Origin of the sequence: Billgrantia tianxiuensis (assembly GCF_009834345.1) — a bacterium.
GTDB classification, from domain to species: domain Bacteria; phylum Pseudomonadota; class Gammaproteobacteria; order Pseudomonadales; family Halomonadaceae; genus Halomonas; species Halomonas tianxiuensis.
This window is the reverse complement of record NZ_CP035042.1, coordinates 4782408-4838228: the sequence shown is the minus strand read 5'-3', so window position 1 is coordinate 4838228 and position 55821 is coordinate 4782408. Positions and strand designations below refer to the sequence as shown.

Sequence of the window (55821 nt, the reverse complement as noted above, 5' to 3'; positions counted from 1 at the left end):
GATCCAGGCGGAGAGTCCCTTCATGTCCGTTCGACCCAAGGCCCATTCGCTGGGCCCAAAACCGCCGTTCTGGCGTGATCGCGCCAAACGTGCGCTGATTTTCCAGGCCCTGCTGATTGCCGCGGTGGTGGTCTTTCTGCTCTACATCATCGGCAATACCCAGGACAACCTGGCGGCGCGCGGCATTACTACCGGCTTCGGCTTCCTGACCAACACCGCCGGCTTCGGCATCGTTCAGAGCCTGATCGACTATTCGTCCCAGAGTACCTACGGTCGTACCTTCGTGGTGGGCCTGCTCAACACGCTGCTGGTTTCTGCGCTGGGCATCATCGCGGCCACCATCATCGGCTTTACCGTCGGGATCGCCCGGTTGTCGCCCAACTGGCTGATCGCCAGGCTGGCCAGCGGTTATATCGAGATATTCCGCAACATTCCCCTGCTGCTGCAGATCTTCTTCTGGTACTTCGCCGTGCTACGCGCCATGCCGTCGGCGCGGGACAGCTATTCGCTGGGTGAGGTGATCTTTCTCAACGTGCGCGGCCTCTACGTGCCGGAGCCGCTGTTCGAGTCGGGGTTCGGCCTGATTCCGCTGGCCTTCGGCGTGGCCATCGTGGCCAGTATCGCCTTGACGATCTGGAACAAGCGGCGCCATGAAGCCACCGGCCAGCGCCTGCCTGCCGGCTGGATCTCCCTGGGGCTGATCGTCGGCTTGCCGTTGCTGGTGCTGTTTGTCACCGGTGTGCCGGTCACCTGGGACGTACCGGAGCTGCGCGGCTTCAACTTCCGTGGTGGCATCACCATCATCCCTGAATTCCTGGCCCTGTGGTTGGCGCTGTCGATCTATACGGCCTCGTTCATCGCTGAGATCGTACGCTCCGGCATCCAGGCGATACCCCACGGCCAGACCGAGGCGGCCCAGGCATTGAGCCTGCCGCAGAACCTGGTGCTGCGCCTGGTGGTGGTGCCTCAGGCCCTGCGCGTGATCATTCCGCCACTGACCAGCCAGTACCTCAACCTGATCAAGAACTCCTCGCTGGCAACGGCCATCGGCTATCCGGATCTGGTCTCGGTGTTTGCCGGTACCACGCTCAACCAGACCGGGCAGGCGATCGAGGTCATCGCCATGACCATGGCGGTCTACCTCACCATCAGCCTGCTGGTGTCGATGTTCATGAACTGGTTCAACGCCCGCGTGGCGCTGGTGGAACGCTAGGAGAGGCGCCATGACGATACAACACAAGATGATAGAGGCGCGTCCGGCACCCAGGAGCACCGTGGGGCCGATAGCCTGGCTGCGTGCCAACCTGTTCAGCGGGCCGGTGAATACCGTATTCACCCTGATCGGGATCTACCTGCTCTACCTGTTGTTGACGCCTACCATCCAGTGGGCCTTCATCAACGCCGACTGGATCGGCACCAGCCGTGACGACTGTTCCCGTGAGGGGGCCTGCTGGGTGTTCGTCAGTGCCCGCTTCACCCAGTTCATCTATGGGCTCTATCCGCGTAGTGAACTCTGGCGGGTCGATGTGACCTTCATCACCTTCGCCGCTCTGATCGCCTGGCTGGCGATTCCGCGGCTGCCGTTCAAGCGCTGGGTGGCACTGGCGACCCTGGTGGCCTTTCCGATATTCGCCTATTTCATGCTCTATGGCGGTCACTTCGGCCTGCCGCAGGTGCCGACCCATCGTTGGGGCGGCCTGATGCTGACCCTGGTGCTGGCCGTGGTGGGCATGGTCGGGGCACTGCCGATCGGTATCCTGCTGGCGCTCGGGCGCCGTTCGCAGATGCCCATCGTCAAGAGCTTCTGCGTGGTGTTCATCGAGTTCTGGCGCGGCGTGCCGTTGATTACGGTGCTGTTCATGGCGTCGGTGATGCTGCCGCTGTTCATGCCAACCGGGGTCAGCGTCGACCGCCTGATCCGGGCCTTTATCGGTATCACGCTATTCCAGAGCGCCTACATGGCCGAGGTCATCCGCGGTGGGTTGCAGGCGATCCCTCGTGGCCAGGAGGAAGCCGCGGCGGCGCTGGGCATGAGCTACTGGATGCGCATGGGCCTGATCGTGCTGCCCCAGGCGCTGAAGATGATGATCCCCGGCATCGTCAACACCTTCATCTCGCTGTTCAAGGACACCACCCTGGTCATGATCATCGGGCTGTTCGACCTGCTGGGCATCGTCCAGGCGGCGCTGTCGGATTCTCGCTGGCTGGGCTTCTCGCTGGAGGGCTACGTGTTCGCCGCGTTCATGTTCTGGGTCTTCTGCTTCAGCATGTCGCGCTACAGCCAGTACCTGGAGCGGAAACTCCACACCGGCCATAAGAGATAGGAATGAGAACAATGACTGAACAGGCAACCCAGGCCGGCACCGAGACCCTCATGGTCGAGATGCGCGGCGTCAACAAGTGGTACGGCGACTTCCATGTGCTGCGCGACATCGATCTGGAGGTCAAGCGCGGCGAGCGGATCGTCATCTGTGGCCCCTCGGGCTCGGGGAAATCGACGCTGATCCGCTGCATCAACCACCTGGAGGAGCACCAGGCCGGCGAGATCGTGGTCGGTGGCGTGCCGCTGACCCAAGACGTCAAGCGCATCGAGCAGATTCGCCGCAGCGTGGGCATGGTGTTCCAGCACTTCAACCTCTTCCCGCACCTGACGGTACTGGAGAACTGTTGCCTCTCGCCGATGTGGGTGCAGAAGAAGCCGCGCCGCGAGGCCGAGGAGCAGGCCATGCGCTATCTCGAGCGGGTGCGTATCGCCGAACAGGCGCGCAAGTACCCGGGACAGCTCTCGGGGGGCAGCAGCAGCGCGTGGCGATCGCCCGTTCGCTGTGCATGCATCCCGACGTGATGCTGTTCGACGAACCGACCTCGGCGCTCGATCCGGAGATGATCAAGGAAGTGCTCGACGTCATGGTGGAGCTGGCGGAGGAGGGCATGACCATGCTCTGCGTGACCCATGAGATGGGCTTTGCCAAGACGGTCGCCGACCGGGTGATCTTCATGGACCAGGGCCAGATCATCGAGGAGAACGCGCCTGAGCCCTTCTTCAACAATCCGCAGTCCGAGCGTACCCAGCTCTTCCTCAGCCAGATCCTGGGCCACTAAAGTGCAGGCTTGCCGGATCCGTAGCTTCTTGCGGATCCGGCACATTCGCATGCTGCCCATACAGCAGCACGCGATTGCGTCCGGCATGCTTGGCGGCATACAGCGCCTGGTCAGCCTGGGCCGTAGCCAGTGCCTGGGCATGACTGGGCTCTTGGTCCGGACACAAGGCGGCGATTCCGATGCTCACGGTGATGTCGATGTGGCGGATTTTCACATCGCAGGCAAGCCGTTGCAGGGGAAAGGGCGTATCGGCAACGCTGGCTCTCAGCCGCTCTCCGAGCTGTAGCGCTTGAGCGTCGTCGAGGCCGCTGACCAGTATGGCGAACTCCTCTCCGCCCACCCGGGCCAGTGCATCCTGCCCACGCAGTTCATTGCTTAGTTGGGTGGCCAGCTGTCTCAGCAGCGCGTCGCCCGCGGGATGACCGTAGCCATCGTTGATTTGCTTGAAGTGGTCGATATCGAGCAGCAACAGGTGGCAAGCGGCGGGCTGCGGTTCGTCCAGCGCCGCGTGCAGTCGTCGCGTCAGCCCCCGGCGGTTCATCACCCCGGTGAGTTCGTCGTACTCGGCGGCGATCCTGGCGCGCTCTTCGCCTTGTTTGCGCCGGGTGATGTCGATGACCAAGCCCGAAATGCCGCTGGGCCGGCCATTTTCGTCTAGGGTCAGTTCAGCGACGAGCTCGTGCCAGCGTGGAAGGACTCCATTGCTGTGCAAGCGGACGTCGAGGCGGCAGCTTTGGCGTGAGCGCGCGAGGCATTCACGTAGCTGGAGCCACAACCGCTGCCGGTCTGTCGGCATGATGTGTGCCAGCAGGCGGCGTAGCGGCAGGCGGGCGTAGCCATCGGGATAGCCCAGCATGAGTAGCAAGGCACGCGAGCACCAAGTCGAGCCGCTGGCCAGGTCGATCTCCCAGATGCCACAGTCGGTCACTTGCTGGAACAGCTCGAGCTGGCGTCGCCGGCTCGAGAGCTGATGGCGATAGATGGCCGAGGCGATCAACTCGGCGGCCACTACCAGCGCCTCGAGTTCGCCTCCCTCCCATTCGAGTTCGCGCTCGCAGTCGTCGATGCCCAGCGTGCCCCACCAGCCGTCATCGATCATGATCGGCACTGTGACCATCGAGCGAATGTGCTGGCTTTCGAGATTTTCGCGTAGCGGACCGTGAGCCATCCTCGCGGTAATGAAATGCTGTGACATGCCGCGCTGGCGCTCTTCGACCATGCGTCGATAAAGGGGGTCGTGAAAGGCAGTGGAAAAAAAGCGGAAGTGCTTGTGGGTGAGCTGGCGGTAGTGTGGTGCGGCTGCCCATTCGAAGACATAGTCCTGAATGACGGCGTGCTCCTGCAGCTCGAGCAACTGAAATATCCATACGCGGCTGGCGCCGGTTGCCAGGCCGATCTCGCGCAGTAGGGTATCGACGCCATCGCCCCAGAAGCGCCCTTTCGTCAACGCCTGGCTGCCCATGGCAAGAGCAGTGAGGAGGCGTGTGGCGACGGGGTGGATCGGTGCCGGCATGGGAAAGCTCATCCATCGGGCGGTGGGCCGATCATAACAGAACTTTACATGAGCTTTACATAAGGAAATGCGGCGAAAGGTTGCCAGGCCTTCAGGAGCGCACCATCAGATGCCCCCTTGTGGTCTCAAGGGGTCGGCGGGACGCGTTACCCGTGCGCTGCCGAGAACGCTGGGCTCGATTTCGATCGAACGTGCCTCGCTGGTCCAGGCCGCCTGGGCATCGTGCACGGCTGGTCGACGCTCGAAGGAGCGGGTCACCATGTCGCCGGGGGCAAAGCCCTCCCGGGGGCCCAAGTGGTACGGCAACAAGCAAAGTTCGACGAGCAGACGCAAGGTGAGTGCCGCGGCCATCCAGAGCCCGGCCCCCACTGCAAGGCTCGGCCAGACTTGGTTCCACTCAACGGCGGTGAGCCAAGGCGAGCGCGGCAGCAGCCACAGCGCGGCGGCAGCCAGCAGGCCGAGTTGGAGCAGAGCGTGAATGAAGAGCAGGACGCCGCGGGACATGGGGCGGCGGGGAAAGAGAAACTGTCGCATCGGGGTCCTCCCGTTGAAGCATCGCAGTACGATGAAGTGACCGACCTCCCTGCCGGTGTCTCGATGCTACCTCAGTTGGAGGACGAGCGTCAGCCGTTACATCGGGAAACCGAGCGTCTGCGCTCAGTCGAGCATAGTGATGCTGGCGGGCAGCAGCGGCTCGCGGGCGCGGTGTTCGCTCAGCAGGCGTCCCTCGAGAGCGGTCAGCATGATCTGCAGCGGGTCGCCATGACTCACCAGCAGGATGGTTTCGTCACGCAGCGTCTGCTCCAGTGAGGCGATGACGCCCTGCATACGGGCTGCCACGCTGGCCACGCTCTCGACACCGTATTCGCAGTGCTCGGGGCTGCGCGCGTCATGGGCCCAAACCTCTGGATAGCGGCTGTCCGGGAGCCCCTCGAAGCTGCCGAAATCGCGCTCGCGCAGGCGTGGCTCGGGTTGCAATCCAAGGCCGAAGTGATCGGCCACTCGCCTGGCGGTCTCGGTGGTGCGCAGAAAGTCGGAATGCAGGATACGGGTCGGGAACGGCCAGCGCCAGTTGGCGAGCAGTTCGTCCAACTGCACCTGGCCTGCTGCCGAGAGTCCATATCCCGCAAGCCCACGGGCCGGAGTGCTGATGATGAGGTGCTCGGCATTGGCCTGGCTATGGCCGTGGCGCATCAGGAGATAGCGGTTGTTGCGTTGGCCCGAAGCGGAATGAAATCGAATTGACATCGTATTGTCATACTACCTAGATTGTTGGTTAGTTTCGTTTGCGATCATTTGGAACCTCCCGTGTTCGCTTTCGAGCAGATGAGCGGCTTCTCCGGGCATCCTCGCTCCCGCCATCGCTGAAAACAACATAATGACAGTGATACAGAGAGACACGCCAATGACAATAGCCAAGCCTTTCTTACCGTCCCCCTGGCCACCCTGGCCTTCTCCTCGCTGCTGCCGCTGGCCCTGCTGCTATCGGCTCAGGCCCAGGCTCAAACCGATTGCCCGCGCGGTGACCTGGATGCCCTCTACTGCGACGAGGATGGTGACATGGTCGCCGACCGCCCCGCCGACGAATCCGAGTGGGCCGATCCCGATACGCTGATCTTCGCCTACACCCCGGTAGAGGATCCGGCGATCTACTCCGACATCTGGCAGCCTTTCATCGATCACTTGCAGGAGGTTACCGGACGCAACGTGCGCTTCTTCGCCGTGCAGTCCAACTCGGCGCAAGTCGAGGCCATGCGCAGCGGCCGGCTGCATATCGCCGGCTTTTCCACCGGCCCGACGCCATTCGCCGTGAACCTCGCCGGCGCCGTGCCGTTCGCCCTGATGGGCTCCGACGATGGCCAGTTCGGCTACACCCTGCAGGTCTACACCCATGTCGACTCCGACATCGAGGAGATGGAGGACCTCAAGGGCAAGCGGGTCGCGCACACCTCTCCCACCTCCAACTCCGGCAACCAGGCGCCGCGCGCCCTGTTCCCGGAGCTCGGCATCGTGCCCGACGAAGACTACGAGGTGGTCTACTCGGGCAGCCACGATCAATCGATGCTGGGCGTGGTCGCCCGCGACTACGATGCCGCGCCGGTGGCTTCCGAGGTGGTCGAGCGCATGGCCGCGCGCGGCCTGTACGACGAGGACGAGGTGCGCCTGATCTACGAATCCGATCGCTTCCCCACCACCTCCTACAACTATGCGCATAACCTGCATCCCGACCTGGTCGAGAAGATCGAGGAGGCCTTCTTCTCCTTCGACTTCGCGGGCACTGCGCTGGGCGACGAGTTCGAGGGCGTGGAGAAGTTCATTCCCATCAACTACCAGGAGCACTGGGAAGTGATCCGCACCATCCAGTCCGCCAACGGCGTGCGCTACACCCGCGAGGATCTGGAACAGGAGTGAGCCTGGCGCGTGGCGCCGGCGCCCCCGGCATGGCCGGGGGCGCACCTGTCCCTTGTACGTGAGGTGGATGAATGCTGGAAATTTCGAAACTGGTCAAGCGCTACGGCCGTGACGAGCCGGTGCTCAAGGAGCTGGATCTGACGGTGGAGGGCAGCAGCGTGGTATCCATCGTCGGTGCCTCCGGGGCCGGCAAGAGCACCATGCTGCGCTGTATCAATCGCCTGGTGGAGCCGACTTCCGGTTCGATCAGGCTCAACGGCACCGAGCTGGTGACGCTCAAGGGGCGCGAACTGCGTCGGGCCCGGCGCAAGATCGGCATGGTCTTCCAGGGCTTCAACCTGATCGATCGGCTGACGGTGATGGAGAACGTGCTGGCCGGTCGGCTCGGCTACGTCAACCTGTTTCAGGCGATCACCCGGCGCTACCCACAGAGCGACATCGAGCGCGCCTTCCAGTTGATGGAGCGGGTGGGTATCGCCCACTACGCCAACAAGCGGGCCGACGAGCTTTCGGGCGGCGAGCGGCAGAGGGTCGGCGTGGTGCGGGCGCTGATGCAGGAGCCCGAGATCCTGCTCGCCGACGAACCCACTGCCTCGCTTGACCCGCGAACCTCCGAGCAGATCATGAAGCTGCTGCAGAGCCTGGCTCACGAACTCTCGCTGCCGGTATTGATCAACATCCACAACGTGGCCCAGGCCAAGGCCTACACCGAGCGCATCGTCGGCCTGCGTCACGGGCGGATGATCTTCGACGGTGCGCCGGCTGATTTCGGCAAGGAGGCGCTCGACGCCATCTATGGTGGTATCGAGACGGCCGAGGAGGAGATCACCGCGGAGCCCGGCCGTTCGACACAAGGGGTGGCCCATGACTCCACCTGACCACGCCGGCGTGCCGCGCACCTGGCGCAAGCCGCCCTTCATTTCCAATCCAGTGCTGCGCTATGGGCTGTGGCTGGCGGTGATCGTCTACCTGGTATGGGCCTTGGGCTCGCTGCCGTTCAACTGGGCGCGCATCAGCGAGGGCCTGCCGCGGGCGGCACGTATCTTCGGCGGCGGCTTTCCGCCCAGCTTCGAGCGCAGCGGCTTGCTGATCAGCGGCTTCAAGGAGAGTTTCCAGATCGCCATCCTGGCCACCCTGCTTGGTGTGGCACTGTCGATTCCGTTTGCGGTGATGGCGGCCAAGAACGTGGCTCCCAAGCCGATCTATCTGCTCGGGCGCGCAGTGATCATCGTCTCGCGCAGCTTTCATCCGGTGATCGTGGCCATCCTCTTCGTCGCGGCGGTAGGCTTCGGGCCGCTGGCCGGTATCCTTACCCTAACGGTCTACTCGATAGGCTTCGTCGGCAAGCTGCTGGCCGAAGAGATTGAGGAGATCGACTGGGGCCAGGTCGAGGCGATGAAGGCAGCCGGGGCGGGTTACTTCGCGACCTTGGTCTATGCCGTGTTCCCGCAAATCCTGCCGCGCCAGGTAGGGCTCTCCATGTATCAGCTCGACAGCAACCTGCGCGCCTCGGCGGTGGTCGGCATCGTCGGCGCCGGGGGATCGGCGGCACCCTGATGAATGCCTTCGGTCGCTACGACTACGATTTCGCTTTCGCCATCCTGCTCACGATCATCGCCGTGATCCTGGTCAGCGAAGGCATCAGCGGCTGGGTGAGGAAGAAGATATGGTAGATCACGCCGGTGCCATGGCCGACCGCGTGTGGCGGCGCTACGATCGCAAGCAGCGCCTGATTCGCTACGCCGTGCTGCTCGTCACCGTGATGGTGGTCTACTGGGCGGTGCGCGACATCGACATCTTCTGGCCCTGGGTATGGGATGCTCCCAACCAGATCTCGAACTTGGGCGCGCGCATGTGGCCGCCCGATCCCTCGCGCTTGGCGGCCATCACCAATGCGCTGCTGGAGACGGTGCACATCGCCACGCTGGCCACTGCGCTGACGATTTTCATCGCGCTGCCGGTCTCCTATATCGCCGCCCAGAACACCACGCCCAATCGTGCCTGTCTGTGGCTGGGACGCTTCATCCTGGTCTCCAGTCGTTCGGTGAACACCATCATCTGGGCGCTTCTGTTCGTGGCCATCTTCGGCCCGGGTGTGTTGGCGGGGATTCTGGCCATCATGTTTCGCTCGGTGGGCTTCATCGGCAAGCTGATGGGCGAGGCGATCGAGGAGATCGACCGTCGGCCGGTGGAGGCCATGGAAGCCACCGGCGCTTCCAAGGCCAAGGTGATCGCCTATGCCATCGTGCCGCAGGTGATGCCGGCCTTCTTCGCCATCGTCATCCTGCGCTGGGATATCAACATCCGCGAGTCGACGGTACTTGGGTTGGTCGGTGCCGGTGGTATCGGAGTGATCCTGCAAGGGGCCATCGACACCTTCGCCTGGCCCACGGTGGCCACCATCCTGATCGCCATCATCGTGCTGGTACTGATCGGCGAAGCGGTGACGGGACTGCTGCGGCGCAAGGTGCTCTAGACAAGAGCTCTAGACAAGGGGCTTGAGGGACAGCCGGTTGACCTTCCTGGCGGCCCTTGCCATGTTGAAGTCGAGAGCCCGCCGCGGGCGTTCCCATATACTGCATCAAGGAGAGGCTATGACAACGTATATCGTGGTCGCCGATGCCGCTCGGGCGCGCGTGTTCACTCGCGATGCGCTCAAGCTCGAGGAAAAGGAAAGTCTGGTGCACGCCGAAGGGCGCCTGCACGAGGGCGATCTGGTCACCGGTACCACGGGAAGCGTCGACGAGTCGACATCCCATACGCGACGTGCCAGCCGCGGCGACAGCGTCGCCCTGGATCATGAGGCGGAGATCTTCGCCAAGCAGATTGCCGAGCGCATCTACAAGGCGCGGGTCGACAACAGCATGGACAAACTGATCCTGGTGGCCCCGCCGCGTTTTCTGGGCGTGCTACGCGACAAGCTCGATGGACCCACCACCAAGCTGATCATCCACACCCTGGACAAGGATCTGTCCAAGGCGCCGCTGAACGATATCCAGGAAGCCGTCAGCGATATGCGCTGAGCGAGCCACGACTTCCGCTCAAGGCGTGGGCGTTCTTGCCGATAAGGTAGGCATGGCTGTGAAGTTTACTTCGCTGCAACATGCTTCCCCTTTCAGCGAGAGCGCCCAATGCATCTCAAATCGATCCGTCAATTCGTGGTCCTGCTGGCCGGACCCTGCCTGTTGGCCGTGGTCGTGGCCCTGGTCGTCTATGGTCTGTTCTCCTCGGCACGTACCCAGCAGACCGTCGAAACCCATACCCGGGAACTGCTCGAGGGAGCGATCGACGAACGCCTGGCGGTGCTGGCCGATGCCGAGGCTGGCCGTATCCAGCGTGAACTCGAACACGCGCTGACCCTGGCCACCCAACTGGCCGACACCAATGCGCTGATGGGCCAGCAGGACGCCAGCGGACGTCGCGCCCTGTCCTTGAGCCGCCGCGAGCTCTCCAACCTGGTGCGTCAGAGCGTGGTCGAAAATCCCTCGTTGCTAGACGCCTTCATCGGCTGGGAGCCCGATGCCTTCGGCCGCGATGCGCTGTATGCCGACCTCGGCGAAGCCGACGGCTACGACGGCAGCGGTCGCTTCATGCCCTGGTGGTATCGCACTGGAGAGGGCCGCGTCGAGGTGCTGCCACTAGGCGAGACCATGGAGAGCACGACCGTGCTCGCCAGCGGTGTGCGCGAAGGCGAGTATTACCTCTGCCCACGCGAGACGCTCGCACCTTGCATCATCGACCCGGCACCCTACGACTATGGCGGTGAGACGCTGCTGGTTACCTCGTTCAACGTGCCGATCGTCGTCGATGGCGCGTTTCGTGGTGTCGCCGGGGTCGACCTGGCACTCGACTTCATCCAGGCACTGCTGCTCGAGGCCAACCAGTCGCTCTACGGCGGGGCGGGCGAAATGGCGCTGGTGGCGGGGCGCGGTGGCCTGGTGGCCCATACCGGCGATGCCGACCGGCTCGGTGCGGCAGCCAGCGAGACTTTCGACGCCGAGGTGCTCGGTGCCATCGAACAAGCCCGCGAACGGGGCGAGAGTGTCAGTCTGGCGCGGGCCGGCATGCTGGAGCGTTATCAGCCGTTCACCATTGGGGCTAGCGAGATGCCCTGGACGCTGCTGATCCGCCTGCCCGAGACGGCCGTGATGGGTGAGCTGACAACGCTACAGGAGGTGCTGGGCGAGCAGCGGCGCGCCGATACCCTGGGCATGGCGCTGGTCGGCCTGCTGCTGGCGGCACTGGGGCTCGCCGCCCTGTGGTGGGTGGGCACGCGCGTATCCCGGCCGCTGCGCCTGCTGGCCGAGCGCATGCGCGAGATCGCCAGTGGCAATGGCGACCTGACCCAGCGACTGCCGGTGCGCGGGCGTGACGAGAGTGCCGAGCTGGCCACCCAGTTCAATGCCTTCGTCGACAAGATTCACGACGTGCTGATCGACGTGCGCGACAGCAGCGAATCGGTACGCGTGGCGGCCAGCGAGATCGCCAGCGGCGGTGAGGACCTGTCGCGGCGCACCGAGCAGGCCGCTGCCAGCCTGCAACAGACCTCCGCCTCGATGGAGCAGATCTCGGCCACCGTCGAGCACACCTCGGCCTCGTCGCGGGAGGCCAACGGCCTGTCGAAGTCAGCCGCCGAGGTCGCCCAGCGCTCTGGCGACACGGTCGGCCAGGTGGTGGATACCATGCAGGAGATCAGTCGCTCCTCGGAGCAGATCGGCGAGATCGTCAAGGTCATCGACGGCATCGCCTTCCAGACCAATCTGTTGGCGCTCAACGCCTCGGTCGAAGCCGCCCGGGCCGGTGAGCACGGCCGCGGCTTCGCCGTGGTAGCGGGCGAAGTGCGCCAGCTCGCCACACGCAGCGCCGAGGCCTCGCGCGACATTCGCGCGCTGATCGAGGCATCCAGCCAGCGTGTCGTCAACGGCACCGAGCTGGTGAGCCGTGCCGGCGAGAGCATGGGCGAGCTGATGGCCAGCGTGAACCGGGTGGCCAACATGCTCGGCGAGATCAGCATGGCAGCTGGCGAACAGAGCGATGGCATCGGCCAGGTCAGCGTGGCGGTGGCCGACCTCGACCGCACGATCCAGCAGAACGCCGCGCTGGTGGAGGAGTCGACCACCGCCGCCGAGAGGCTCAGCGAGCAGGCTGACCGCCTGGCTCGGGTGGTGGGCGGCTTCCGCCTGCGCGATCGCTGACGGACAGAGGGTAGGAAACTAGAGGGTCAGGACACCGGCGGTAGATCGATCTCGTCGCTGCGCCTGACCCCCTCGGTCATCTGCCGGCACAGGCGCAGGAACTCGCGCATGCCGGTGGCCAGGTACTTGTGACGGTGCCAGATGAAGGCGAACTGGCGGCTCAGGTCGAGTTCCGGCGTGGGAATCGGCACCAGGCTGCCACGCCGGAAGGCATCGCGCAGCGCCAGTTTGGATACGCAGCCAATGCCGAGGCCCGATTCCACCGCTCGCTTGATCCCTTCGGTATGCTCGAGCTCCAGTAGCGTGTTGAAGCGTCCGCGCCGGTGCCGTGCGGCCTGCTCCAGGGTCATGCGGGTGCCCGAGCCCTGCTCGCGCATGATCCAGGCCTCACGCAGCAGTCGGTCGAGTTCCACCGGCCCCTGCCCGGCCAGTGGATGGCGGGGGGAGCAGAACACTGATAGTTCGTCCTCCACCCAGGGCTGGGTGATCACGTCCTCTTCCTCGCAGTGCCCTTCGATGAGCCCCAGGTCGAGCTCGTGCTGACGCACGCGGTCGATGATCTCGCGCGTGTTGCGTACCGCCAAGCGTACCCGGCTCCCCGGGTGGCGCTGCATGAAGTCACTGATCAACAGCGTTGCCAAGTAGTTGCCGATGGTCAGGGTGGCGCCCACGTCGAGCGAGCCGATGCCTTGCTGGCCATGCAGGATCTCCTCGATCTCCTCGGCACGGTCGAGCAGCGCCACTGCCTTGGGCAGCAGCTGGAAGCCCAGCGCATTGAGCCGCAGCCGCTTGCCGACACGGTCGAGCAGCTGGCAGTCGAACTGGCGCTCGAGCTCGGCCAGGGCGGTGCTGGTGGCGGACTGTGACAGGGAGAGTGCCCGTGCGGCACGGGAAACGCTCTCGTGCTGGGCGACGGCGACGAATACCTCGAGCTGGCGCAGGGTGAAGTGCATGAAATGGCTCAAATTTGATCTATATCAGGAGTATAGATAAACGATATCCATACAATCCAATTAACAGATATACCTTGCGCTCTTATAATGCAAGCAAATCGTATTGCCCTGTTCATTATTCGATTAAGGAATATTCAGGAGTCGGCATGAGCAAGTTTGCATTGGAAGACGTTCTCAGCGTCCATCACTGGAACGATACCCTGTTCAGCTTCCGCACCACCCGTGAGCGTAGCCTGCGCTTCAAGAACGGTCAGTTCGTCATGATCGGCCTGGAAGTGGACGGCAAGCCGCTGATGCGTGCTTACTCCATCGCCAGCCCCAACTACGAGGACCACCTCGAGTTCTTCAGCATCAAGGTTCCCGACGGCCCGCTGACCTCGCGCCTGCAGCACCTCAAGGTGGGCGACCAGATCATGGTCAGCCGCAAGCCCACCGGCACCCTGGTCACCGATGACCTGCTGCCGGGACGCAACCTCTATTTCCTCTCTACCGGTACCGGGCTGGCGCCGTTCATGAGCCTGATCCAGGATCCGGAAGTGTACGAGCGCTTCGAGAAGGTGATTCTCGTCCACGGGGTGCGCAGCGTCAGCGAGCTGGCCTATGCCGACTTCATTCAGAAGGAACTGCCGGCCCACGAATACCTGGGTGACGAGATCAAGGAGAAGCTGGTCTATTATCCCACCGTGACTCGCGAAGAGTTCCACACCATGGGCCGCCTCACCGACCACATCCGCAGCGGCAAGCTGTTTGAGGACACCGGTATTGCGCCGATGGACCCCAAGCAGGACCGAGCCATGATCTGCGGCAGCCCGGCGATGCTCGACGAGACCAGCGCGCTGCTCGACGACCTCGGCTTCAACATCTCGCCGCGCATGGGCGAGCCGGGGGACTACGTGATCGAGCGCGCCTTCGTCGAGAAGTGAATCTCAAGCGGTAAGCTTGGAGTAGGAAGAGAAACCCCTGGAGGCCTGGCCTCCGGGTTTTTTGCATGTCCTAAGCTGTCTGGCTTCGAGCTTCTGGCTTATACCGCATCCTTGCCGGTTTCGCCGGTGCGGATGCGAATGACCTGCTCCAGCGGGGTGATGAAGATCTTGCCGTCGCCGATCTTACCGGTATTGGCCACCTGGGTGATGGCGTCGATCACCTGCTCGACGAGGTCGTCGTCGATGGCGATTTCCACCTTCACCTTGGGCAGGAAGTCGACCACGTACTCGGCGCCCCGATACAGCTCGGTGTGACCTTTCTGGCGGCCGAAGCCCTTCACCTCGGTGACGGTGATGCCCTGAACCCCGATCTCCGAGAGCGACTCGCGTACGTCGTCGAGCTTGAACGGCTTGATGATGGCGGTCACCAGTTTCATGGTCTGTTTCCTCATGGTCGGGCAGGGTCCGCAGGTCGGACCCGGATGATACGGGAGCGGTTGGCCTCAAGCATACACCGCCCTTGGCAGGAAGAAAAAAGGCTCCCCGCAGGGAGCCTTTTGACAAGTGGGCCGAGGATCACTCCGCCTGCGGCCGGCCGATCGGGGAACCGGCAGCGTAACCGCCTGACTGCGGGCGCCCACTGCCGCCATAGACCCGGGCGACGCTGAACTCGGGATAGGCCTCCATGCCGCATTCGGCCAGGTCGACCCCTTCGTACTCCTCCTCCTCGCTGACGCGGACGCCCATGATCGCCTTGAGGATCAGCCACACCGCCAGGCTGGCAACGAAGACCCAAGCGAAGATGGCCAGTGCGCCGATGATCTGGACGCCGAAGCCGGTATCGGTCGACAGCGGTACCGCCAGCAGGCCCCAGATACCGACCACGCCGTGCACCGAGATGGCACCGACCGGATCGTCGATCTTCAGCTTGTCGAGGGTGACGATGGAGGCCACCACGATGATGCCGCCGACGGCGCCGATCAGCGTGGCACCCAGAGCGGAGGGCGCCAGCGGCTCGGCGGTGATCGCCACCAGGCCGGCCAGGGCACCGTTCAGCGCCATGGTCAGGTCGGCCTTGCGGAACCACAGCTTGGCCAGAATCAGCGCGGCGATGACGCCACCGGCAGCAGCAGCGTTGGTGTTGACCAGCACCTGGGCCACGTTGTTGGCCGAGGCCACGTCGGAGAGCTTGAGCTCGGAACCGCCGTTGAAACCGAACCAGCCCATCCACAGGATGAAGGTTCCCACGGTGGCCAGCGGCAGGTTGGCGCCGGGGATGGCGTGGATACTGCCATCCTTGCCGTACTTGCCCTTGCGCGGTCCGAGGACCAGCACGCCGGCCAGGGCCGCGGCTGCACCGGCGAGGTGCACGATGCCGGAACCGGCGAAGTCGGAGAAGCCCAGCTCGTCGAGCCAGCCCTCGCCCCAGGTCCAGTAGCCGGATACCGGATAGATGAAACCGGTCATGACCACGGCGAAGGCGAGGAAGGCCCACAGCTTCATGCGCTCGGCCACGGCACCCGAGACGATAGACATGGCGGTGGCGACGAACACCACCTGGAAGAAGAAGTCGGCGCGCATGGAGTAGTAGGGAGCATCGTCGCCGCCGGCGGTGACCGCGTCCACGCTGTTCTCGGCGCCGATGAGCACGCCCAGGTTGGGCAGAATGCCGCCAGCGTCGCTCGAATACATGATGGCGTAGCCCACCAGCAGGTACATGGTGCAGGCGATGGCGAACAGGGCGATGTTCTTGGTCAGGATCTCGGCGGTGTTCTTGGCGCGAACCAGGCCGGCCTCGAGCATCGAGAAGCCGGCGGCCATCCACATCACCAATACGCCGCATATCAGGAAATAGAAGGTGTCGAGCGCGTAGCTCAACTCTGCAAGGTCACTCATGGGAGTTCTCCATCGCTCTTGTTGCTGCTCTTGTCTTGAGGGGAGCCGTTACACGGCCTCGGCGCCGCGTTCGCCGGTACGGATACGAATCACGTCCTCCAGCGGGGTCACGAAGACCTTGCCATCGCCGATCTTGCCGCTGTTGGCGGCGCTGCAGATGGCGTCGAGCACGCTCTCGACGCGGGAGTCGTCCACGGCAACCTCGACCTTCACCTTGGGCAGGAAATCGACCACGTATTCGGCGCCGCGGTAGAGTTCGGTATGGCCCTTCTGGCGGCCGAAACCCTTCACTTCGGTCACGGTGATACCCTGAACGCCGTTGTCGGCCAGCGCCTCGCGAACGTCGTCGAGCTTGAATGGCTTGATGATGGCGGTGATGAGCTTCATCGCGTCTCTCCCTGCTGGAAATAGGGCGGCGGGGGTCGCCAGCCGGCTGTATGCCACCTTATGCGCGGATCGTGCCAATCCTTTTTAACTTTCGCGGAAACATAATGTTGCAGAGCCCTCGCGGCATGTCTTGCGCCGCAATGGCGCAGCCGGCGCTGCCGTTGTGCACCAGCGTGGTGCTGGATCGTGGTGCGGCTGCGCCATGAGGGGGCGAGAGAAGGGAATGCGCCATGGCGGGGCCTTGCGTATGCTGTAGAGCAACATGAGCAGGCCAACAGGAGAAGCGCACCATGGCGAATCAGGACCCCATCAGCCGACTGGCGCAACAGCTGGGCGAACGCCTGCAGGGAGCGGCCCAGGCACCGGAGGAATTCCAGAAGGGCGTGCAGCAGATCGTGCGCGGCGCCTTCGACCGCCTGGAGCTGGTGTCGCGGGAGGACTTCGACATTCTGATGGACGTGCTGCAGCGCACGCGGATTCGTGTCGAGGCGCTGGAGCAGCAGGTAGCGGCGCTGGAGCAGGCGCTGGCGGCTCGCGAGACGCCCGTGACCCAGGCCACCCTTACGCCGCCCGAAAGCAACGGCACGGACGAAACCAGGGCCGACGAAGCCGAGCGCTGAGCCAGCGTGGAGAGCCCGTTGCGGCATAGTGCTAGTATCTAGCCCTTACGCTAATGAACTGCGAGGGACCGCAAGATGCTGGCGATCGTTGCCACGCGGGCCGGCCTGGGGCTGGAAGCGCCCGAGGTACAGGTCGAGGTACATCTGGCCAACGGCCTGCCGGGAATGACCCTGGTGGGCCTGCCCGAGGCCGCCGTCAAGGAGAGCCGCGAGCGGGTGCGCAGCGCCCTGGTCAATGCGGGCTTCGATTTCCCCAACACGCGCAGAATCGTGCTCAACCTGGCGCCCGCCGACCTGCCCAAGGTCGGCGGGCGCTTCGATCTGCCCATCGCGCTGGGTATTCTTATCGCCTCCGGCCAAGTGCCCGGCGAAGCGGTCGAGGGTATCGAAAGCGTGGGCGAGCTGGCGCTGGACGGCCGCCTGCGACCCATCAATGGGGTGCTGCCCCTGGCGCTCGCCGCACGCAAGGCCGGGCGCAAGCTGATCGTGCCCAGGGAGAACGCCGACGAGGCGGCCCTGGCCGGCGACCTGCAGGTCCTGCCGGCCGAGCACCTGCTCGACGTGATGGCGCACCTGCTGGGGCAGAAGCCCATTGCCGCGCACCGCCTCGAGGCTCCTCCCGTTGCCGATAGCCGTGAAGGCGACCTGGCCGAGGTGCGCGGCCAGCACCAGGCCCGGCGCGCGCTGGAGATCGCTGCGGCCGGTTCGCACAACCTGCTCTTTGCGGGGCCCCCGGGAACCGGCAAGACCATGCTGGCGAGCCGCCTGCCCGGCATCCTGCCCGAACTCACCGAGGACGAGGCGCTTGAGGTGGCCGCCATTCGCTCGGTGTGCGGTCTGCCGCTGGCCGAGCAATGGGGGCGCCGGCCCTTTCGCGCCCCGCACCACACCGCCAGCGCCGTGGCCCTGGTCGGCGGTGGCTCCTGGCCGCGACCCGGCGAGATCTCGCTGGCCCACCATGGCGTGCTGTTCCTCGACGAGCTGCCCGAGTTCAGTCGTCACGTACTCGAGGTGATGCGTGAGCCGATGGAGTCGGGCCGCATCCATATCGCTCGCGCCAACCACGAGCGCCGCTTTCCTGCCCGTTTCCAACTGGTGGCAGCGATGAACCCGTGCCCCTGCGGTCACCTCGGCGATCCGCGCCAGGCCTGCCAGTGCACCGCGGCGCAGATCCAGCGCTATCAGTCGCGTCTCTCCGGGCCGCTGCTCGACCGCATCGACCTGCAGATCGAAGTGCCGGCGCTGCCGCCGGAGCAGCTCACCTCACGCGAAGTGGGCGAGAGTTCGGCTGAGGTGCGCGCCCGGGTCATGGCCGCCCGCGAGCGGCAGTACGCCCGCGGTGCGCTCAACGCCCACCTCGGCGGGCGCGAGCTGGAAGCCGCCTGCGCGCTCTCCACGGCGGATCGTGCCTGGCTGGCCGGCGTGCTCGAACGCCTGCGGCTCTCGGCGCGCGCCTACCACCGGGTGCTGCGCGTGGCGCTGACGCTGGCCGATCTTGCCGCCAAGCCGCATCCGGAGCGCGGCGAGCTGATGGAGGCGATCGGGTATCGTCAACTGGATCGGCAATTGAGGCAGAGTTAGTAAGGCTGCGGTCTGGGGGCTACAGCGCGGTGGCGTCGAAGGCGCCCTCGATCTCGGTCTGCCACAGTGCACGCTCGGCGTCGGGACGATAGAGCGACAGGATGAGGCGGTAGGGCAGCAGGTCGCGGTCGGAGAGGGTCAGACGGGGGGCAGTGGCTTCCAGGCGGCTCTCCATGCGCCACTGGTGATCGCCGCCTTCGCCGCTCATGGCGGGGCGCCAGTCGAGCACCTGGGGGCCGTCGCTTGCGCCCAGCAGGGCGCGGGTGAGGCTTTCCAGGAAGCGGTCGCTGTCGATCTCGAGGCTATTGTCCACGTCCGGGGACACCAGCAGCAGTACCTGATCCGCGGGTGGCTGCAGGGCCTCGACCTGCATGACCCGGGCGACGGCACGGTCGCTCAGGTTTTGCAGGGCACGGCGAATGGGGTCGGGTTCGGGGGGCTGGGCGGCACATCCGGCGAGAAACGCCAACAGGGCGAGCAGGGCGAGATGTCTCAGCATCGGGAGAGAGGCTCCTGGGCGATGGTCGAGAGGCCTGGTTCCAACTCGGCCAGAAACTCGTCGAGGGCGGCGAACAGCGTGGTACGAATGGGCTCGGCCTCGTTGACGAGATGATGGCGTGCGTCCGGATGGCGATGAATGCGGGCATTGGGGAATTTGCGCTCGAGCACCGTCAGGTTCCACTCCCAGTCGACGGTGAGGTCCTGCTCCCCCTGCAGGATCAGGGTCGGCAGGTCGCTCGACGGCAGGGCCAGCAGCTGAGGCATCCAACGGCGCATGGCGCTGACCCAGTTGAGCGACAGATGGCCCGGTTGTAGCGGGTCGTGCTCACGCAGGAAGGTGGCAAATTCGGCATCGGTGGAGTTCGCGCCGAAGCGTCGCGGCAGTGTCTCGACGAAGGGGCCCACCAGGGTGTGCAGCCAACCCGCCTGGGGCCAGCCGCACGGGCGCACTAGCGGCGCAAGCAGAGCCAGGCCCGACCAGCGCTCCTCGTCCGGCCGGCTCAGGGCGTCGGTGGCGAGAATGGCGGCGCCGGTGCTCTGGCCGATGCCCAGCCACGGGCGAGGGGCCAGGCCCCGGGCGTTCAACTGTTCCTGTAGCGCGTGCAGACATTCGCCGTAGTGAGCGAAGTCGTCGATGCAGGCGCGCTTGCCGCTGGACAATCCATGACCGGGCAGATCCCACAACACCACCCGCCAGCGGCGCTCCAGCAGCCGTTCCAGGAGATGGCGGTACAGGCCGAGATGATCGAAATACCCGTGTACCACGAAGGCCGTGCCGATCGGTTCCGCCGGGCTCCATACCTGGCTCCAGAGCTGGTAGCGCTGGGCATCCACGTAGCCCACGTAGAGCCCGACCTGCTCGGTGAGCAGCGGAGCCAGGCCATAGTGGGCGAGGTAGTCGGCCAGCGATGGCTCGCCCTCGGCGCGAAAGGGCGCGATCGGCCCCAGCGCCTGTAGGGGAGTGAAGTCGGTCATGGCGTTCTCCAACGGATCAAGACAGGCATTTCCCCTCGAGTCCTTTCGTCATTGGCGGCACTGGAGCGTGCAGCAAGTTTACCTACCGACCATGCTGTTGGGTGAGCGATCGCTGCGATAGCTCGTATTTTTTCTGACCAATCGGTCAGAATATCGGATCTTAACCCTATGTCTAGTAGGGTAGACCCTCCTTCGGGTTTACATATGGAAGAGTTTTCCACAAAATTGGCGCCTTCGCAGTGGTATCACCCCCACGAATTGCGGCTGGCCGAGCGTATATCATCGGCCGCCACGCAGGAGGAGACTTCCCATGTCCGAACGTGTCACTCGCCATCGTCTCCAGGTGGCCGCTGAACTGGACCGCTTCATCAACGACCAGGCCCTTCCCGGTACCGGCCTGGATGCCGAAAACTTCTGGGCCGGGGTCGATGCCATCTTTCATGATCTGACACCGAAAAACCGGGAATTGCTCGCTGAGCGTGAGCGCCTGCAGGAGCAACTGGATACCTGGCACCGCGAGAACCCCGGTCCGGTGCGCGACATGAGCGTTTATCGCGCCTTTCTCGAGGAGATCGGCTACCTGGTGGAGGCTCCCTCCCAGGTTACCGTAAGCACCGCCAACGTGGATCGCGAGATCGCCGTTCAGGCCGGCCCGCAGCTGGTGGTGCCGGTGAGCAACGCCCGCTATGCGCTCAACGCTGCCAACGCCCGCTGGGGCAGCCTCTACGATGCGCTCTACGGCACCGATGCCATCTCCGAAGAAGGTGGCGCCGAAAAGGGCGCGAGCTACAACCCCAAGCGTGGCGAGAAGGTCATCGCCTACGCCCGCGGCGTGCTCGACCTGGCCGCCCCGCTGGCCACTGGCAGCCATCGTGACGTGGTCAAGTATGCGCTGCGCGACGGCCATCTGGTGGCGACCCTCGAGGGCAGTCGCGAGACCGGCCTCAAGGAGCCGGGCAAGCTGATCGGCTATCAGGGCGATGCCGCCAGCCCCGAGGCGATCCTGCTGGTCAACCACGGCCTGCACCTGGAGATCCAAATCGATCCCAGCCACCCCATCGGCAAGACCGACCCGGCCGGCGTCAAGGACCTGCTGGTCGAGGCCGCGCTGACCGCGATCATGGATTGCGAGGACTCCGTGGCTGCCGTCGACGCCGAGGACAAGGTCGGGGTCTACGCCAACTGGCTGGGCCTGATGAAGGGCGACCTGGAAGAAGCGATCGAGAAGGGTGGCAAGACCTTCACCCGTCGCCTGCACGCCGATCGCACTTACACCACCCCGGATGGCGGCAGCCTGACGCTGCCCGGCCGCTCGCTGATGTTCGTGCGCAACGTCGGCCACCTGATGACCACGCCGGCGATACTCGACGCCGATGGCAACGAGCTGCCCGAAGGCATCCTCGACGGCATCGTCACCAGCCTGCTGGCCATGCACGACCTCAAGAAGGGCGAAGGCGAGGCGCGTAACTCGCGCCAGGGCTCGGTCTACATCGTCAAGCCGAAGATGCACGGTCCCAAGGAGGTCGCCTTCTCCAACGCGCTGTTCGGCCGTATCGAGGATCTGCTGGGCCTGGCCCGTGACACCCTCAAGATGGGCATCATGGACGAGGAGCGTCGCACCTCGGTCAACCTCAAGGCGTGTATCGCCGAGGCCAGCTCCCGCGTGGTGTTCATCAACACCGGCTTCCTCGACCGCACCGGCGACGAGATGCACACCGCCATGGAGGCGGGCCCGATGATCCGCAAGGGCGACATGAAGAATGCCGCCTGGATCGGCGCCTACGAGCGCAACAACGTGCTGGTCGGCCTGGCCTGCGGCCTGCGTGGTCGCGCCCAGATCGGCAAGGGCATGTGGGCCATGCCGGACCTGATGGCCGCCATGTTGGAGCAGAAGATCGGCCATCCCAAGGCCGGTGCCAACACCGCCTGGGTACCGTCGCCCACGGCTGCCGCGCTGCATGCGCTGCACTACCATCAGGTCGACGTCACCGAGATTCAGCGTGAGCTTGAGACCCAGAGCGAGCCCGCCCTTCTGGAAGAGCTGCTCGACGACTTGCTCACCGTGCCGGTGGCCGAGAAGGCCGGCTGGTCCGACGAGGAGATCCAGCAGGAGCTCGATAACAACTGCCAGGGCATCCTCGGCTACGTGGTGCGCTGGGTCGAGCACGGCGTGGGCTGCTCCAAGGTGCCCGACATTCACGACGTGGGCCTGATGGAGGATCGTGCCACGCTGCGTATCTCCAGCCAGCACATCGCCAACTGGCTGCACCACGGCGTGGTCGATGCCGAACGCGTGCAGAAGACCCTGGAGCGCATGGCCAAGGTGGTTGACGGGCAGAACGCCGGCGACCCGGCCTATACCGCCATGAGCGCCGACTTCGAGGCCTCGACAGCGTTCAAGGCGGCCAGCGACCTGATCTTCAAGGGGCGCGTGCAGCCCTCCGGCTATACCGAGCCGCTGCTGCACCACTGGCGTGCCGTGCACAAGGCCAAGTAAGCTCGGCTACGGGCTACGGGCTACGGGCTACGGGCTACGGGCTACGGGCTACGGGCTACGGGCCGCGAGAAAAGCGCCCCTGTCGGGAGACCGACAGGGGCGTTCTGCTTCGCAGCGACTCAGCATAGCGTCACTCCGACGTAGAGCCATTACTCCAGTGATCGAAATGCTCGGCGTTTTCCCGTGTGATCAACTGCGTGGCGAGCCGAATCGCCTGGCTTTCCTGTCGTCCTCCCGCGGCCAGGTGTCCCAGGCTTTCGCGAATGGCCGTTGCGGCCATCTGGCGTGGGGATTGCGCGGCGGTGGCGACCAGCAGCGCAGGAGACTCCTGTAGCGCTGCGATGCCTTCGGGTGAGCCATCCACCGCCACGATGAACAGGTGCGACTGCCCGGCCAGACGAGCGGCGTTGGCCGCTCCGATGGCCGACGGGTCGTTGATGGCGAACACCGCATCCAGATCAGAGTAGGCGCTGATCAGATAGGTCATGGCCTCGAGGCCGCCGCTGTAGGTGCCACCGCCGTTGTGGTCATCGCTGAGCAGTTCGATCTCGGGGTGCCGGTTCAGCGCCGTGCGACAACCGTTCACGCGATCCGTCACCGACGAGACCGGCGCACCGTTGATGATCGCCACTCGCCCCGTGTGCCCCAATCGCTCGGCCATGTAATCGCAGGTCATTTCCCCCGCCTGAACGTTATCGGTGGTGACCGTGACGTCCGCCCCCTGGGCGTCGATGTCGACCGCCGCCACCACGATGCCAGCCTGCTGGGCTCGCCGAACGGCCGGCCCGATGGCCTCGCTGTTGGCGGCGGCCAGCACGATGATATCCATGCCCGCTTGCGTGAAGGCGTCGAGCTGGTGGACCTGGCGCTCGAGGTCGTAGGCGCTCGACCTGACCTCCAGCGCCACTTCGCCGGGGTGCAGCGCCCGCGCCGAGTCGCCGATGGCCTCTGCCAGGGTGGCGAAGAAGGGATTGCCCAGATCTGCCACGCTGACCCCGATCCTGAGTGGCTCGGCGTGCAGATGGGCGGCATGCAGCGCCACCAGGAGGATAAACAGCTTGCGCACACAGGCTCCCTGATCGGATTGGGTGAAGCGGTAGTGGATCACGCTCGGGTCATGCGACGCCTAGCTCGGTGGCACCGGTCATGATGGCGACCGCATCGGACATGCTGTGCGTATCCGGATGGATCACGGCAGCCCGGCGGCCCAGGCGATGGACGTGAATCCGGTCGGCGACCTCGAACACATGGGGCATATTATGACTGATCAGCACGATCGGCAGCCCCTTGTCGCGCAGTTGTCGGATCAGGTTCAGCACCCGCCGCGACTCCTTGACGCCCAGGGCCGCCGTCGGCTCGTCCAGAATCACCACCTGGCTGCCGAAGGCTGCCGAGCGGGCGACGGCCACCCCCTGACGCTGGCCGCCGGAGAGCGTTTCCACAGCCTGGTTGATGTTCTGGATGGTCAGCAGCCCCAGCTCGGACAGCTCCTTGCGCGCCTGACGCTGCATCTCCGCCTTGTCCAGCATGCGGAACACGGAGCCCAGGATGCCGGGCTTGCGGATCTCGCGGCCCAGGAACAGATTGTCGGCGATCCCCAGCGCCGGTGACACGGCCAGCGTCTGATAGACCGTCTCGATGCCGGCGGCGCGGGCCTCCATCGGGTTGCCGAAGCGCACTGGCTTGCCATGCAGGCGAATTTCACCCTGGTCGGGTATCACGGCGCCGGACAGCGCCTTGATCAGCGTCGACTTGCCCGCGCCGTTGTCGCCGATCACGGCCAGCACTTCGCCGGGGTAGAGGTCGAAATCCGCCCGGTCCAGCGCGGTGACCCGCCCATAGCGTTTGACCAGGCCGGTCGCTTCCAGTATCGGAGTAACGCCAGTCATGCCGAGACCCTCCTGATCCACTGGTCGGTGGTCACGGCGACGATGATCAGCATGCCGACGGTGAACTCCTGCCACAGCACATCGACGCCGGCCAGGGCCAACCCGTTGCGAAACACCCCGACGATCAGGGCGCCAATCAGGGTGCCGAAGATGGAACCTCGCCCGCCGAACAAGGACGTGCCCCCGATCACCACGGCGGTGATGCTGTCCAGGTTGGCGGTGAAACCGGCCTGGGGGCTGACCGAGCCGGTGCGCCCGATCAGCAGCCAGGCGGCGATGGCGCAGATGAGGCCGGCGACGATATAGACCGACAGCAAGACCCGGCGGGTGCGGATCCCGGCCAGTTCGGCGGCATCCTTGTCGTCGCCGGTGGCGTAGACATGGCGGCCCCAGGCGGTCCAGTTCAGGGCGTACCAGACGCCGCAGAACAGCGCCAGCATCAGAATCGAGCCGTAGGTGAAGCGTGCTCCGAACAGCTCGAAGGCGGTGCCGCCCCACTGCAGCAGCGGTGCCGTGGCCGTGATCTCCTGGGAGCGGATGGCTTCGCTCTTCGAGTACCACAGGTTCAGCGCGAAGAAGACGTTCCAGGTGCCCAGGGTGGCGATGAACGGCGGCAGTTTCAGCCGTGTCACCAAGGTGCCGTTGAGTAGCCCGCAAATGGCGCCGGTCAGCAGGCCGACGGCCAGTGCCAGCGACGGCGGCAGGCCGTAATCGACGGCCATCCTCCCCATCACCACCGACGAGAGCACCATGATGGCGCCCACGGAAAGGTCGATGCCCATGGTCAGGATGATCAGTGTCTGGGCGATGCCCAGCGTGCCGATGATGGTCACCTGCTGCAGGACCAGCGACAGGTTGAACGGCGCCAGGAAGCGCTCCCCCACCAGCACGACGAAGGCCAGCACCGAGACGACCAGGACCAGGGCCGGCGCTGCCGTCGGGTTGGCATGGAAAAAGCGATGGATCCGCCGGCCCAGCGAGAGTGCCTCTTCCTCGAATCGAGCCACCTGTCCGACCGAGGTTTCCGCCACATGCTCATGGGCCGTCAGGTCGTGAGGGCCTGATGGCTTGGGTTGTGTCATAACTCACCTGTGGGTAGGTCGGCGCCGGGGGGGGCGCCGACGGACTACGACTGCTTCAGCCCCAGCACGTTTCCAGGCCATCGGCGGAGGAAACCGAAGGTATTCCGGCTACCGGGGCGTCGGTGATCAACTCGACGCCGGTATCGACGAAATCGAGCCCGTTCGATGCCTCGGGTCTCTCCCCGTTCCTGGCGTACTCGACGATCGACTCGACCCCCATGGACGCCATGCGCAAGGGGAACTGCATCGAGGTGGCACCGATGACGCCATCGGCGACATTGCGCACGCCTGGGCAGCCGCCATCGACCGAGACGATGATCACCGAATCCTCCCGACCGGCGGCCTTCAGCGCTTCATAGGCGCCGGCCGCGGCTGGTTCGTTGATGGTGTAGACGAGATTGATGCTGGGATCCTTTTGCAGCAGGTTCTCCATGGCTCGCCGGCCGCCCTCCTCGGAACCTTGGGTCACGTCGTTGCCGACGATGCGCGGGTCGTCTTCATCGCCGATGTCGTTGGGGTCGTTGAGGTCGATACCGAAACCCTGCAGGAAGCCCTGGTTGCGCGCGACGTCGACAGTGATCTCGCTGGTGCTCAGGTCCAGCAACGCGATTCTGGCATTGTCGGCTTCGTCGCCCATCTTGCTTCGCGCCCATTGGCCGATCAGTTCACCGGCCTTGAAGTTGTCGGTCGCCAAGGTGGCATCGGCGGCATCGGCGGGATTCAAGGGGGTATCCAGCGCGATCACCAGGACGCCGGCTTCGCGGCGCGCTCGATGGTGGGCACGATTGCCACCGGGTCGTTGGGGGTAATCAGGATGCCTTGGGCCCCGGAAGACACCAGGTTTTCGATGGCCTGCACCTGGGAGTCGTTGTCGCCATCGAAGCGGCCGGCAAAGGTGCGCAACTCGACACCCAGCGCATCGGTCTGAGCCTGGGCGCCTTCACGCATCTTGACGAAGAAGGGGTTGGTGTTGGTCTTGGTGATGAGGCCCACCAGCACCTCGTCGGCCAGCAGGGTCGGCGTGACGAGGGTTGCCGCCAGACCCAAGGTCAGCGCGGAGAGAGTCTTCTTCATGGTGTACTCCTGAGCGTTGTTGTTGTGGCAGTGGCTCGGGACACCATGGCGGCAGGATACTAACCAACGATTTCACCGCCGCAAGGCGAACTGAAATATTTGAAACATATGTCGCCCGGCTTCAGCGACCAGGCGAAGGAGCGTCAAAAAAGGCTTGCCATTGCTCGGGACGAATCGGTTTCTGCAGGAACGCATCGCCCATGGAGAGCCCATACTCGCGCTCCAGCGCTTCGCGGGGCATGCCCGACGCCAGCACCACCGGAATCATGGGCCACAGGCGGCGCACCTGCTCGCGCAGGTCGACCCCGCTAAGCGCACCGTCCAGGTTGACGTCGGTGAGCACCAGGCCCGTCGACGCGGCATTGTCCCGCAGCCAGTCGAGCGCCTGTTCGGCGTGACGGAACGACGCGACGGAACGGTGGGCGGCGATGAGTTCCGCCGTGACCCGCCTGACCTCGGCGTCGTCTTCGACCACGACCACGCACGTGTCGACAGGTACCGCCACGGCGAGGACGGTCGAGGCCGCTGGCAGGGAGGGGGCCGTGACGCTCTGTACCGGCCAGCTCAAGCGCACCGCCGTGCCCCGGCCCGGTTCGGATTCCATGCTGAACTCGCCGCCGCTCTGGGTGACGAAGCCATAGACGCTGCTCAACCCCAGGCCACTACCCTGGCCCATGGGTTTGGTGGTGAAGAAAGGTTCCAGCACCCGCGCCTGCAGCTCGGCCGGTATGCCCTGGCCAGTATCGCGGACGGTGATCGTCACCGCCGGCTTCTCGCCCGGTGTGAATTCGGTGGCGATGACGAGTTGGCCGCCTCGCGGCATTGCCGCACTGCTGTTCAATGCCAGATTGAGAATCGCATTCTCCAACTGCGAAGGGTCGATATACAGCCGCGTATCCGGCGCCTGCAGCCGAATCAGCAGCTGGGTATGTGCCGAGACGCTATATTCGAGCAACTCCTCGAGCCCGTCGATCAGGGCATCGATATAGACCCACTCCGGCTGCAGGTGCTGCTTGCGACTGAAGGCCAGCAGGCGCTGGACCAGTTGGGTGCCCCGTTCACCGACATCCAGGGCGCGCTCGGTGTAGCGTCGCGCCCTCTCGGGCAGGCCGGCCTGCTGCTCGAGCAGTTGCAGGTTGCCGAGAAGTGCCGCCAGCAGGTTGTTGAAGTCGTGGGCCACGCCGCCGGTCAGCTGGCCTAGCACCTCCATCTTCTGGGCTTGCTGCAGCTGCTGCTCGATCGTGCGTCGGTCACTGAGATCGCTGTAGAGCGTCACGAAACCACCGCCGGGCATGGGCTGGCTGCGAAACTCGATGACCCGGCCATCGTCGTAGTGACGCTCGAAGCTCTGGTAGACCTGATGACGACGGAGGTTGATCGTGCTCATGTCGACCGAGCGGTTGGCCAGCGTCACGTTGCGATGGGGGTGGCGCGCCATCTGGCGCTGCACCTCGGCCAAGGGCATGCCGGTGCCGATCGCGCCGGGCGTCAGACCGAACATGTCCAGGTAGCGACGGTTCCAGGCAATCAAGCGATCGTCGGCGGAAAACACGCTGAGCCCGTCCTGGATCTCGTTGAACACCGTCTCCAGCAGGTGCTTTTGAGCGCGCAGGTCGTGCCCCGCCTGTTCGATGCGCCCGGCGTGGTCGCGAAAGACTTCATAGGCCCTGGCCAGCGTCCCGATTTCGTCATGGCGTGTGATGGCGATATGCTTGGGGGCTTCACCGCCCTGCGCCAGTTGCACCATGTCCTGCGTGACGACCCCCAGGTCGCGTATGGTCTTCAGGTTGCCCATGTAATGCAAAATCACGCCCAGGATCAGCAGCCCGGTCATCAGCATCATCCCGAGCAGCACCCGGTTGACCTGGGCATGCACGGTTTGCTGCTGGATCACGACCTCACGCTGCAGGGCGCCGGCGAAGCCGTTGACCTCGCCGGTCAGGCGCTCGGACCGGGCGCGCAGGCTGGCCAGCAGGAACGCCTTCTGCTGGTTGATCTGCGCCATTCTCGCGGCGCTGTCTTCCGCCAGTTCCAGGAGCCGCCGGTAGGCTTCGGCATGGGGCATGTCGGGGTCGGGTGGCTCCGCCAGGATAGCCCACTGCCCGATCCACTGGTCAGGGTTGCTGAGGCCTTGATACAGCGCCTCCAGGATCTGCCAGCGGGTCAAGGAGGGTGCCCCGCCGAACTCGGCGCCCTGGACGACGATCTGGGTGACCTCGAACTGGGCCGTCAGTAGATCCTCGCGCAGGAAGAGCTCGCTCTCCATCAGGTCGGTCAGGCGATCGATGTCGGCTTGCAGCGCGTTCAACTGGGCCTCCAGCATCTCTCGGAAGGGCCGGTCGCGGATCGAGGCGGCCACGGCTACCAGCGACTGGAAGCGCCGGGTCAGGCGGTCGCGCTCGATCTGCAGCAGGAAGGGTTTGGCGGCCGAGGCTACGTAGGGGGCCAGGGCAGCCAATTGCGCCACTTCCTCGGAGAGCGTCAGTGCGGTGCGAATCTCCGGCAGCGTTCGGGCCTCGAACTCGCTGACGGCATTGCGGGTCTGGGTCAGGCCGAACCAGGCGACCAGCACCAGACCGAGTGCCAACAGCGTGGCCACGACCAGTGCCGCCAGGGCACGGCGCTGCAGGGTCCAGCGCCCCATCAGCGCTTGCGAACCTGGGCCTGGAAGACGTAGCCCAGGCCCCGTTCGGTCAGGATGTAGCGGGGATGCTTCGGGTTGGCTTCGATCTTGCGACGCAGGCGCAGGATCAGCACGTCGATGCTGCGGTCGAACGAGTCGCTGTCGGTGCCGCGGGTGCGCTCGAGCAGGCTATCGCGGCTCAGCACATGATTGGCCGAGGTGACCAGGCTCTCCAGCAGGTTGTACTCGCCGAAGGTGAGGTTGACCGGATGATTGCGGGGGTCGTAGAGCACGCGTCGGGTGAGGTCGAGCCGCCAGTCGTCGAACCACAGGCATTCATGGTCCTGGTCGACGTCCTGCAGCGTCACGCTGAGCTGCTTGGCGCGGCGCAGCAGGGCGTGCACCCGCGCCATCAGTTCGCGCAGGTTGAAAGGCTTCATCAGGAAGTCGTCGGCCGCGACCTCCAGGCCCAGGATGCGATCGGTTTCATCCCCCTTGCCGGTCAGCATCATGATCGGCACCGGGTTGGTCGCGCGGACCTCGCGAGCCACCTGCAGGCCATTCTCGCCGGCCAGCTTCAGGTCGAGCACGACCAGGTCCGCCGGGTCGCGGGCGAGCAGTTCATGCAGGGCCTGGCCGCTGCGCAGAGCGCTGACCCGGTAGCCCTCCTCCTGAAGGACATCCTGCAGCACGTCCAGCATGTCGACTTCGTCGTCCACCACGGCAATGTGATACCGGGCCTGGCTCGTCACGGGGCTGGGTGTTGTCATTGTCTCTCCCGCCAGGGCGCACGCGCCCCATCCTGTCGAAGGAATCCTTGCACCGGCATGTTAATGGAAGATTTCACCGTTGCCGGCATGCTCGACCATTGAACGATTCGGCTGAGGATGTCGTCGAGCAGAGTATGTACGGTTCTTGTGGAGGACGACTGTGCGGAAGGGTTGGCTTGCGTTATCTTGAGCCTCATTTCCACCGTTTCATACTGTCAGGAGAGCCTCATGACCGTGATGACCGCCGCCGCCATCGAGGACTTTCTCGACGAGGTGTTTCCCCAGCGCGCCGGTACCATTGAGGCGGTCGATCACATGCGGGCGACCATGAGTCTGGCCATCGAGGACGAGCACCTGCGTCCCGGCTCCTGCGTTTCCGGACCGACCATGATGGGGCTCGCCGACGTGTGCCTCTACGTGGCGATCCTGGCTCAGATCGGCCCCGAGCCGATGGCCGTGACCACCGATCTCAACTGCCATTTCCTGCGCCGCGCCCGCGGCGACCGCGACCTGATCGCCAACGCCCGCATCCTCAAGCTGGGCCGTCGCCTGGCGGTGGGCGAGGTGCAGCTTTTTTCCGCCGGTGACGAGCGTCCCGTGGCCCACGTCACCGCGACCTACGCCATCCCCGATTCGGACTGACCGTCGGGCCGGCCGCGCAGCACACAGACGGCCAGCGCCAGCCAGCCGGCGATCATCAGCACGCCGCCGAACGGCGTCACCATGCCCAGGGCACCCAGGCCGCTGAGCGCCAGCAGGTAGAGGGAGCCGGAGAACAGTCCCATTCCTGCTGTCCAAAGGCCGAGCACGAGAAGCTGACCGCGTAGCGGCCGGGATGCGCGCCAGGCCAATACGCCGAGCATCGCCAAGGTGTGCCACGCCTGGTAGCGCACGCCGGTTTCGAAGGCGCCAAGCAGGCGCTCGGGCAATTGCCCCTGCAGGGCATGGGCGGCGAAGGCGCCGGCCATGACCGTTACGGCACCCGAGAGCGCCGCCAGGCACCACCAGCCGCGGTCGTGCATCGTGTACTCTCCTGCGGATAGGTTTTGCGCCTACCGTACCGTGGGGGGCGCGAAAGGGCTACAATATCGGCCCGCGACACTCGTCAACGTGGAGAGGACGCCATGCAGATCCAGCTCAACGGTGAGGCCCGAGACCTTGCCCCCGGCCTCACGGTGGCGCAGTTGGTCGATAGCCTTGGCCTGAGCGGGCGGCGTATCGCCGTCGAGCGTAACGAAGAGATCGTGCCCAAGAGCGCGCACGATACCACTCCCCTGGCCGACGGCGACCGCATCGAGATCGTTCACGCCATCGGCGGTGGCTGATGGCTACCTCGTCCGACCGCTTCCCGATCCAGACTCCGCTACAGACACAGGCTCAAACGATGACAGACTTCTTCCAGGATCAGCCGCTGCGGATTGCCGGCCACGCCTTCACCTCACGCCTGCTGGTCGGCACCGGCAAGTACAAGGACTTCGACGAGACAGCCGAGGCCATCGCTGCCTCCGGCGCCGAGGTCGTCACCTTCGCCGTGCGCCGCACCAATCTCGGCCAGGAAGCCGGCCCCAACCTGCTCGACGTGGTGCCGCCGGAGCGCTTCACTCTGCTGCCCAACACCGCCGGCTGCTATACCGCCAAGGACGCCGTGCGTACCTGCAAGCTGGCGCGAGAGCTGCTCGATGGCCACAAGCTGGTCAAGCTCGAGGTACTGGGCGACGACTCGACCCTCTATCCCAACGTGGTCGAGACCCTCAAGGCGGCGGAGGAGCTGATCAATGACGACTTCGACGTGATGGTCTACACCAGCGACGATCCTATCGTGGCCAAGGAACTCGAGCGCCTGGGCTGCTGCGCGATCATGCCGCTGGGCTCGCTGATCGGCTCCGGTCACGGCATCCAGAACCCGCACAACATCCGCCTGATCATCGAGCAGGCGGGCGTGCCTGTGCTGGTCGACGCCGGGATCGGCACCGCTTCCGACGCCGCCATGGCCATGGAGCTGGGCTGCGACGGCGTGCTGATGAACTCGGCCATCGCCCACGCGCGCCAGCCGGTGCTGATGGCCAGCGCCATGAAGAAGGCCGTCGAGGCCGGGCGCGAGGCCTTCCTCGCCGGGCGCATGCCGCGCCGCCAGAGCGCCGAGCCTTCCTCGCCCTTTGCCGGCCGCATCAACGGCTGAATCCACCGGAGCCGCAACGAATCCATGAGTGACCCGCAACGCGATATCGCCACCACCGGCCCGGAAGGGCCGGACGCCCCGCTGCATCGTCGCGGCATCAAGAGCTACGTGCTGCGCGCCGGGCGCATGACCCAGGCCCAGACCCGCGGCCTGGAAGAGGTCTGGCCGCGGCTGGGCCTGACCCTGGCCGACGGGCGGCAGGACCTCGACGCCCTGTTCGGGCGCCGGGCACCGCGGGTGGTGGAGGTCGGCTTCGGCATGGGCGCCTCGCTGGTCGAACAGGCCGAGACTCACCCCGATACCGACTTCATCGGCATCGAGGTGCACGCCCCGGGGGTGGGCAAGCTGCTCGACGAGGCCGACAAGCGCGGCCTGACCAACCTTCGCGTCTATCGCGAGGACGCCCTGGCCGTGCTCGAACAGTGCCTGCCGGAAGCCAGCCTCGATACCCTGCAGCTGTTCTTCCCCGACCCCTGGCCGAAGAAGAAGCACCACAAGCGGCGCATCGTGCAGCCCGCTTTCGTCGAGCTGATCCGTACCCGCTTGAAGCTGGGTGGCAAGCTGCACATGGCCACCGACTGGCAGGCCTACGCCGAGTGGATGGCCGAGGTGATGGCGGCCGCGCCGGGCTACGTCAACTCTGCGACGCCCGAGACGGCACCCTATGTGCCGCGTCCGGCGTTTCGCCCGCTGACCAAGTTCGAGGCACGCGGCGAGCGTCTCGGTCACGGGGTGTGGGACCTGATCTTCGAACGTAGCGAATAGCCAGGCCGGCGCCGACGCCGGCCAGCACCATGCCGACGAGCCCGGTCGGGCCAAGGCGCTCGCCGAACATCGCCGCGGCCCACAGCAGCGTCACTCCCGGCGTCAGGTGCACCAGCGCCGAGGTCAGCGTGACGCCTAGCCGACGCAGGCTGGCGATGAAGAAGCCGTAGCCGCCCAAGCTCGACAGCACCACCAGCCAGCCGATGGCGGCGAGGAAAGAGGGTTCCAGCGTTGGCGGTGACAGCTTCCCTCCCTCCACCACCAGCGCGGCCAGCAGGAAGATTCCCGCGGCTGCGAGCAACTGGGCCAGCAGCGCCGCCGATAGCGGCATGGCGGTCGCCTGACGCACCGCCAGTACGCTGCCGAGCGTGACCGAGATCACCGACAGCAGCGGCAACAGGTAGGCCCACCACGGGGCGGCCAGCGGCTGTTGCATGTCGTCGGCCACGCACAGCGCCACGCCCAGAGTGGCGATGACCATTCCCAGCCAGCCACGCGGCCGCAGGCGCTCTCCCAGCAGAGGGCCTGCCAGCGCCGCTGCCAGCAGCGGCTGCAGGGCGGTGACGAGCGCCGTGACGCTGGTGCTGACGCCCAGGTCGATGGCCACGATCACGCCCAGCAGGTAGCCGCCCATGGTCAGGCTGCCGACCGCCATCTCCCGCCGCATATCGCTCGCCCTCGGCGCCTCGCCGAGCCGCCACCGGCACCATAGCGCCACCAGCAGGGCGGCGAGCAGAAAGCGCCAGGCGAACAGACTGAGCACTGGCGTATCCAGTGCGCTGGCAAGTCGGCCACCGACGAAGCCGGAGCTCCAGCACACCACGAAGCCGGCGGCGATCAGTAGCGACAGGATCTGCTGAGGCATCGTTGTGCTCCTCGGTTACGGGAGCTTGAGCTTGACGGCTATCGAGGCTTCAATGAAGCGATATTGTTTGCAGGCAGGATACAATATGGTTGAAGTCTCGACGGCGACTCTGGATCTCGAACTGCTGCGCAGCTTCCAGGCAGCGGCCCGGCTTGGCTCGCTGGCGGCGGCGGCCGAACAGCGGCACCGCACCGTGAGCGCCATCAGCATGCAGATCAAGCGCCTCGAGTCGCTGCTCGATGCCCGCCTGCTGGAGCGCGGCCCGCGCGGTGTCGTGCCGACCGCCACCGGCGAGGCGCTGCTGCAGGAGGTACGCGAACTGCTGCGTATGCACGACGGCATCGTCGCTCGCTACGCCGGGCGTGGCCTGCGGGGCAAGGTGCGCTTCGGCCTGCCCGAGGATTACGCCCGCGAGCTGCTCGGCGACGTATTGCCTGAGTTCACCGCGCGCCACCCCGAGGTGCTGCTGCAGGCGGTAACGGCCACCAGCGGCGAGCTGGCACGCCAGCTGGAGCGCGCGCGGCTGGACCTGGCGGTGGTGCTGGACCGCCCCATCGCGTTGCCCGGGGGCGAGCCGCTGTGGCGCACCCGGCCGGTATGGGCCGCTCCACGCATCGCCAACCTGACCGAGCGGGACAGCCTGCCGCTGGCCCTGCACGAGGTCGATTGTCCCTACCGGGCGCTGGCCACCGAAGCCCTGGAAAGGCTCGGCAGGCCCTGGCACGCGGTGTTCACCAGCACCAGCATCCACGCCATCGAACGCGCGGTGGAGACGGGATTGGCGATCAGTGTGCTCGACCGCGAGCGTCTGACCCCCGCCATGCGCGAGCTGGGCGAGGCCGAAGGGTTGCCCGTGCTCGGCCGCTGCGAGGCGCAATTGCACTTCGCCCGTACCATCGAACCTGCCTCTCGGCCCGCCGCCCAGGCACTAGCCGAGCTGCTGCGCGAGCGCCTGCGTGGGCGTGGGCCCTGGCGCGGCGCAGGAGCCGGGTGAGGGTGGGTGAGGCGCAGGCAAGGCCCTGACCTTGTAAAAAGCAGCAATGAGGGGCCTTCCAAGCAAAAAAGCGCCTCCAGAGGAGGCGCAGGCAAGACCCTGACCTTGTAAAAAGCAGCAATGAGGGGGCCTTCCAAGCAAAAAAGCGCCTCCAGAGGAGGTGCAGGCAAGACCCTGACCTTGTAAAAAGCAGCAATGAGGGACCTTCCAAGCAAAAAAAAGCGCCTCCAGAGGAGGTGCAGGCAAGACCCTGACCTTGTAAAAAGCAGCAATGAGGGGACCTTCCAAGCAAAAAAAAGCGCCTCCAGGGGAGGCGCAGGCAAGACCGTGACTAGCAATGAGGGGGAGAAACCATAGCGGGAAACTGGCGGTTCCCCTAATGGCCGTGGTGCCTCATCAACACCACGCCCTCAATGTAATCCATTCTCATTATCGCCGTCAACACGAATGCGAATGTTTTTTATTTCAGCTTCCGGCGAGATGCAGCCACAGGGGCAGCGTCGCCATGGCAAGCAGCGTCTGGCCGGTGATCAGGGCAGCCATCAGCTCGGCATCGCCACCTAGTTGACGCGCCAGGATGTAGGCCGAGGTAGCCGTGGGCAGGGCGGCAAACAGCAGGGCCACATCGCGACTCACGGCGTCCAGCCCCAGCATCAGCGCCACGGCGAACACCAGGGCGGGCATCAATACCAGCTTGACCAGATTGGAAGTCCACACGCCGCGATCCACCCGCAGTAGCGCTTGGGGGCGCAGGGCAACGCCCACCGCCACCAGCCCGAGCGGCAGGGCGGCGCGGCCCAGCAACTCCACGGCGGAGCCGCTCCAGCCGGGCAGGCCGATGCCGGAGAGGTTGAGGCCGATGCCGGCCAGGCAGGCGAGAATCAGCGGGTTGCGCACCAGTGCCGCCAGGCTCTTGCCCAGGCTCGAGGGGCCGAGTGTGCCGGCGGCGATGAAGCTGGCGACGCACAGTACGTTGACCATCGGCACCATCAGCGCCACGGCGACCGCCGCCACCGTGGCGCCGGCGGTACCATGCAGGGCGGCCGCGCCAGCCACTCCGACATAGGTGTTGAAGCGCAGTGCGCCCTGAAATACCGAAGTGAAGGCGGCCGGCTCGAGGCCCAGCCTGCGCTGTATGGCCCACAGCAGCCCGGCAAATGCCAGCATGCCGCCGAGCAGGGCGAGCGCCAGACGCACCACTGGCACCTCACCGACGTTGGCGGTGGCCAGGGTAGCGACCAGCATGGCGGGGAAGAGCAGAAAGTAGATGACTTTCTCGAGCTGTATCCAGAAGTTACCGTCCGGCTGGCGCAATCGTCCCAGGACGGCGCCGAACAGTATCAGCAGGAACAGGGGCCCCAGGGCATCGGCGACGCCTTCCATCTCGCTATCCTTATGGCTTAGACCAGGCCGCTGCGACCGTTTAACCCTGCGACAACGGTACACGCCAGGCCGGTAGGAAAATGCTGTTAAGCTTACCCTTTATCGCTGTCCAGTGAAGTGCTGCGTTCGCCACATGCCCTCGCCCTCCCTGCCCGAAGCCAGCGAATCCCGCTTTCCGGGGCTTCGCCTGATGATGCTCGCCACGCTGCTGACGCTCAGCGTGGCATTGTGGTATCTGCTGTCGCATCTGGTGCGCGGCGACAGCGATGTCGACTGGTATCTCGCCGCGCTGCCCTGCGATCTGCACCAGGCCGGTTGCCGCGCCAGCCTAGGCGAGGGGCGCGCGCTGACCTTGAGCGTCGCCGCCTCCGACGGTATCCATGCTCTGGAGCTGCTGCCGCTGACGGTCCGGGTGGAGGGCGTGGAGGCGCGGGCGGTCAGCGTCGACTTCGTCGGCCGCGACATGGACATGGGCTTGCATCGCTTCCCCTTGAGCAAGCAGGATAATGGTCGTTTCGAGGGGATTGGCCAAGTGCCGATCTGCACCGAGTCGGTCATGCCCTGGCAGGCCCAGGTCGTGGTGGAGACTGCGGAGGGCCGGTTGGGCAGCCGATTCGATTTCACGGTGGAGCGGAGTTCGCCATGAAGCGGCAACGTATCTGGGTGGTATTGGGCGCGCTGGTCGTCGTGGTGGCTCTCGGCGGGCTGGTCGGTTTCCAGCAGTTCCAGCAGGCCGACGACGGCAGCCCGAAGGGCGGCCCGGTGGAGCTACCCTCGACCCAGGGCGATTTTTCACTGACCCAGCTCGAGGACGACCAGCTGGCGGTACTGTTCTTCGGTTATACCTACTGCCCGGACGTTTGCCCGATGAGCATGGCCGTGATGCGTCAGGTCATGCAGGGGCTGGAGGAGGATCAGCGGCGGCGGGTGGTCCCGGTGCTGATCTCCGTGGATCCGGAGCGCGACACCATCGAACGCCTCACCGAGTATGTCGGATATTTCGGCGATGACTTCATCGGTGCCACCGGCAGCCAGGCACAGCTCGAGGAGCTGGCCGCCCGGTACGGGGTCATCTGGCGCCGGGTGGAAACGCCCGACTCGGCGATGGAGTACACCATCGACCACAGCTCATCGATCTATCTGGTCGACCGCCACGGTACGATCCTGCAGCGGGTGCTCTACTCGCCGACGCCGCATCCGCTACGTTCGGCGCTTGAGCACGAACTCGGCGGATAGCGGCGCCTACTCACTCCTCGGGGCTTACTCCTCAGGGGCTTCCTCGAGTCGTTCGATCATGGCCATCAGCGCTTGGACTTGGACGCCTTCCCGGGTGTCGTGCAACGGGTCGAGCTGCCAGGTGCTCTCGGCAAAGCCCCACCAGTCCCAGCAACCCTGGGGATTGGCCAGGCTACTGGTGGCCTGGGGATAGAGCACGACACGGCGGTTGGCCGCGGCCCATTCGTTGAGGCCGCTGTAGCGTACGAAGGCTTCGTCGATCTGCTCCTCGGTCATGCTGCAGCCGTGCAGTGCCACGGTCAGGCCGCAGCCTCCCGCCTCGCAGCCCTCCGGAACCAGCACGTAGCCGGCATCGCCCAAGCCGCGGGCGTCGAACGGGGCCTGGTCGAAGCGCAGCAACTGGGTCGACGACATGGCTTGCGCGGGCTCCTGCGGCCCATGCAGCCAGTCCAGCGCTTCGCCCGCGATATCCAGGCCGCAGGCCAGCATATGGGTGCCGCCGCCGATTCGGCATTGGGCCAGCTGGCTTGGCGGAATCCGCTCGTCGGCCTCGATGGGCCAGCCGTGGCCGACGCCGGGGGAGCGAACCACCTTGAGCTGTTCCTCGGGATTTGCCAGCCAGTCGCCCAATTGCTCGGCCAGCGCCAGGCCGAGCGAGGGATCCACCACGCTGTCCTCGTCCCCGTGCCAGACGAAGGCACGCAGCGCGGCAAGCGCTTCGCTCCCGCCCACCAGGCCACGCGCCTGGTAGTCGCGCAGGCGCACGTCCAGGCCGGCAAGGTCGGGTGGCCCGCGACGTGTCGCCATGCACTGCCCAAGTGCCTGGCCCAGGCCGCCCTGGGCGCAGCTCCACGGGCCCGCGGCGAGCACGGCCACGCCCTGGAAGCGTTCCGGCCAGGCCACGGCCAATTGGGTGGCCATGTAGCCTCCCGAGGAGACGCCGATCACACTGGTCGCGTTTGGCTCGACAGCGAGCCGGGGCAGCTCGGGCAATCGAGTCTCCGCTTGGGCGCCGTGGCTCAGCAGCAGCCCGACAGCCAACAGGGTCAAGGCTTTCATGCGGTAGGCGTCATTCCATGACATCGAGCAGTTCGACGCGGAAGATCAACGTCTCGTTGGGGCCGATGGGACCCTGGCCCTGGGCGCCGTAGCCAAGCTCAGGGGGATGAACAGCATCCAGGTGTCGCCCACGCTCATCAGTTGCAGCGCTTCCTGCCAGCCTTCGATCACCTGGTCGACGCGGAAGCTCAGCGGCTGGCCGCGTTCGAAGGAGCTGTCGAAGACCGTGCCGTCGACCAGGGTTCCCTCGTAGTGCACTTCAACGTGAGAGCTGGGGCCGGGGCTGTCGCCGTCGCCGTTCTCCAGCACCTCGTATTGAAGGCCCGACTCGGTCGTGGTGACCTCTTCGCGCTCGGCGTTCTCGGCCAGGAAAGCCTGCCCTTCGGCGAGATTGAGCTCGGCCAGTTCCTCGGCTTCGGCCTGGCGGGCGGCCAGTGCATCCTGCTGGAACTTGCTCAGGGTCGCGGCCATCTCTTCGGCTTCCATGGCCAGGTCGTTGCCTTCGATGAGATCGCGAATGGCGTCGGTGAAAGCCTCGACGTCGAGGTCGGGATACTCCTGGGCAATGCTCTGGCCGTAGGCAATGCCCAGGCTATAGCTGAGACGCTCGTCCTCTGTCTCCGGTGCGGCCAGAACCCAAGGCGCCGCGGCCACCAAGGCAACCAAGGAGGCGGATGTCAGCAGTGTCTTCATGCAGAGTCCTATCGATTAGTCATTGAGCGGCGTGCAACAGTACTCGGACTCTATCAGGGTGGGGCCGGTTCCGCACCCGAGGGGCGGCGCCGGCCACTGGCTCATACCACCAGGGTGGGGCAGTGCGCCGAGCCGGCAACGCGCTGGGCCACGCTGCCCAGCAGCAGGCTCTTCTCGCCGTTGGTGCCCTGGGCGCCGATCACGATCAGGTCGCACTCCCTCTTGCGCGCGAAGCGCACGATGGTGCGCGAAGGGCGCCCGCCCTTGACGAAGGCGCGCAGCCGGGTCGGCTCGGCTCCCAGCTCGACCGCCTCGCTCTTGGCGTGCACGGCGACCTCGGTGGCGTACTCCTTGAGGGCGTCGTCGGGAATGTCGAGCCTCTCCGGGCGCACCATCGAGAGCGATGCCTCCAACAGGCTATGGTGCTTGAATACGCACAGGATATAGAGTTCGGCGCCGGTCAGCAGATGCAGACCCACGGCCTTCTCCAGTGCCTTCAGGGCGCCCTTGGAACCGTCCACCGGTACCAGTATGCGATTGAACATCTCAACGTCTCCTCAGCATCGGGGCGGCCGTTAGCGGAAGGCCAGATCGCGCAGGAACAGGGCGATCTGCGGGAATATGATGATCAGCGCCGCCGACAGGATCAGCATGAAGACGAAGGGCGGCGTACCGCGTATCACTTCCCAGTAGGGTCGCTTGAAAATGGCAATGGCGGTGAAGATGTCGCAGCCGAAGGGCGGTGTCGCCGAGCCTATCGCCACCTGCAGCGTGATCAGCACACCGACCAGTACCGGGTCGAGGCCCGAGGCCGAGATCGCCGGGGCGAAGATCGGCGTCAGCACCAGGATCACCACGATCGGATCGACGAACATGCAGGCGATGAAGAAAGCCACCGAAATGGCGATCAGCACGCCGATCGGCCCTGCCTCGTTGATACCGAACGCCGCCAGCAGGGTCTGGGGGATCTGGGCGAAGGAGATGATCCAGGAGAAGCCGTTACCGACTGCCACCAGAATGAACACCACCGCGGTGATCAGGCCGGTGGACTTGGCGATGGCATACATGTCCGGCATCTTCAGTGAACGGAAGACCACGAACTCGAGCAGCACCGCATACAGTACGCACGCTGCGGCGGCTTCGGTGGGGCTGAAGATACCGCCATAGATGCCGCCCACGATCAGTACCGGGAAGCCCAGCGGCCACAGTGCATCGCGTACGGCGAGGGCTCTTTCCTTCCAGCTCGACTTGGGCTCGGTCGGCACCTTGTGCACGATGGCATAGATGACGCAGTAGACCGAGAACATGGCCAGGATCAACAGCCCCGGGCCGATACCGGCAATGAACAGCTCGCCGATCGAGGTGCCCGAGATGACGCCATAGATGATCATGCCGATGCTCGGCGGAATCAGGAAGGCGATGTCGCTGGAGTTGATTATCAGGGCCAGGGTGAAGGAGTCCTTGTAGCCGGCCTTGAGCATGCGTGGACGCAACGGCGAGCCCACTGCCACCACGGTGGCCTGGGTCGAGCCCGACACGGCGCCGAACAGGGTGCAGGAGGCGGCGGTGCTGACCGCGAGCCCGCCCTTGATATGGCCGACGAAGCTCATGACCATGTCGATCAGCCGTCCTGCCGACTGGCCGCGGGTCATGATGTCGGCGGCCAGGATGAACATCGGTACGGCAATCAGCGCCGTCGGTCGAATGCCCCCCATCATCTGCTGAATGAGGGTTTCCATCTGCCCCAGGCCGCCGAAGGTCATGTAGAAGCCGACGAAGGCTGCCGTCGCCAGCGGAATCATCATCGGAAATCCCAGCAGCAGGAGCACGATCATGATGGAGAGAATGATGGGTGTCATGGTAATGGTTCCTCGCGCCCTGCGTCAGACTTCCGTTTCGGTATCCTTGTAGCCGTCGATGACATGGGTCGACAGATAGACGTCACGGGAGGTGAGATTCTTGATCGCGGTAAGCAGATACTGGATACCGGTGATGGTGAAGCCGACTGGGACCCAGAGGTAGATGATCCAGACGGGGATGCTCAGCGAAGGAAGCACGCGACCGCGACCGTAGAGGGTCTGGATGTAACCGATCGAGTAATAGCAGAGCACGAACATCACCAGCGAGGTGAACAGGCAGATCACGATCATCAGCCAGCGCCGGCCGCCGGTGGGCAAGGCATCGTAGATGGCCGACATGCGGATGTGACGACCATGACGCGCGGCATAGCCAAGCCCGGCGAAGGTGATCATCACGATCAGGATGCGGTTGATCTCCTCGGAGAAGTGCAGGCTCTCGCCCAGGGCGAAGCGGCTGATCACGTTGGCCACGGTGTTGATCGCCATCAGGATCACGCCCAGCGCCAGGATCATCGACTCGGCGCGGCTGATCCAGGTATCGACGATGCCGAGAGGGCCGGGGAGCGTGGAACGGTAGTTCTTTTCCGAATCTTCTTCTGTCATGCGACCGGTCTCCTGGAATCTTCCCTGCAAATGGATGAAGCGCGACTCCCTCGCACAGGGTAAGCAACACGAGGCCGGCAGTGATGTACCGGCTTCAACGCTGTTTGGCCGGGAAGCGCTCAGGCCGGAAACACGAAGGGGCAGCCGACCGGCTACCCCTTCATGCGTTCACGGTGAGTGGCCCGGGGGCTTACTCGCCGGAGACGGCTTCCAGGTCGGCCTTGAACTGCTCGAGCAGCTCGCGACCGCGGTCGCCGGTCATTTCGATGAAACGCTCCTCGACCTGCGGTGCACGCTCGCGGAAGGCCTGGATCTCGTCCTCGTCGAGGCGAGTCACGGTGACCTCGTCGGAGGCTTCCTGGATCTTCGCCAGTGACTCCTCGGCCAGGCCGGAGATGTGCTCGATGGTGTGCTCGTAGGCCGCGTCGGCCGCATCACGCACCAGCTGCTGATCCTCCTCGGAAAGGCCGTCGAAGAAGTCCTGGTTGGCCATCATCGCAGTGGTGAACCAGCCATGGCCGGTGAAGACGAGGTGCGGGGACACTTCGTAGAGGCCGCCGGACTCGATCCAGAAGATCGGGTTCTCCTGGCCCTGGATGATGCCGGTCTGCAGGCCGCCGTACACCTCACCCCAGGGCAGCGGGTCGGTGTGGCGCCGAAGGCGCGGTAGGTCTCGGAGAGCAGCGGGTTGGTCATGGTACGGATGTTCTTGCCGCGCAGGTCTGCCGGGGTGCGGATCGGCTCATCCACGGTCACGACCATCTCGCCTTCCGGATACATCTTGAGCAGCTCGAGGCCCTGTTCGGCGTAGAGCTCCGGGAACGTCTCGTTGATCGCCACGCTCTCGTCGAAGAACTGGAGGACGGTTTCTTCGTCGGTAGGCAGCAGGTAGGGGATGAAGAAGATCTGGGCTTCGGGAATCAGGGCGCCGGTGAAGCCGGGCGACTGGTTGACGAATTGCAGGATGCCGGCCTGGGTCTGCTCCATGATATCGTCTGATTCACCCAGCTCGCCGAAGCGGTAAATCTGAACGGTGTGGTCGGAGTTTTCCTCGATGTATTCCTTGAAGGCGACGGCAAATACGTCCTGAACGTCACCCTCGAATTCCTCATGCGCATAGCGCCAGTTATCGGAATAGGCGGCAGCCGACATGCCAAACAGCAGCGCGCCGATACTGGCAGTGGTCAACAGCTTGGTTGCCTTCATTATTATGTTCTCCTCGCAGGTTGGGCCCGTGAAAAAAAGCAACATCGACAGGCATCAGGCAGCCTAAAATGACTGCACAGCTTTTTTCAGGCTAGCGTGCCCCCTAAAGAGGGTCAAGCTGGCATTCTAGGGTTTGAGCTGCCAAAAGTTGCGCTTTTTTCTGTAATTTCCAGCGACTTGCGAGGTAAATTTCGAGGCTTGGAGCAGATGTGGGTAGCGCTGCCAACTCCTCGGCTTGCTCGGCGAGGCATTGCAGGCGTAGAAGAGTTTCGCGCTCGGCGGCGAGCTCGGCCTGCTGGATCTTCCGGCGGACTTCGGCGATGCCGGTGTTGCGCGAGGCCTCGTCCTTGAGCTGGCGGCGCAGGCTGCGCAGCGGTAGAGTGATCTCCCGCTGCCAACGTCGAATGTCCGTGAGCCCGGGAGGCTCCCGAGTCAGCATGAGACGGTGGCGATATAGCCAGCAAAGCCAGAGTAGTTCGCACACGTCGACATCCGCCTCGTCCTGCAGCCGCAGGCAGGCCGACTCCACCCCGGGACGGGCATAGAATGCCAGCGCGAAATCCCACAGCGGATCGGTCGACAGGCCGGCCCGCAGAGCGGCGGTCGTTGCGGTAGAATCTCCCTTCATAAGATCCTGCGCTCGCCGAGCGGCATCTCGTCAACATGTCGGAGCGGCGATCGCCCCCCTGTTCTGCCAGTTGGAGCCTGCATGATTGCACTGCGCCAGGTTGCCCTGCAACGCGGCACCCAGACCCTGCTCGAGGACGCCGAGCTGACCCTGCATGCCGGTCACAAGGCCGGGATCGTCGGCCCCAACGGTGCCGGCAAGTCCAGCCTGTTCGGCCTGCTGCTGGGTACGCTTGCCCCCGACCGCGGCGAGATCGAGATGAGCGGCGGGCAGCGTATCGCCCACATGGCCCAGGAGGTCGATGCCTTGGATCGCGGTATCGTCGACTATGTGCTAGACGGCGACCGCGAGCTGCGCCAGGCCGAGGCGGCATTGGCGGCGGCACGCGAGTGCGACGATGCCCATCGTGAGGCCGAGCTGCACGGCCTCATCGAGGCGCTGGACGGCTACAGCGCCCCGGCGCGTGCCGCCCAGCTGTTGATTGGGCTGGGCTTCACCCAGGCCGACCTGGAGCGGCCGCTGTCGGCGTTTTCCGGCGGCTGGCGCATGCGCGCCAACCTGGCGCGCACCCTGTTCATGCCCTCGGATTTGCTGCTGCTCGACGAGCCTACCAACCACCTGGACCTCGATGCCCTGCTGTGGCTGGAGCAGTGGCTCACGCGCTATCCCGGTACCCTGCTGCTGATTTCCCATGACCGCGACTTCCTCGACGCGGTGTGCGATCACATCGTCCACTTCGACCGGCGCCGGCTGGTGCTCTACCGCGGCAACTACTCCACCTTCGAGCGCACCCGCGCCGAAAAGCTGGCGCTGCAGCAGGCCGAGGCGGCCAAGCAGCAGGCTCGACGCGAGGAGATCGAGCGCTTCGTGGCGCGCTTCAAGGCCAAGGCGAGCAAGGCGCGCCAGGCCCAGAGCCGGATGAAGATGCTCGAACGCATGGGCGACATCGCCGTGGCCCATGCCGATTCGCCCTTCCACTTCACCATTCCGTCCTCGGACAAGACCTCGCATCCGCTGCTGGTGCTCGACCAGGCCCGGCTTGGCTACCGCGACACCGCCGGTGCGGAGAAAGTCCAACTCGACGAGGTCAAGCTGACTCTGTTGCCGGGGCAGCGCATCGGCCTGCTGGGCCCCAACGGGGCTGGCAAGTCGACCTTGATCAAGTCGCTGACCGGTGAGTTGCCGCTGCTGGCGGGAAAGCGCGTGCCGGGTGAGCATCTCAGCGTCGGCTACTTCGCCCAGCACCAGCTCGAGGGCTCGACATGGCGGCGACGCCGTTCATACACGTGCAGCGGCTTTCGCCCACCGCCAGCGACCAGGCGATCCGCAACTTCCTCGGCGGATTCGGCTTCCAGGGCGACGACGCCTTCGGCGAGGTGGGGCATTTCTCCGGTGGCGAGAAGGCGCGCCTGGCACTGGCTCTGGTGGCATGGCGCAAGCCCAACCTGCTGCTGCTCGACGAGCCCACCAACCACCTCGACCTGGAGATGCGTGAGGCGCTCACCGAGGCTCTGGCCAGCTTCGAGGGCACGGTGATCCTGGTCTCCCACGACCGCCACCTGCTGCGTGCCACGGTGGATGAGTTCTGGAAGGTGGCCGACCATCGCGTCGAGCCTTTCGACGGCGATCTGGAGGACTACCGCGCCTGGCTCAAGGCGCGGCTGGAGGGTGAGCGGCGCGAGGCGCGGGCCGACAAGGCCGAGCGCCAGGCGGAGAGCGCCGCGCCCAAGGAGGACCGCAAGGCGAGCCGCCGCGCCGCCGCTGAGCTGCGCGAGAAGCTGCGTCCGTTGAAGAAGGCGCGTGACCGCGCCGAGCAGGCGCTGGAGAAGGCCCAGGCGGAGCTGGCTGCGGTGGAGGAGGCGCTGGGCGAGGCCGAGCTCTACACCGACCCGACGCGCAAGGGAGAGCTCACCGAGCGGCTGGCCCGCCAGGGCGAGCTGAAGTCGCGACTGGAAGAGCTGGAAGCCGAATGGCTGGCCGCCGAGGAGGCGCTGGAGGTGATGGAGGAAGCCGAGCTTCGCTCGGAGACGTAAGACGCGGCTACGCCGCTCGAAGAGGGAAGACCGGCGCTTCGCGCCTTGAAGATGAAAGCTGGAGCCAAAGATTGTCTTCCCTCTTCCCTCTCAACTCTCCAGCAGAAACGTCACCGGCCCGTCATTGATCAGCTCGACCTGCATGTTGGCGGCGAACTCGCCGCTCTCGACCCGGGGCCAGGCCGCCCGGGCGCGTTCGAGCAGGTAGTGGAACAGCCGCTCGCCGTCGGCCGGCGGCGCGGCGCTGGAGAAGCTCGGCCGCAGCCCCTTGCGGGTATCGGCGGCCAGGGTGAACTGCGACACCAGTAGCAGCCCGCCATCGACCTGCTGCAGGTCGAGGTTCATCTTGCCCGCCTCGTCGCTGAACACCCGGTAGCGCAGCAGCTTGTGCAGCAGACGCTCGGCGGCGGCCTCGTCGTCACCCTTCTCCACCCCCACCAGGGCCAGCAGGCCATGATCGATGGCGCCCACCCTCCGGTTCTCCACCGTGACGCTGGCGCGGCGCACGCGCTGTATCAGGGCCTTCATGCGGCGAGCTTCCCCTTTCTGACCATGAGTTTGCCGAAAGGGTAACACGCCCGGCAGAGAGTGTTACCAGGCGCGGCAAAGCATGATGTCGCAATGCGGCTCGGCGAGCAGCGCCTCGGTGATCGGGCTCTGGCGCCCCAACTGACCGCGGCAGCTCAGTGCCAACAGGTCGGGTGGCTGGCGCCGCAGCCGCGTGATCAGCACCTCCAGCGGGTCGCCCTGCTCGAGTACCAGCTCCACCTCCGGCACGCTGTCGAGCTCACCCATCAGCTGATCGGTCTCGCGTTCGAGCTGGCAGCGCAGCCGCTCCACCTCCCTGTCGCGCCAGCGCGCGAAGTCGCTGTCGGAGCCCAGCTCACGCTCGCCGGGATGTCCCAGGCATGCAGCAGCGTCAGATGGGCCTCGGGAAAGCGCTTTAGCGCCTCGCGCAGGGTATTGCGGCTGGGCAACGAAAAGTCCACCGGCACCAGGATCTCCTGCCAGTCGCGGCTGGCCGGCTGGGTCACCGACAGCACCGGGCAGGGCGCGCTGCGCAGCACGCGGGCGAGGGTCGTACCGGCAACCAGGTCGGGTTGGCCGCGCTTGCGGTGGGAGCCGAGCACGATCATGTCGACCTCGCGGTCGTGGGCTTCGCGAATGATCTCGGCGTAGGTGGCGCCGGCCACCGTCTGCAGCATCACGCTGGGCTCCGGCAACGCATAGTCTTCGCGGACGTCGGTGAGGATGGCCTGCATGTCGGCCACGACGGCCTCTTCCAGATCGTGCAGCACCCGCCGGGGAAGGTAAGGGTCGAGGACGTGGATGACGTCAAGGCGCGCGCCGCTTTCGATCGCCAGGCGGATGGCCCGGGCGAAGGCGGCGCGATTCTCGGCCGAGAGGTCGCACGCGAACAGCAGGGTCTGGGTCATGACGTCTCTCCATTGCGGATGAGCCTGGCAGGACAGACTTCAGCATGGGTGGCACTTGGCCAGGGCGCAAGGAGCGTTTCGCTACCACCAGCGATGAAAATGGTGCACCGGCCCGTGCCCCCGGCCGACATCGAGTCGGCGGCTCTCGGTCAGGGCCACCTCCAGCCACTGCTTGGCCGCGGCTACGGCTTGCGTCAGCGTATCGCCAAGTGCCAGGCGGGCGGCAATGGCCGAGGAGAGCGAGCAACCGGTGCCGTGAAGGTTGGAAGTGCCGATACGGGTGCCTTCGATCCACTGCGAGACGTCATTCTCGATCAGCAGGTCGGGGCAGCTTTCACCGCTGAGATGGCCGCCCTTGAGCAGCGTGGCACCGGCACGCAGCGCCGCCAGCCTGGGCGCCATGGCCGCCATCTCATCGCGCGTGCGTGGCGCGGCATCGCCCAGCAGCACTGCGGCCTCGGGCAGATTGGGCGTAATCAGGTCGGCCAGTGGCACCAGCACCTCGCGTACCGCCGCGATGCCCACATCGTCGACCAGGATATCGCCACTCTTAGCCACCATGACCGGGTCGAGTACGATCCAGCGCGGCCGCCTGGCCTCCAGGGTGTCGCGGAGCGCCTCGGCCACCTCGCGGCTGGCCACCATGCCGATTTTCACCGCATCGATTTCCACGTCGTCGAGCAGGGTGTCGAGCTGAAGACGGATGAATTCCACCGGCATCGGGTACACGCCACGCACACCGCAGGTGTTTTGAGCGGTCAGCGCGGTGACGACGCTGGTACCATAGGCGCCCAGCGCCGAGAAGGTCTTGAGATCGGCCTGTATGCCGGCGCCTCCACTGGGATCGGAACCGGCGATGGTGAGGACGTTGGGAATGGGGCGGTCGTTCGTCATGGCGTCGTCTCGCAAGCGAATACGTAGGTTGGAGGCGCTGGATGCTGAGTTTGTTCGTGGTGGCGCTGGTCAGTGCCACCCTGCTGCCGGGTGGCTCCGAGGTTTGGTTGGCGCGACTGTGGTGCCTGGGAGAGCCGGAGCTTGTGTTGTGGCTGGTCGCCACTTCCGGCAATACCCTGGGCAGCTTGATCAACGTCTGGATGGGGCGCTATGCACGCCGCTTCCAGAACCGCCGCTGGTTTCCTGCCTCGCCCGGGGCTGGCTCGGGCCGAGCACTGGTATCTTCGTTTCGGCGAGTGGAGTCTGTTGCTCTCCTGGGCGCCAGTGATCGGCGACCCTCTCACCGTATTGGCCGGCATCTTTCGCCTGCCGTGGTGGCGGGCCATCCTGCTGATCACCCTGGCCAAGGGACGCGCTACGCCGTGGTGCTCTATCTGGCCCAGGCGTGGCTGGCCCCCCTGTGTAGCTGACCCTATAGAATAGATGGCAGCCAGGTTGCCAGCCCCGGGAACAGGGCCAACGCCACCAGCATGCCGAGCTGAAGCAGGATGAACGGAATCACGCCGCGGTAGATCGCCGAGGTCGGCACCGATTCTGGCGTCACCCCACGCAGGTAGAATAGCGCGAAGCCGAACGGCGGCGTCAAAAACGAGGTCTGCAGGTTCACCGCGATCATGATGCCGAGCCAGATCGGGTCGAGACCCATCATCAGCAGCACCGGACCGACGATCGGCACCACCACGAAGGTGATCTCGATGAAGTCGAGAATGAAGCCGAGCAGGAAGATCACCAGCATGACTACCAGGGTCGCGCCGACCACGCCGCCGGGCAGGGCCTCGAACAGGTGCGTGACCAGCTCCTCGCCACCGTAGGCGCGGAACACCAGCGAGAACAGCGCCGCGCCGATCAGGATCAGGAACACCATGCTGGTGACCTTGGTCGTGGTCTGGACCACCTCGCGCAGCATCGGAAGGTCCATCCTGCGGTTGGCCAATGCCAGCAGGAACGCGCCCATGGCACCTACCGCCGAGGCCTCGGTAGGTGTGGCCAGGCCACCGAGGATCGAGCCGAGCACGGCCACGATCAGCAGTACGGGAGGGATCAGGCCCTTGACGAGCAGTGGCCACAGGCTGCCGGTGTGACCGAGCTCCTGCTTCAGCGCTTCCCGATCGGCGGGCGGGGCGCTTTCCGGTTTCCACCAGGCGACTGCCAGCAGGTAGAGGATATAGGCCACCACCAACAGCAGGCCGGGGATCAGGGCGCCGACGAACAGGTCGCCCACCGACACGGTCTTGGGACTCCACACGCCATGGCGAGCTGGGCGCGCTGGTAGGCGTTGGAGAGCACGTCGCCGAGCAGCACCAGGGCGATGGAGGGCGGGATGATCTGGCCCAAGGTGCCGGTGGCACAAATGCTGCCGGTGGCAAGCGAAGGCGAATAGCCGCGTTTGAGCATCGTCGGCAATGACAGCAGCCCCATGGTGACCACGGTGGCACCGACGATGCCGGTGGAGGCAGCCAGCAGCATGCCGACCAGGATCACCGATATGCCCAGCCCCCGCGCAGACTGCCGAACAGCAGCGCCATGGCATCGAGCAGGGTCTCAGCCACCCGCGACTTCTCCAGCAGCACCCCATCAATACGAACAGCGGCACGGCGAGCAGCGTCTGGTTGGTCATGATGCCGTAGAGGCGGTTGGGCATGGCGCCCATCATGCGTGCCTCGAAGGGCACCGGCACGCCAATCTGCACGAGCAGGTGGCCGAGCCCGGCAAAGATCAGCGCGGTACCGGCCAGGGCCAGGGCAACCGGATAACCCAGCATCAGCACCGCACAGACGGTGAGGAACAGGAACAGTGGCATGAACTCGAGCAGGGTTTCCACGTCACACCACCTCGTCGTGGTCGGAGTGTTGCCCGGCGCCTTGCCGCGCAGGATTAGCACCTGGCGCATTACCTGGGCCACGCCCTGCAACAGCAGCAGCGCCATCATCAGCAGGATCAAGGACTTGAGCAGGAAGACGCCGGGAATACCGCCGTCTGGCGAGCGCTCCATAATGGCCCAGCTGCTTCTCACGTAGCCGAAGCTGGAGATGGCAATGAACAGCACCACCGGAAACAGCAGGAACAGCGTGCCCAGCAGGTCGATCCAGGCGCGTCCACGCTCGGAGAGCTTGCGGTAGAAAATGTCGACGCGGACATGGCCGTCGTGGCGCAGCGTCCAGGCAGCCCCCAGCATGAACACCATGGCATGCATGTACATCACCGACTCTTGCATGACCACGCTGTGCAGGCTGAAGGCATAGCGCATCACCACGATGATGAACTGTACCGTCATCATGATGATCACCAGCCAGGCGATAGAGCGGCCCACGACCTCGGTAAAGCCGTCGAGCCATGCGAGCAGGACCGGATCGCGGTTCGCGGTTTGCATGGTGGGGTCTCGTGTCGAAGCGAATCAGGGACCGCATCATCGCCGATTACGTGGCAGGCGTCATCCCTGGGCCTCAACGTCCGCCCGGCGACATGGGGCCATAGCCTGTGCCAGGCCGGGTGGTGGCGCTAGAGGTTCTGCTGCTTGTGCAGTTCGCTGAGTACCGTCAGGCAGGCCGTAGGCAGCGCCACATCGACGGCGATCGGCAGATGATCGGAGAACAGGTGATCGAGAACGCGGACATCCTGCGCCTTGAGCGAACTGGAGATCAGAATGTGATCCAGTGCCCGGCGTGGCTGCCAGGAAGGGTAGCTGAGCAGCGGGCGCACTGGATGTAGCGGCAGCGAAGCGCAGAAGCGGGTATGCGTATGCAACTGGTCCGGCGTGCAGTTGAGGTCGCCCATGACCACCACGTGTTGCAGCGGCTGGATGATCTCGCTGAGGTAATCCAACTGGCGTACCCGGGCCCGGTGGCTCAGGGCAAGGTGGGCGACGAACAGGTGCAGCGCATCGGGGCCGTCACCGTAGCGGGCGTGAATGGCCCCGCGCCCGGGCAGAGTGCCGGGCAGGCGGTGCTCCTCGACCTGGGTCGGCGCCAGGCGCGACAGCAGCCCATTGCTGTGCTGGGCGAAGCGTCCCAGGTTGCGGTTGAGCTGCTGGTAATGATGCGGAAAACCGCCGCGTGTCGCCAGGTACTCGATCTGGTTGACATGGCTGGAACGAAAGCTGCCGCCGTCGACCTCCTGCAGGCCGACGATATCGAACCGGCTCAGCACACTGCTGACCATGTCCAGCCGCCGCATCCGGTGCGGATGCGGCAGCAGGTGCTGCCAGCTGCGGGTCAGGTAGTGATGATAGGCCGATGTCTGGATGCCCACCTGCATGTTGAAGGTGAGCAGCTTGAGGTGCCCACCTTCTAGGGTTGGGGTCTTGGCATCGACCAGATGCGAGTGCTCGGCAGACACGGTCAGTCTTCACGCTCCTGGCGTACGCGCTCGATCAATGCGTCGGCGACCTGGGGCATGTTCTCCAGGCTGCCGGCACTGCTGGGAGTCACCAGGTAACGGCCATCGACGACCAGGGCCGGCACGCCCATCAGGCGCATGGTGCGCATGCGTGCATGAGCCTGGTTGACCTGGGACTTGACGCCGAAGGCATCCAGCGCCTGGCGGACCTCGTCCTCGCTGACGCCGTACTGGCTGAGGAAGCGGGCAATGCTGTCGGCGTTGTTGAGGCGCTGCCCCTCTTCATGGATGGCGTTGAAGATGTCGGCATGCGCTTCCTCGCGAATGCCCAGCGCTTCGGCCGCATAGAACAGCGCTGCATGGGTGTTCCAGTCGCCGCCCATGGTGGCCGGCATATGCACCACCTTCACGTCTTCGTCCAAGGTCTCGTACCAGTCGGTGACGCTGCGCTGCAGGTTGTAGCAGTGCGGGCAGCCGTACCAGAACACCTCGGTCACCTCGACCTGACCCTCCTCGGCCTGGGTCTTGACGGGCTCCGGCAGCTTCTCGTAGTGCTGGCCCTCGACCAGGTTGTCGGCAGAGGCCAGCGTCGCCAGGCCCAGGCCGGCCACGGCGAAGGCGGCTGACTGGAGAATGCGGAAGGGCTTGAACATGGTGAGGCTCCTTGAAAATCGCCTGTAAGTAGCGGCTTTGTCAGCAAGAACGGGTGTGTCGATCACTTTGAGCGCATGAACCGCTCACGGTTCCCGGTTCGGCTGACGATCCAAAACGGCGAAGGCGGCCAGAGGCCGCCTTCCGTGCCGGCCGTAGCCGGCGAGGTCCGCGGTGCGACGCTCAGTGCAGGCCGTGGATGTAGTTGGCGACGGCCTGCATGTCGGTATCGCTCATCTTGGCGGCGATATCGCCCATCATGTTGCTCGGGTCGTTGGTGCGCTCGCTGGAGGCGAAATCCTGCAGGGTGGACACGATGTACTGCGGGATCTGGCCGGAGAGCGCCGGATAGACGGCGGTATTGATACCGGCGCCGGTCGGGCCGTGACAAGCCGCGCAGGCGGGAATGCCCTTGGCCATGTCGCCGGCGCGATACAGTTCCTGGCCGCGCATCAGCGCTTCCTCGTCCGGGTCGGCCTGACCGATGTTGGCGTCCTGCTGGGCATAGTAGGCGGCCACGTCCCAGGCGTCCTGGTCGGAGAAATCGTCGACCTGGCCGACCATTTCCGGCACCAGGCGGTCGCCGTCGCGGATCTCGATGATCTGCTTGGCGATATAGCTCATCTGTTGCCCGGCGAGGTGCGGGAACGAAGGCGCGGAGCTGATGCCGTTCTGGCCATGGCAGGCCGCACAGCTTTGGGCTTTCTCGCGACCGGCGGCAGCGTCGGCGTCTGCTTCCAGGTCGGCATGGGCGACGCCAACGGCGCCGAGGGTAATTGCCAGGCTTGCCAGTAACTGTCTCATCGCTGTTTCACTATGCCGTTATGGGTTATACCGGTACGCATCCTGGGAGCTGCCCGGGTCTCGCAGATTCCAGGCCGGCCCTGCCCTGCCGCCCGCGGCGCCGCTTGGATCGGTCGCTGCCGGCAAGAGCACGGTGGTACACTAGCGCGCCCAGGTCGCAGACAAAAGACATCGCATTATAACGAAACAAGCCGGCATCGGAAATGCAGGTCAAGAACCCCACGGTGCCCCCTTGATCTTCTTTGGCAGGACGTTAGGCCATGACCCGATTGAACTACCAGACCGCGCGCTTCCTGACCAGTGCGCCCACGCTGGCCCAGTGCCCTGCCGACGAAGGGCAGAGGTCGCCTTCGCCGGGCGCTCGAACGCCGGCAAGTCGAGCGCCATCAACACCCTGACCCGGCAGAAGGCGCTGGCGCGCACCTCGCGCACGCCGGGGCGTACCCAACTGATCAACTTCTTTTCGCTGGGCGATGACATCGGTCGCCGGCTGGTCGACCTGCCCGGCTACGGCTATGCCAAGGTGCCGGAGGCGGTCAAGCTCGAGTGGCAGCGCCACCTGGCCGAATACCTTCAGGGGCGGCGCTCGCTGCGCGGCCTGGTGCTGGTGATGGATGTGCGCCACCCGCTGACCGAGTTCGACCAGACTCTGCTGGGCTGGGCCGACGACCAGGACATGCCGGTGCACATCCTGCTGACCAAGGCCGACAAACTGAAGTCCGGCGCGGCCAAGAACGCTCTGCAGCAGGTGCGCAACCGCCTGCGCGAGTGGGAGGACCTGGTCACGCTGCAGCTGTTCTCGTCGCTCAAGCGCGAAGGGGTCGACGAGGCCTGTGCGAGACTGGATGCCTGGCTGGCCGAGTCCGACGAGGCCTAGTGGTGCCTCGCCAGGCCCAGTTGCCGCAACAGGGCGGGTAGCTCGCGCACATGGTCGAGGCGGTGGATCCCGGGCGGCATCGGCGAGTCGTCCACGTGGGGCGAGATCCAGGCCACCCGCATGCCCAGGCGCCGAGCCGGCTCGACGTCCTCGCGCCAGGAGTCGCCGACATGCAGCGTACGCGCGGGCGAGGCGCCCAGCCGGGCCAGTGCCGCGAGGAACGGGCGCGGGTCGGGCTTCGGCGCCAGCATCTCCCCGGCGGCAATGGCCACCGGGAAGTGGCGGCCGAGCGCCAGGCGCTGCACCGCCACGTTGCCATTGGTGATGCTGGCCAGGCGATAGTGCCGGCCCAGCTCCGTCAACAGTGGCTCCACCTCCGGATAGGGCGTGACCTGGTGGCGCAGCTCCATGAAGCGTTCCATCGCCGCGCCGGCCCACAGCCGCGCCGAGGCCGGATCGAGGCCGTATTCTCCCAGCATTTCCGTGAGTGCGCGTTCGCGTAGCCAGGTGAAATCGCCGCGATGCAGCGGATGCGTGCGTGCCAGCACGCGGCGGTGCTGCTCGAAGCTCTCCAGCGGGAAGCGTTCGCTGAAGCGTGGCGCGGCGGGGCGCCCGCGCGCCTGCAGCCAGCCGCTGAGTTCGCGGTCGAGCCAGGCGTAGTGGCCGGTTTCGGTGGCCACCATCACGCCGTGGTTGTCCCACAGGGTGTCGTCGAGGTCGAAGGTGATGGCCTGGAGCGGCAGTGATTCAGCCATGGTCGGTATCGTGGTTGTCGTCGCGACGCCGGCGGGCCCGGGGATGAGCGGCGTCGTAGCTCGCCGCCAGGTGCTGCCAGTCGAGCTTGGTGTAGACCTGGGTGGTCGAGAGGTTGGCGTGCCCCAGCAGCTCCTGCACTGCGCGCAGGTCCTGACTCGACTCCAGCAGGTGGCTGGCGAAGGAGTGGCGCAAGCGGTGCGGATGCAGGTGCTCGGGCAGGCCGCGGTGGCGGGCCAGTTCGGTCAGCCGCTTCTGGATGGCACGGTGGCCGAGTCGTTGGCCGCGCTTGCCGACGAACAGCGCCGACTCTCCTGGCGCGGCCAGCGCGGAGCGGCAGGCCAGCCAGGCCTCCAGGGCGCGTCGGGCGCTGCGCCCCACCGGCACCTGGCGCGGCTTGTTGCCCTTGCCGAGCACCCGCACGCGGCGCGGCTCCAAGTCGTCGAGATCGAGGCCGGCCAGCTCCGCCAGGCGCAGACCGCTGGAGTAGAACAGCTCCAGCATGGCCTGGTCGCGGTGTGCCAGCGGCGAGCCGTCATGCGGGGTGTCGAGCAGCCGGGTGAGCTGGTCCACGTCCAGCGGCTTGGGTAGATGGGCACCCTGGCGTGGAGTGGGTACCAGCTCGGCGGGATTGTGTTCGAGCACGCCCGCGCTCACCAGAAAGCCGGCAAAGTGCGAGATGGCCGCCCTGCGCCGCGCCAGGCTGCGTGGCGCCAGGCCGCGGCTGCGCTCGGCGCCGAGGAAACGGCGCACCAGGCCGACATCCAGCTCGGCGCCGTCGGCAATGCCGCGTGTGGCCAGGAATGCCGCCAGTGCTTCGAGGTCGCGGCGGTAGGCGCTCAGCGTCGCCGGGCTGGCGGTTCGTGCCAGCTTTTCCAGGCAAGCATCGAGCTGCCGGCGCAGCGGGTCGTCAGCCATGCGATGGGGGCAATCGTGCGGCGCTGGGGCGTGGCGCACCAGCAGCCGTGCCAGCACATCGCCGAGGTATTCGGTGAACAGCGTGTCCATGCTGGCACGGAAGTGGTCGGGATCGGGGCTGGCCAGCACCAGATAGCCCATCGGCTCGCCCAGGGTCAGGCGGGCCAGGGCGCAGGAGCCGGCCTGGCGCGGCGGCCGAGCGTGGGGCAACAGGCGTCCCCAGTCGGTGGGCGTGAGCCGGGTGCAGCGGCTGCTGCGGCCGTCGAGCAGGGCAGCCAGGCGCACGCCGACGTGCTCGTCGAGCACATGGCGCGGTGGCTGTGGTGGCAGCGGCTCGCTGTCGGTGAACTGGCCCGGGCACCACAGCGCCACGGCCGGAATCTGGAAGCGCTCGGCCATTTGCGTGGCCAGCGCCTGGCCCAGGGCGTCGGCATCCTCGGCTTCCAGCAGCGCCAGCACCAGCTCGCGGGTGCGGCGATACTGCACTTCGTTGTGACGCGCCGACTCCAGCAACTGTTCCAGCCGCCACTCGGCCTGCTCCGCTCGTCGGCGCAGGTCGTAGACCAGGCGCTCCAGCAGCGAGGTGGTGCCATGCG

The 55821-nt window shown here is 65.5% G+C and carries 46 protein-coding genes and 13 pseudogenes (1 of these 59 cut by a window edge); 23 read left to right on the top strand and 36 right to left on the bottom strand.

Translation table 11 applies throughout. From position 1 onward, the window contains the following. Nucleotides 1–22 precede the first annotated feature (22 nt). The 3 genes and pseudogenes from EKK97_RS22700 to EKK97_RS22690 all read left to right on the top strand — a co-directional run bounded on the left by EKK97_RS22700 (nt 23) and on the right by EKK97_RS22690 (nt 3102). Nucleotides 23–1213 carry an amino acid ABC transporter permease gene (locus EKK97_RS22700; protein ID WP_159555424.1) on the top strand — a complete coding sequence of 397 codons (1191 nt, stop codon included), beginning with the start codon at nt 23–25 and terminating at the stop codon, nt 1211–1213. Nucleotides 1214–1223: 10 nt separating this feature from the next. After that, the gene (locus EKK97_RS22695; RefSeq protein WP_159555422.1) at nt 1224–2324 is read left to right on the top strand and encodes an amino acid ABC transporter permease; all 1101 of its coding nucleotides are present in this window, start codon (nt 1224–1226) and stop codon (nt 2322–2324) included. 50 nt (nt 2325–2374) lie between these two features. Further along, nucleotides 2375–3102 (top strand): annotated as a pseudogene (locus tag EKK97_RS22690) (amino acid ABC transporter ATP-binding protein). Here the strand turns inward: EKK97_RS22690 and EKK97_RS22685 are convergent. The 3 genes from EKK97_RS22685 to EKK97_RS22675 form a co-directional block, all read right to left on the bottom strand. Continuing rightward, nucleotides 3080–4615 carry a sensor domain-containing diguanylate cyclase gene (locus EKK97_RS22685; RefSeq protein WP_159555420.1) on the bottom strand — a complete coding sequence of 512 codons (1536 nt, stop codon included), beginning with the start codon at nt 4613–4615 and terminating at the stop codon, nt 3080–3082. The pseudogene EKK97_RS22690 and the gene EKK97_RS22685 sit on opposite strands and share 23 nt — an antisense overlap. 105 nt (nt 4616–4720) lie before the next feature. Continuing rightward, nucleotides 4721–5149, bottom strand: a complete 429-nt coding sequence (locus tag EKK97_RS22680; protein WP_159555418.1) for a hypothetical protein — start codon at nt 5147–5149, stop codon at nt 4721–4723. 123 nt (nt 5150–5272) lie between these two features. Continuing rightward, nucleotides 5273–5863 carry a histidine phosphatase family protein gene (locus EKK97_RS22675; protein ID WP_159555416.1) on the bottom strand — a complete coding sequence of 197 codons (591 nt, stop codon included), beginning with the start codon at nt 5861–5863 and terminating at the stop codon, nt 5273–5275. Nucleotides 5864–6175: 312 nt separating this feature from the next. On the opposite strand from EKK97_RS22675, the gene phnD reads away from it, so the two are divergent. The 6 genes and pseudogenes from phnD (at nt 6176) to EKK97_RS22645 (ending at nt 12222) form a co-directional block, all read left to right on the top strand. After that, on the top strand, nt 6176–7027 hold the full coding sequence (phnD, locus tag EKK97_RS22670) for a phosphate/phosphite/phosphonate ABC transporter substrate-binding protein (RefSeq protein ID WP_236551322.1): 852 nt from the start codon (nt 6176–6178) through the stop codon (nt 7025–7027). Nucleotides 7028–7098: 71 nt separating this feature from the next. Further along, nucleotides 7099–7905, top strand: a complete 807-nt coding sequence (phnC, locus tag EKK97_RS22665; RefSeq protein WP_159555414.1) for a phosphonate ABC transporter ATP-binding protein — start codon at nt 7099–7101, stop codon at nt 7903–7905. Further along, nucleotides 7892–8700 (top strand): annotated as a pseudogene (gene phnE / locus EKK97_RS22660) (phosphonate ABC transporter, permease protein PhnE). Before phnC ends, phnE (EKK97_RS22660) begins: the two are co-directional and overlap by 14 nt. Then, the gene (gene phnE, locus EKK97_RS22655; protein WP_159555412.1) at nt 8694–9503 is read left to right on the top strand and encodes a phosphonate ABC transporter, permease protein PhnE; all 810 of its coding nucleotides are present in this window, start codon (nt 8694–8696) and stop codon (nt 9501–9503) included. Before phnE (EKK97_RS22660) ends, phnE (EKK97_RS22655) begins: the two are co-directional and overlap by 7 nt. A 118-nt stretch (nt 9504–9621) precedes the next feature. Beyond that, entirely contained in the window at nt 9622–10050 is a 429-nt protein-coding gene (locus EKK97_RS22650) for a host attachment protein (RefSeq protein ID WP_159555410.1), read from the top strand. Between the two features lie 108 nt (nt 10051–10158). Further along, nucleotides 10159–12222 carry a methyl-accepting chemotaxis protein gene (locus EKK97_RS22645; protein WP_159555408.1) on the top strand — a complete coding sequence of 688 codons (2064 nt, stop codon included), beginning with the start codon at nt 10159–10161 and terminating at the stop codon, nt 12220–12222. A 26-nt stretch (nt 12223–12248) separates the two neighbouring features. On the opposite strand, the gene EKK97_RS22640 is transcribed toward EKK97_RS22645, so the two are convergent. Further along, complete coding sequence (locus EKK97_RS22640; protein ID WP_159555406.1) at nt 12249–13175, bottom strand: LysR family transcriptional regulator; 927 nt, start codon at nt 13173–13175, stop codon at nt 12249–12251. A gap of 146 nt (nt 13176–13321) precedes the next feature. Between EKK97_RS22640 and EKK97_RS22635 the strand changes: the two genes are divergently transcribed. After that, entirely contained in the window at nt 13322–14098 is a 777-nt protein-coding gene (locus tag EKK97_RS22635; protein ID WP_159555404.1) for a ferredoxin--NADP reductase, read from the top strand. Between the two features lie 98 nt (nt 14099–14196). Here EKK97_RS22635 and glnK read toward each other — a convergent pair whose 3' ends face one another. The 3 genes from glnK to EKK97_RS22620 form a co-directional block, all read right to left on the bottom strand. Continuing rightward, complete coding sequence (gene glnK, locus EKK97_RS22630; protein ID WP_086509163.1) at nt 14197–14535, bottom strand: P-II family nitrogen regulator; 339 nt, start codon at nt 14533–14535, stop codon at nt 14197–14199. A 139-nt stretch (nt 14536–14674) separates the two neighbouring features. Next, nucleotides 14675–15994, bottom strand: a complete 1320-nt coding sequence (locus tag EKK97_RS22625) for an ammonium transporter (RefSeq protein ID WP_159555402.1) — start codon at nt 15992–15994, stop codon at nt 14675–14677. 48 nt (nt 15995–16042) lie between these two features. Then, nucleotides 16043–16381 (bottom strand): P-II family nitrogen regulator, encoded by a 339-nt coding sequence (locus EKK97_RS22620; protein WP_159555400.1) that lies wholly within the window; start codon nt 16379–16381, stop codon nt 16043–16045. A gap of 290 nt (nt 16382–16671) precedes the next feature. On the opposite strand from EKK97_RS22620, the gene EKK97_RS22615 reads away from it, so the two are divergent. Both EKK97_RS22615 and EKK97_RS22610 read left to right on the top strand, forming a co-directional pair. After that, nucleotides 16672–17001 (top strand): accessory factor UbiK family protein, encoded by a 330-nt coding sequence (locus EKK97_RS22615; RefSeq protein ID WP_159555398.1) that lies wholly within the window; start codon nt 16672–16674, stop codon nt 16999–17001. Nucleotides 17002–17076: 75 nt separating this feature from the next. Continuing rightward, nucleotides 17077–18582 (top strand): YifB family Mg chelatase-like AAA ATPase, encoded by a 1506-nt coding sequence (locus EKK97_RS22610; RefSeq protein WP_159555396.1) that lies wholly within the window; start codon nt 17077–17079, stop codon nt 18580–18582. Nucleotides 18583–18601: 19 nt separating this feature from the next. Here EKK97_RS22610 and EKK97_RS22605 read toward each other — a convergent pair whose 3' ends face one another. Both EKK97_RS22605 and EKK97_RS22600 read right to left on the bottom strand, forming a co-directional pair. Then, complete coding sequence (locus EKK97_RS22605; protein ID WP_159555394.1) at nt 18602–19081, bottom strand: hypothetical protein; 480 nt, start codon at nt 19079–19081, stop codon at nt 18602–18604. Beyond that, entirely contained in the window at nt 19075–20058 is a 984-nt protein-coding gene (locus tag EKK97_RS22600) for an alpha/beta hydrolase (RefSeq protein WP_159555392.1), read from the bottom strand. The genes EKK97_RS22605 and EKK97_RS22600 overlap by 7 nt, the downstream gene beginning before the upstream one ends. Nucleotides 20059–20368: 310 nt before the next feature. Between EKK97_RS22600 and EKK97_RS22595 the strand changes: the two genes are divergently transcribed. Continuing rightward, nucleotides 20369–22555, top strand: a complete 2187-nt coding sequence (locus EKK97_RS22595; protein ID WP_159555390.1) for a malate synthase G — start codon at nt 20369–20371, stop codon at nt 22553–22555. Between the two features lie 130 nt (nt 22556–22685). Here the strand turns inward: EKK97_RS22595 and EKK97_RS22590 are convergent, their stop codons facing one another. The 6 genes and pseudogenes from EKK97_RS22590 to EKK97_RS22565 all read right to left on the bottom strand — a co-directional run bounded on the left by EKK97_RS22590 (nt 22686) and on the right by EKK97_RS22565 (nt 29993). Further along, the gene (locus EKK97_RS22590; protein WP_159555388.1) at nt 22686–23621 is read right to left on the bottom strand and encodes a substrate-binding domain-containing protein; all 936 of its coding nucleotides are present in this window, start codon (nt 23619–23621) and stop codon (nt 22686–22688) included. A gap of 49 nt (nt 23622–23670) precedes the next feature. Continuing rightward, nucleotides 23671–24444 (bottom strand): ATP-binding cassette domain-containing protein, encoded by a 774-nt coding sequence (locus EKK97_RS22585; RefSeq protein ID WP_159555386.1) that lies wholly within the window; start codon nt 24442–24444, stop codon nt 23671–23673. Then, on the bottom strand, nt 24441–25526 hold the full coding sequence (locus EKK97_RS22580) for an ABC transporter permease (protein WP_159555384.1): 1086 nt from the start codon (nt 25524–25526) through the stop codon (nt 24441–24443). The genes EKK97_RS22585 and EKK97_RS22580 overlap by 4 nt, the downstream gene beginning before the upstream one ends. A gap of 55 nt (nt 25527–25581) precedes the next feature. After that, nucleotides 25582–26474, bottom strand: a pseudogene (locus EKK97_RS22575) (substrate-binding domain-containing protein). A 247-nt stretch (nt 26475–26721) separates the two neighbouring features. After that, nucleotides 26722–29244 (bottom strand): PAS-domain containing protein, encoded by a 2523-nt coding sequence (locus EKK97_RS22570; protein WP_159555382.1) that lies wholly within the window; start codon nt 29242–29244, stop codon nt 26722–26724. Continuing rightward, complete coding sequence (locus EKK97_RS22565; RefSeq protein WP_159555380.1) at nt 29244–29993, bottom strand: response regulator; 750 nt, start codon at nt 29991–29993, stop codon at nt 29244–29246. The genes EKK97_RS22570 and EKK97_RS22565 overlap by 1 nt, the downstream gene beginning before the upstream one ends. Before the next feature lie 228 nt (nt 29994–30221). On the opposite strand from EKK97_RS22565, the gene EKK97_RS22560 reads away from it, so the two are divergent. Next, the gene (locus EKK97_RS22560) at nt 30222–30635 is read left to right on the top strand and encodes a PaaI family thioesterase (RefSeq protein ID WP_159555378.1); all 414 of its coding nucleotides are present in this window, start codon (nt 30222–30224) and stop codon (nt 30633–30635) included. On the opposite strand, the gene EKK97_RS22555 is transcribed toward EKK97_RS22560, so the two are convergent. Continuing rightward, entirely contained in the window at nt 30611–31015 is a 405-nt protein-coding gene (locus EKK97_RS22555; protein ID WP_159555376.1) for a DUF423 domain-containing protein, read from the bottom strand. The two genes, EKK97_RS22560 and EKK97_RS22555, sit on opposite strands and share 25 nt — an antisense overlap. Nucleotides 31016–31117: 102 nt before the next feature. Between EKK97_RS22555 and thiS the strand changes: the two genes are divergently transcribed. The 3 genes from thiS to trmB are packed head-to-tail and all read left to right on the top strand — an operon-like array spanning nt 31118 to nt 32937. Continuing rightward, the gene (thiS, locus tag EKK97_RS22550; protein WP_159555374.1) at nt 31118–31318 is read left to right on the top strand and encodes a sulfur carrier protein ThiS; all 201 of its coding nucleotides are present in this window, start codon (nt 31118–31120) and stop codon (nt 31316–31318) included. A gap of 59 nt (nt 31319–31377) precedes the next feature. Further along, nucleotides 31378–32172: a thiazole synthase gene (locus EKK97_RS22545; protein WP_159555372.1), complete on the top strand. Its 795-nt coding sequence runs from the start codon at nt 31378–31380 to the stop codon at nt 32170–32172. Between the two features lie 24 nt (nt 32173–32196). Beyond that, nucleotides 32197–32937: a tRNA (guanosine(46)-N7)-methyltransferase TrmB gene (trmB, locus tag EKK97_RS25205; protein WP_159555370.1), complete on the top strand. Its 741-nt coding sequence runs from the start codon at nt 32197–32199 to the stop codon at nt 32935–32937. Between the two features lie 10 nt (nt 32938–32947). On the opposite strand, the pseudogene EKK97_RS22535 reads toward trmB, so the two are convergent. Beyond that, nucleotides 32948–33802, bottom strand: a pseudogene (locus EKK97_RS22535) (DMT family transporter); the annotation flags it as partial. 85 nt (nt 33803–33887) lie between these two features. On the opposite strand from EKK97_RS22535, the gene EKK97_RS22530 reads away from it, so the two are divergent. Then, on the top strand, nt 33888–34796 hold the full coding sequence (locus EKK97_RS22530) for a LysR family transcriptional regulator (protein WP_159555366.1): 909 nt from the start codon (nt 33888–33890) through the stop codon (nt 34794–34796). 465 nt (nt 34797–35261) lie between these two features. Here the strand turns inward: EKK97_RS22530 and EKK97_RS22525 are convergent, their stop codons facing one another. After that, nucleotides 35262–36179 carry an AEC family transporter gene (locus EKK97_RS22525; protein WP_159555364.1) on the bottom strand — a complete coding sequence of 306 codons (918 nt, stop codon included), beginning with the start codon at nt 36177–36179 and terminating at the stop codon, nt 35262–35264. A 133-nt stretch (nt 36180–36312) separates the two neighbouring features. Between EKK97_RS22525 and EKK97_RS22520 the strand changes: the two genes are divergently transcribed. Both EKK97_RS22520 and EKK97_RS22515 read left to right on the top strand, forming a co-directional pair. Continuing rightward, nucleotides 36313–36825, top strand: a complete 513-nt coding sequence (locus EKK97_RS22520; RefSeq protein ID WP_159555362.1) for a hypothetical protein — start codon at nt 36313–36315, stop codon at nt 36823–36825. Then, nucleotides 36822–37415, top strand: a complete 594-nt coding sequence (locus EKK97_RS22515) for an SCO family protein (protein ID WP_201296966.1) — start codon at nt 36822–36824, stop codon at nt 37413–37415. Before EKK97_RS22520 ends, EKK97_RS22515 begins: the two co-directional genes overlap by 4 nt. A gap of 24 nt (nt 37416–37439) precedes the next feature. Here the strand turns inward: EKK97_RS22515 and EKK97_RS22510 are convergent, their stop codons facing one another. The 7 genes and pseudogenes from EKK97_RS22510 to EKK97_RS22480 form a co-directional block, all read right to left on the bottom strand. Continuing rightward, on the bottom strand, nt 37440–38474 hold the full coding sequence (locus tag EKK97_RS22510) for an alpha/beta hydrolase family protein (RefSeq protein ID WP_159555360.1): 1035 nt from the start codon (nt 38472–38474) through the stop codon (nt 37440–37442). A 10-nt stretch (nt 38475–38484) separates the two neighbouring features. Next, nucleotides 38485–39167, bottom strand: a pseudogene (locus tag EKK97_RS22505) (FKBP-type peptidyl-prolyl cis-trans isomerase). Nucleotides 39168–39268: 101 nt separating this feature from the next. Continuing rightward, on the bottom strand, nt 39269–39712 hold the full coding sequence (locus EKK97_RS22500) for a universal stress protein (protein ID WP_159555358.1): 444 nt from the start codon (nt 39710–39712) through the stop codon (nt 39269–39271). A gap of 30 nt (nt 39713–39742) precedes the next feature. After that, a complete protein-coding gene (locus EKK97_RS22495) occupies nt 39743–41026 on the bottom strand; it encodes a TRAP transporter large permease (protein WP_159555356.1) in 1284 nt (427 codons plus the stop codon). 24 nt (nt 41027–41050) lie between these two features. Next, complete coding sequence (locus EKK97_RS22490; RefSeq protein ID WP_159555354.1) at nt 41051–41629, bottom strand: TRAP transporter small permease; 579 nt, start codon at nt 41627–41629, stop codon at nt 41051–41053. Between the two features lie 190 nt (nt 41630–41819). Then, a pseudogene (locus EKK97_RS22485) lies at nt 41820–42835 on the bottom strand (TRAP transporter substrate-binding protein). Between the two features lie 103 nt (nt 42836–42938). Beyond that, the gene (locus EKK97_RS22480; RefSeq protein WP_159555353.1) at nt 42939–43463 is read right to left on the bottom strand and encodes a TIGR02444 family protein; all 525 of its coding nucleotides are present in this window, start codon (nt 43461–43463) and stop codon (nt 42939–42941) included. An 81-nt stretch (nt 43464–43544) separates the two neighbouring features. On the opposite strand from EKK97_RS22480, the pseudogene EKK97_RS22475 reads away from it, so the two are divergent. Beyond that, nucleotides 43545–45496 (top strand): annotated as a pseudogene (locus tag EKK97_RS22475) (ABC-F family ATP-binding cassette domain-containing protein). A gap of 90 nt (nt 45497–45586) precedes the next feature. Here the strand turns inward: EKK97_RS22475 and dtd are convergent. The 3 genes and pseudogenes from dtd to thiD form a co-directional block, all read right to left on the bottom strand. After that, nucleotides 45587–46024: a D-aminoacyl-tRNA deacylase gene (dtd, locus tag EKK97_RS22470; protein WP_159555352.1), complete on the bottom strand. Its 438-nt coding sequence runs from the start codon at nt 46022–46024 to the stop codon at nt 45587–45589. Between the two features lie 63 nt (nt 46025–46087). Continuing rightward, a pseudogene (locus tag EKK97_RS22465) lies at nt 46088–46932 on the bottom strand (universal stress protein). Nucleotides 46933–47013: 81 nt separating this feature from the next. Then, on the bottom strand, nt 47014–47826 hold the full coding sequence (gene thiD, locus EKK97_RS22460; protein WP_159555351.1) for a bifunctional hydroxymethylpyrimidine kinase/phosphomethylpyrimidine kinase: 813 nt from the start codon (nt 47824–47826) through the stop codon (nt 47014–47016). Between the two features lie 41 nt (nt 47827–47867). Between thiD and EKK97_RS22455 the strand changes: the two are divergent. Next, a pseudogene (locus tag EKK97_RS22455) lies at nt 47868–48296 on the top strand (YqaA family protein). Nucleotides 48297–48298: 2 nt separating this feature from the next. Here the strand turns inward: EKK97_RS22455 and EKK97_RS26005 are convergent. The 5 genes and pseudogenes from EKK97_RS26005 to EKK97_RS22430 form a co-directional block, all read right to left on the bottom strand. Then, nucleotides 48299–49699 (bottom strand): annotated as a pseudogene (locus tag EKK97_RS26005) (TRAP transporter large permease). 126 nt (nt 49700–49825) lie between these two features. After that, nucleotides 49826–50134, bottom strand: a pseudogene (locus tag EKK97_RS26000) (TRAP transporter small permease subunit); the annotation flags it as partial. A gap of 251 nt (nt 50135–50385) precedes the next feature. Beyond that, nucleotides 50386–51141, bottom strand: coding sequence for an endonuclease/exonuclease/phosphatase family protein (locus tag EKK97_RS22440; protein ID WP_159555913.1), 756 nt, complete (start codon nt 51139–51141; stop codon nt 50386–50388). Between the two features lie 83 nt (nt 51142–51224). Beyond that, nucleotides 51225–51875, bottom strand: a complete 651-nt coding sequence (locus EKK97_RS22435; RefSeq protein WP_201296965.1) for a thiol:disulfide interchange protein DsbA/DsbL — start codon at nt 51873–51875, stop codon at nt 51225–51227. A gap of 181 nt (nt 51876–52056) precedes the next feature. Then, nucleotides 52057–52677, bottom strand: coding sequence for a c-type cytochrome (locus EKK97_RS22430; protein ID WP_159555350.1), 621 nt, complete (start codon nt 52675–52677; stop codon nt 52057–52059). A gap of 260 nt (nt 52678–52937) precedes the next feature. Here EKK97_RS22430 and yihA point away from each other — a divergent pair. Beyond that, nucleotides 52938–53554: pseudogene (yihA, locus tag EKK97_RS22425) on the top strand (ribosome biogenesis GTP-binding protein YihA/YsxC). Here the strand turns inward: yihA and EKK97_RS22420 are convergent. The 3 genes and pseudogenes from EKK97_RS22420 to EKK97_RS22410 form a co-directional block, all read right to left on the bottom strand. Next, nucleotides 53551–54309, bottom strand: coding sequence for an HAD family hydrolase (locus tag EKK97_RS22420; RefSeq protein WP_159555349.1), 759 nt, complete (start codon nt 54307–54309; stop codon nt 53551–53553). The pseudogene yihA and the gene EKK97_RS22420 overlap by 4 nt on opposite strands. Next, a complete protein-coding gene (locus EKK97_RS22415; protein WP_159555911.1) occupies nt 54302–55225 on the bottom strand; it encodes a tyrosine recombinase XerC in 924 nt (307 codons plus the stop codon). The genes EKK97_RS22420 and EKK97_RS22415 overlap by 8 nt, the downstream gene beginning before the upstream one ends. 33 nt (nt 55226–55258) lie before the next feature. Beyond that, nucleotides 55259–55821 (bottom strand): annotated as a pseudogene (locus EKK97_RS22410) (DUF484 family protein) (its annotated part continues 133 nt past the right edge of the window); the annotation flags it as partial.

Excerpts from the sequence above, each read along its gene's own strand:
- EKK97_RS22570 (WP_159555382.1), bottom strand. The coding sequence starts at position 29,244 with ATGGGGCGCTGGACCCTGCAGCGCCGTGCCCTGGCGGCACTGGTCGTG.
- thiD (WP_159555351.1), bottom strand. The coding sequence starts at position 47,826 with ATGACGAACGACCGCCCCATTCCCAACGTCCTCACCATCGCCGGTTCC.
- EKK97_RS22500 (WP_159555358.1), bottom strand. The coding sequence starts at position 39,712 with ATGTTCAATCGCATACTGGTACCGGTGGACGGTTCCAAGGGCGCCCTG.
- phnD (WP_236551322.1), top strand. The coding sequence starts at position 6,176 with ATGGTCGCCGACCGCCCCGCCGACGAATCCGAGTGGGCCGATCCCGAT.
- EKK97_RS22595 (WP_159555390.1), top strand. The coding sequence starts at position 20,369 with ATGTCCGAACGTGTCACTCGCCATCGTCTCCAGGTGGCCGCTGAACTG.
- phnE (WP_159555412.1), top strand. The coding sequence starts at position 8,694 with ATGGTAGATCACGCCGGTGCCATGGCCGACCGCGTGTGGCGGCGCTAC.
- phnC (WP_159555414.1), top strand. The coding sequence starts at position 7,099 with ATGCTGGAAATTTCGAAACTGGTCAAGCGCTACGGCCGTGACGAGCCG.
- EKK97_RS22685 (WP_159555420.1), bottom strand. The coding sequence starts at position 4,615 with ATGCCGGCACCGATCCACCCCGTCGCCACACGCCTCCTCACTGCTCTT.
- EKK97_RS22640 (WP_159555406.1), bottom strand. The coding sequence starts at position 13,175 with ATGCACTTCACCCTGCGCCAGCTCGAGGTATTCGTCGCCGTCGCCCAG.
- EKK97_RS22650 (WP_159555410.1), top strand. The coding sequence starts at position 9,622 with ATGACAACGTATATCGTGGTCGCCGATGCCGCTCGGGCGCGCGTGTTC.
- EKK97_RS22560 (WP_159555378.1), top strand. The coding sequence starts at position 30,222 with ATGACCGTGATGACCGCCGCCGCCATCGAGGACTTTCTCGACGAGGTG.
- EKK97_RS22675 (WP_159555416.1), bottom strand. The coding sequence starts at position 5,863 with ATGTCAATTCGATTTCATTCCGCTTCGGGCCAACGCAACAACCGCTAT.
- EKK97_RS22615 (WP_159555398.1), top strand. The coding sequence starts at position 16,672 with ATGGCGAATCAGGACCCCATCAGCCGACTGGCGCAACAGCTGGGCGAA.
- EKK97_RS22700 (WP_159555424.1), top strand. The coding sequence starts at position 23 with ATGTCCGTTCGACCCAAGGCCCATTCGCTGGGCCCAAAACCGCCGTTC.
- trmB (WP_159555370.1), top strand. The coding sequence starts at position 32,197 with ATGAGTGACCCGCAACGCGATATCGCCACCACCGGCCCGGAAGGGCCG.
- EKK97_RS22555 (WP_159555376.1), bottom strand. The coding sequence starts at position 31,015 with ATGCACGACCGCGGCTGGTGGTGCCTGGCGGCGCTCTCGGGTGCCGTA.
- EKK97_RS22435 (WP_201296965.1), bottom strand. The coding sequence starts at position 51,875 with ATGTTCAAGCCCTTCCGCATTCTCCAGTCAGCCGCCTTCGCCGTGGCC.
- EKK97_RS22510 (WP_159555360.1), bottom strand. The coding sequence starts at position 38,474 with ATGAAAGCCTTGACCCTGTTGGCTGTCGGGCTGCTGCTGAGCCACGGC.
- EKK97_RS22620 (WP_159555400.1), bottom strand. The coding sequence starts at position 16,381 with ATGAAGCTCATCACCGCCATCATCAAGCCATTCAAGCTCGACGACGTT.
- thiS (WP_159555374.1), top strand. The coding sequence starts at position 31,118 with ATGCAGATCCAGCTCAACGGTGAGGCCCGAGACCTTGCCCCCGGCCTC.
- EKK97_RS22420 (WP_159555349.1), bottom strand. The coding sequence starts at position 54,309 with ATGGCTGAATCACTGCCGCTCCAGGCCATCACCTTCGACCTCGACGAC.
- EKK97_RS22605 (WP_159555394.1), bottom strand. The coding sequence starts at position 19,081 with ATGCTGAGACATCTCGCCCTGCTCGCCCTGTTGGCGTTTCTCGCCGGA.
- EKK97_RS22680 (WP_159555418.1), bottom strand. The coding sequence starts at position 5,149 with ATGCGACAGTTTCTCTTTCCCCGCCGCCCCATGTCCCGCGGCGTCCTG.
- dtd (WP_159555352.1), bottom strand. The coding sequence starts at position 46,024 with ATGAAGGCCCTGATACAGCGCGTGCGCCGCGCCAGCGTCACGGTGGAG.
- EKK97_RS22545 (WP_159555372.1), top strand. The coding sequence starts at position 31,378 with ATGACAGACTTCTTCCAGGATCAGCCGCTGCGGATTGCCGGCCACGCC.
- EKK97_RS22635 (WP_159555404.1), top strand. The coding sequence starts at position 13,322 with ATGAGCAAGTTTGCATTGGAAGACGTTCTCAGCGTCCATCACTGGAAC.
- EKK97_RS22430 (WP_159555350.1), bottom strand. The coding sequence starts at position 52,677 with ATGAGACAGTTACTGGCAAGCCTGGCAATTACCCTCGGCGCCGTTGGC.
- EKK97_RS22440 (WP_159555913.1), bottom strand. The coding sequence starts at position 51,141 with ATGCAGGTGGGCATCCAGACATCGGCCTATCATCACTACCTGACCCGC.
- glnK (WP_086509163.1), bottom strand. The coding sequence starts at position 14,535 with ATGAAACTGGTGACCGCCATCATCAAGCCGTTCAAGCTCGACGACGTA.
- EKK97_RS22610 (WP_159555396.1), top strand. The coding sequence starts at position 17,077 with ATGCTGGCGATCGTTGCCACGCGGGCCGGCCTGGGGCTGGAAGCGCCC.
- EKK97_RS22695 (WP_159555422.1), top strand. The coding sequence starts at position 1,224 with ATGACGATACAACACAAGATGATAGAGGCGCGTCCGGCACCCAGGAGC.
- EKK97_RS22580 (WP_159555384.1), bottom strand. The coding sequence starts at position 25,526 with ATGACACAACCCAAGCCATCAGGCCCTCACGACCTGACGGCCCATGAG.
- EKK97_RS22530 (WP_159555366.1), top strand. The coding sequence starts at position 33,888 with ATGGTTGAAGTCTCGACGGCGACTCTGGATCTCGAACTGCTGCGCAGC.
- EKK97_RS22515 (WP_201296966.1), top strand. The coding sequence starts at position 36,822 with ATGAAGCGGCAACGTATCTGGGTGGTATTGGGCGCGCTGGTCGTCGTG.
- EKK97_RS22585 (WP_159555386.1), bottom strand. The coding sequence starts at position 24,444 with ATGACTGGCGTTACTCCGATACTGGAAGCGACCGGCCTGGTCAAACGC.
- EKK97_RS22415 (WP_159555911.1), bottom strand. The coding sequence starts at position 55,225 with ATGGCTGACGACCCGCTGCGCCGGCAGCTCGATGCTTGCCTGGAAAAG.
- EKK97_RS22495 (WP_159555356.1), bottom strand. The coding sequence starts at position 41,026 with ATGACACCCATCATTCTCTCCATCATGATCGTGCTCCTGCTGCTGGGA.
- EKK97_RS22565 (WP_159555380.1), bottom strand. The coding sequence starts at position 29,993 with ATGACAACACCCAGCCCCGTGACGAGCCAGGCCCGGTATCACATTGCC.
- EKK97_RS22520 (WP_159555362.1), top strand. The coding sequence starts at position 36,313 with ATGCCCTCGCCCTCCCTGCCCGAAGCCAGCGAATCCCGCTTTCCGGGG.
- EKK97_RS22525 (WP_159555364.1), bottom strand. The coding sequence starts at position 36,179 with ATGGAAGGCGTCGCCGATGCCCTGGGGCCCCTGTTCCTGCTGATACTG.
- EKK97_RS22645 (WP_159555408.1), top strand. The coding sequence starts at position 10,159 with ATGCATCTCAAATCGATCCGTCAATTCGTGGTCCTGCTGGCCGGACCC.
- EKK97_RS22480 (WP_159555353.1), bottom strand. The coding sequence starts at position 43,463 with ATGAAGGGAGATTCTACCGCAACGACCGCCGCTCTGCGGGCCGGCCTG.
- EKK97_RS22490 (WP_159555354.1), bottom strand. The coding sequence starts at position 41,629 with ATGACAGAAGAAGATTCGGAAAAGAACTACCGTTCCACGCTCCCCGGC.
- EKK97_RS22600 (WP_159555392.1), bottom strand. The coding sequence starts at position 20,058 with ATGACCGACTTCACTCCCCTACAGGCGCTGGGGCCGATCGCGCCCTTT.
- EKK97_RS22625 (WP_159555402.1), bottom strand. The coding sequence starts at position 15,994 with ATGAGTGACCTTGCAGAGTTGAGCTACGCGCTCGACACCTTCTATTTC.